Annotated in this window: 55 protein-coding genes, 2 tRNA genes and 2 pseudogenes (1 of these 59 running past the window's edge); 31 read left to right on the forward strand and 28 right to left on the reverse strand. The window is 59.1% G+C overall.

The features are described from left to right. Positions 1–6 (forward strand) — tRNA-Gly (locus AArcSt11_RS00820) (it extends 65 nt beyond the left edge of the window). A 195-nt stretch (positions 7–201) separates the two neighbouring features. Here AArcSt11_RS00820 and AArcSt11_RS00825 read toward each other — a convergent pair. Then, positions 202–969, reverse strand: a complete 768-nt coding sequence (locus AArcSt11_RS00825) for a hypothetical protein (RefSeq protein ID WP_250593725.1) — start codon at positions 967–969, stop codon at positions 202–204. Positions 970–1052: 83 nt separating this feature from the next. Here AArcSt11_RS00825 and AArcSt11_RS00830 point away from each other — a divergent pair, with 83 nt between their 5' ends. Beyond that, positions 1053–1550: a DUF367 family protein gene (locus AArcSt11_RS00830; RefSeq protein ID WP_250593726.1), complete on the forward strand. Its 498-nt coding sequence runs from the start codon at positions 1053–1055 to the stop codon at positions 1548–1550. A gap of 1 nt (position 1551) precedes the next feature. Here AArcSt11_RS00830 and AArcSt11_RS00835 read toward each other — a convergent pair whose 3' ends face one another. Then, positions 1552–2340: a TrmB family transcriptional regulator gene (locus AArcSt11_RS00835; RefSeq protein ID WP_250593727.1), complete on the reverse strand. Its 789-nt coding sequence runs from the start codon at positions 2338–2340 to the stop codon at positions 1552–1554. Positions 2341–2421: 81 nt separating this feature from the next. Between AArcSt11_RS00835 and AArcSt11_RS00840 the strand changes: the two genes are divergently transcribed. Next, complete coding sequence (locus tag AArcSt11_RS00840; RefSeq protein WP_250593728.1) at positions 2422–4164, forward strand: COG1361 S-layer family protein; 1743 nt, start codon at positions 2422–2424, stop codon at positions 4162–4164. A gap of 1 nt (position 4165) precedes the next feature. Continuing rightward, positions 4166–6601 carry an efflux RND transporter permease subunit gene (locus AArcSt11_RS00845; RefSeq protein WP_250593729.1) on the forward strand — a complete coding sequence of 812 codons (2436 nt, stop codon included), beginning with the start codon at positions 4166–4168 and terminating at the stop codon, positions 6599–6601. 15 nt (positions 6602–6616) lie between these two features. Here AArcSt11_RS00845 and AArcSt11_RS00850 read toward each other — a convergent pair whose 3' ends face one another. Both AArcSt11_RS00850 and AArcSt11_RS00855 read right to left on the reverse strand, forming a co-directional pair. Next, the gene (locus AArcSt11_RS00850; protein WP_250593730.1) at positions 6617–8572 is read right to left on the reverse strand and encodes a DEAD/DEAH box helicase; all 1956 of its coding nucleotides are present in this window, start codon (positions 8570–8572) and stop codon (positions 6617–6619) included. Positions 8573–8627: 55 nt separating this feature from the next. Next, positions 8628–9020, reverse strand: a complete 393-nt coding sequence (locus AArcSt11_RS00855) for an ArsR/SmtB family transcription factor (protein WP_250593731.1) — start codon at positions 9018–9020, stop codon at positions 8628–8630. A 186-nt stretch (positions 9021–9206) separates the two neighbouring features. On the opposite strand from AArcSt11_RS00855, the gene AArcSt11_RS00860 reads away from it, so the two are divergent. From AArcSt11_RS00860 to AArcSt11_RS00885, 6 genes and pseudogenes are all read left to right on the forward strand, one after another. Continuing rightward, a complete protein-coding gene (locus AArcSt11_RS00860) occupies positions 9207–9599 on the forward strand; it encodes a cupin domain-containing protein (RefSeq protein WP_250593732.1) in 393 nt (130 codons plus the stop codon). 127 nt (positions 9600–9726) lie between these two features. Then, positions 9727–10059, forward strand: coding sequence for an arsenite efflux transporter metallochaperone ArsD (gene arsD / locus AArcSt11_RS00865; RefSeq protein ID WP_250593733.1), 333 nt, complete (start codon positions 9727–9729; stop codon positions 10057–10059). Beyond that, positions 10060–11988, forward strand: coding sequence for an arsenical pump-driving ATPase (gene arsA / locus AArcSt11_RS00870; protein ID WP_250593734.1), 1929 nt, complete (start codon positions 10060–10062; stop codon positions 11986–11988). It abuts the gene before it with no gap. Continuing rightward, positions 11985–12353: a halo-CC-star protein HcsL gene (gene hcsL / locus AArcSt11_RS00875; protein WP_238478404.1), complete on the forward strand. Its 369-nt coding sequence runs from the start codon at positions 11985–11987 to the stop codon at positions 12351–12353. Before arsA ends, hcsL begins: the two co-directional genes overlap by 4 nt. Further along, positions 12344–12532 carry a halo-CC-star protein HcsS gene (gene hcsS, locus AArcSt11_RS00880; protein ID WP_250593735.1) on the forward strand — a complete coding sequence of 63 codons (189 nt, stop codon included), beginning with the start codon at positions 12344–12346 and terminating at the stop codon, positions 12530–12532. Before hcsL ends, hcsS begins: the two co-directional genes overlap by 10 nt. Before the next feature lie 69 nt (positions 12533–12601). Beyond that, positions 12602–13168, forward strand: a pseudogene (locus tag AArcSt11_RS00885) (M20 family metallopeptidase); the annotation flags it as partial. Positions 13169–13463: 295 nt separating this feature from the next. Here the strand turns inward: AArcSt11_RS00885 and AArcSt11_RS00890 are convergent. Both AArcSt11_RS00890 and AArcSt11_RS00895 read right to left on the reverse strand, forming a co-directional pair. Next, entirely contained in the window at positions 13464–14726 is a 1263-nt protein-coding gene (locus AArcSt11_RS00890) for an RNA-guided endonuclease InsQ/TnpB family protein (RefSeq protein ID WP_250593736.1), read from the reverse strand. Between the two features lie 312 nt (positions 14727–15038). Continuing rightward, positions 15039–16670, reverse strand: a complete 1632-nt coding sequence (locus AArcSt11_RS00895; protein WP_250593737.1) for a transposase — start codon at positions 16668–16670, stop codon at positions 15039–15041. A gap of 273 nt (positions 16671–16943) precedes the next feature. Between AArcSt11_RS00895 and AArcSt11_RS00900 the strand changes: the two genes are divergently transcribed. Then, entirely contained in the window at positions 16944–17522 is a 579-nt protein-coding gene (locus AArcSt11_RS00900) for a hypothetical protein (RefSeq protein WP_250593738.1), read from the forward strand. Between the two features lie 157 nt (positions 17523–17679). Here the strand turns inward: AArcSt11_RS00900 and AArcSt11_RS17230 are convergent, their stop codons facing one another. From AArcSt11_RS17230 to AArcSt11_RS00915, 4 genes are all read right to left on the reverse strand, one after another. Next, positions 17680–17874 carry a DUF8144 family membrane protein gene (locus AArcSt11_RS17230; protein ID WP_491896762.1) on the reverse strand — a complete coding sequence of 65 codons (195 nt, stop codon included), beginning with the start codon at positions 17872–17874 and terminating at the stop codon, positions 17680–17682. A 259-nt stretch (positions 17875–18133) separates the two neighbouring features. After that, on the reverse strand, positions 18134–18643 hold the full coding sequence (locus AArcSt11_RS00905; protein WP_250593739.1) for a hypothetical protein: 510 nt from the start codon (positions 18641–18643) through the stop codon (positions 18134–18136). Between the two features lie 198 nt (positions 18644–18841). Then, on the reverse strand, positions 18842–19726 hold the full coding sequence (locus AArcSt11_RS00910; protein ID WP_250593740.1) for an IS1595 family transposase: 885 nt from the start codon (positions 19724–19726) through the stop codon (positions 18842–18844). Positions 19727–20017: 291 nt separating this feature from the next. Further along, entirely contained in the window at positions 20018–20593 is a 576-nt protein-coding gene (locus tag AArcSt11_RS00915; protein WP_250593741.1) for a hypothetical protein, read from the reverse strand. A gap of 122 nt (positions 20594–20715) precedes the next feature. Between AArcSt11_RS00915 and AArcSt11_RS00920 the strand changes: the two are divergent. From AArcSt11_RS00920 to AArcSt11_RS00950, 7 genes and pseudogenes are all read left to right on the forward strand, one after another. After that, positions 20716–20862: pseudogene (locus tag AArcSt11_RS00920) on the forward strand (transposase); the annotation flags it as partial. Between the two features lie 439 nt (positions 20863–21301). Beyond that, positions 21302–21745: a peptidase dimerization domain-containing protein gene (locus AArcSt11_RS00925; RefSeq protein ID WP_254714690.1), complete on the forward strand. Its 444-nt coding sequence runs from the start codon at positions 21302–21304 to the stop codon at positions 21743–21745. 391 nt (positions 21746–22136) lie between these two features. Continuing rightward, the gene (gene nrfD, locus AArcSt11_RS00930; RefSeq protein ID WP_250593743.1) at positions 22137–23384 is read left to right on the forward strand and encodes an NrfD/PsrC family molybdoenzyme membrane anchor subunit; all 1248 of its coding nucleotides are present in this window, start codon (positions 22137–22139) and stop codon (positions 23382–23384) included. After that, positions 23377–24192, forward strand: a complete 816-nt coding sequence (locus AArcSt11_RS00935; protein WP_250593744.1) for a 4Fe-4S dicluster domain-containing protein — start codon at positions 23377–23379, stop codon at positions 24190–24192. The genes nrfD and AArcSt11_RS00935 overlap by 8 nt, the downstream gene beginning before the upstream one ends. A gap of 4 nt (positions 24193–24196) precedes the next feature. Next, a complete protein-coding gene (locus tag AArcSt11_RS00940) occupies positions 24197–26920 on the forward strand; it encodes a molybdopterin-dependent oxidoreductase (RefSeq protein WP_250593745.1) in 2724 nt (907 codons plus the stop codon). Between the two features lie 94 nt (positions 26921–27014). Next, positions 27015–27692 (forward strand): TorD/DmsD family molecular chaperone, encoded by a 678-nt coding sequence (locus AArcSt11_RS00945; RefSeq protein ID WP_250593746.1) that lies wholly within the window; start codon positions 27015–27017, stop codon positions 27690–27692. Next, positions 27682–28794 carry an Mrp/NBP35 family ATP-binding protein gene (locus AArcSt11_RS00950; protein ID WP_250593747.1) on the forward strand — a complete coding sequence of 371 codons (1113 nt, stop codon included), beginning with the start codon at positions 27682–27684 and terminating at the stop codon, positions 28792–28794. The genes AArcSt11_RS00945 and AArcSt11_RS00950 overlap by 11 nt, the downstream gene beginning before the upstream one ends. 121 nt (positions 28795–28915) lie before the next feature. Here AArcSt11_RS00950 and AArcSt11_RS00955 read toward each other — a convergent pair whose 3' ends face one another. From AArcSt11_RS00955 to AArcSt11_RS00980, 6 genes are all read right to left on the reverse strand, one after another. Continuing rightward, entirely contained in the window at positions 28916–29431 is a 516-nt protein-coding gene (locus AArcSt11_RS00955) for a hypothetical protein (protein WP_250593748.1), read from the reverse strand. A 167-nt stretch (positions 29432–29598) separates the two neighbouring features. Continuing rightward, complete coding sequence (locus AArcSt11_RS00960) at positions 29599–29928, reverse strand: hypothetical protein (protein ID WP_250593749.1); 330 nt, start codon at positions 29926–29928, stop codon at positions 29599–29601. Between the two features lie 151 nt (positions 29929–30079). After that, the gene (locus AArcSt11_RS00965) at positions 30080–30781 is read right to left on the reverse strand and encodes an FkbM family methyltransferase (RefSeq protein ID WP_250593750.1); all 702 of its coding nucleotides are present in this window, start codon (positions 30779–30781) and stop codon (positions 30080–30082) included. A 118-nt stretch (positions 30782–30899) separates the two neighbouring features. Next, entirely contained in the window at positions 30900–31730 is an 831-nt protein-coding gene (locus tag AArcSt11_RS17020) for a phosphatase PAP2 family protein (protein ID WP_250593751.1), read from the reverse strand. Positions 31731–31808: 78 nt separating this feature from the next. Beyond that, a complete protein-coding gene (locus tag AArcSt11_RS00975; RefSeq protein ID WP_250593752.1) occupies positions 31809–32138 on the reverse strand; it encodes a hypothetical protein in 330 nt (109 codons plus the stop codon). Positions 32139–32333: 195 nt separating this feature from the next. Further along, on the reverse strand, positions 32334–32696 hold the full coding sequence (locus AArcSt11_RS00980; RefSeq protein WP_250593753.1) for a hypothetical protein: 363 nt from the start codon (positions 32694–32696) through the stop codon (positions 32334–32336). Positions 32697–33262: 566 nt separating this feature from the next. On the opposite strand from AArcSt11_RS00980, the gene AArcSt11_RS00985 reads away from it, so the two are divergent. Continuing rightward, the gene (locus tag AArcSt11_RS00985) at positions 33263–33931 is read left to right on the forward strand and encodes a CPBP family intramembrane glutamic endopeptidase (RefSeq protein ID WP_250593754.1); all 669 of its coding nucleotides are present in this window, start codon (positions 33263–33265) and stop codon (positions 33929–33931) included. Positions 33932–33973: 42 nt separating this feature from the next. Here AArcSt11_RS00985 and AArcSt11_RS00990 read toward each other — a convergent pair whose 3' ends face one another. Next, positions 33974–35461: a serine hydrolase domain-containing protein gene (locus AArcSt11_RS00990; protein WP_250593755.1), complete on the reverse strand. Its 1488-nt coding sequence runs from the start codon at positions 35459–35461 to the stop codon at positions 33974–33976. Between the two features lie 417 nt (positions 35462–35878). On the opposite strand from AArcSt11_RS00990, the gene AArcSt11_RS00995 reads away from it, so the two are divergent. After that, positions 35879–36433, forward strand: a complete 555-nt coding sequence (locus tag AArcSt11_RS00995; protein ID WP_250593756.1) for a hypothetical protein — start codon at positions 35879–35881, stop codon at positions 36431–36433. A gap of 102 nt (positions 36434–36535) precedes the next feature. After that, the gene (locus tag AArcSt11_RS01000; protein WP_250593757.1) at positions 36536–37081 is read left to right on the forward strand and encodes a 2Fe-2S iron-sulfur cluster-binding protein; all 546 of its coding nucleotides are present in this window, start codon (positions 36536–36538) and stop codon (positions 37079–37081) included. 144 nt (positions 37082–37225) lie between these two features. Here the strand turns inward: AArcSt11_RS01000 and AArcSt11_RS01005 are convergent. After that, positions 37226–37298 (reverse strand) — tRNA-Gln (locus AArcSt11_RS01005). Positions 37299–37431: 133 nt separating this feature from the next. Between AArcSt11_RS01005 and AArcSt11_RS01010 the strand changes: the two genes are divergently transcribed. Together AArcSt11_RS01010 and AArcSt11_RS01015 are read left to right on the forward strand one after the other, a co-directional pair. Then, positions 37432–38004 carry an IMP cyclohydrolase gene (locus AArcSt11_RS01010; RefSeq protein WP_250593758.1) on the forward strand — a complete coding sequence of 191 codons (573 nt, stop codon included), beginning with the start codon at positions 37432–37434 and terminating at the stop codon, positions 38002–38004. 47 nt (positions 38005–38051) lie between these two features. After that, positions 38052–38711 (forward strand): metallophosphoesterase family protein, encoded by a 660-nt coding sequence (locus tag AArcSt11_RS01015; protein ID WP_250593759.1) that lies wholly within the window; start codon positions 38052–38054, stop codon positions 38709–38711. Between the two features lies 1 nt (position 38712). Here the strand turns inward: AArcSt11_RS01015 and AArcSt11_RS01020 are convergent, their stop codons facing one another. Further along, the gene (locus tag AArcSt11_RS01020; protein ID WP_250593760.1) at positions 38713–39891 is read right to left on the reverse strand and encodes an aspartate kinase; all 1179 of its coding nucleotides are present in this window, start codon (positions 39889–39891) and stop codon (positions 38713–38715) included. Positions 39892–40176: 285 nt separating this feature from the next. On the opposite strand from AArcSt11_RS01020, the gene AArcSt11_RS01025 reads away from it, so the two are divergent. Continuing rightward, complete coding sequence (locus AArcSt11_RS01025; protein ID WP_250593761.1) at positions 40177–40602, forward strand: hypothetical protein; 426 nt, start codon at positions 40177–40179, stop codon at positions 40600–40602. Positions 40603–40636: 34 nt separating this feature from the next. On the opposite strand, the gene AArcSt11_RS01030 is transcribed toward AArcSt11_RS01025, so the two are convergent. After that, positions 40637–40822, reverse strand: a complete 186-nt coding sequence (locus tag AArcSt11_RS01030; protein ID WP_250593762.1) for a hypothetical protein — start codon at positions 40820–40822, stop codon at positions 40637–40639. Between the two features lie 107 nt (positions 40823–40929). Next, complete coding sequence (locus AArcSt11_RS01035) at positions 40930–42531, reverse strand: DNA-directed DNA polymerase II small subunit (RefSeq protein WP_250593763.1); 1602 nt, start codon at positions 42529–42531, stop codon at positions 40930–40932. Positions 42532–42617: 86 nt separating this feature from the next. Here AArcSt11_RS01035 and AArcSt11_RS01040 point away from each other — a divergent pair, with 86 nt between their 5' ends. Further along, entirely contained in the window at positions 42618–43514 is an 897-nt protein-coding gene (locus AArcSt11_RS01040) for a S26 family signal peptidase (protein WP_250593764.1), read from the forward strand. A gap of 50 nt (positions 43515–43564) precedes the next feature. Here the strand turns inward: AArcSt11_RS01040 and AArcSt11_RS01045 are convergent, their stop codons facing one another. Further along, positions 43565–45136: a Cdc6/Cdc18 family protein gene (locus AArcSt11_RS01045; protein WP_250593765.1), complete on the reverse strand. Its 1572-nt coding sequence runs from the start codon at positions 45134–45136 to the stop codon at positions 43565–43567. Between the two features lie 1142 nt (positions 45137–46278). On the opposite strand from AArcSt11_RS01045, the gene AArcSt11_RS01050 reads away from it, so the two are divergent. The 4 genes from AArcSt11_RS01050 to AArcSt11_RS01065 all read left to right on the forward strand — a co-directional run bounded on the left by AArcSt11_RS01050 (position 46279) and on the right by AArcSt11_RS01065 (position 49390). After that, complete coding sequence (locus tag AArcSt11_RS01050; RefSeq protein WP_250593766.1) at positions 46279–46920, forward strand: Era-like GTP-binding protein; 642 nt, start codon at positions 46279–46281, stop codon at positions 46918–46920. Next, positions 46920–47309 (forward strand): DUF2073 domain-containing protein, encoded by a 390-nt coding sequence (locus tag AArcSt11_RS01055; RefSeq protein WP_250593767.1) that lies wholly within the window; start codon positions 46920–46922, stop codon positions 47307–47309. The genes AArcSt11_RS01050 and AArcSt11_RS01055 overlap by 1 nt, the downstream gene beginning before the upstream one ends. After that, positions 47309–48295 (forward strand): OapC/ArvC family zinc-ribbon domain-containing protein, encoded by a 987-nt coding sequence (locus tag AArcSt11_RS01060; protein ID WP_250593768.1) that lies wholly within the window; start codon positions 47309–47311, stop codon positions 48293–48295. Before AArcSt11_RS01055 ends, AArcSt11_RS01060 begins: the two co-directional genes overlap by 1 nt. 174 nt (positions 48296–48469) lie before the next feature. Then, positions 48470–49390, forward strand: a complete 921-nt coding sequence (locus AArcSt11_RS01065) for a DUF4382 domain-containing protein (RefSeq protein ID WP_250593769.1) — start codon at positions 48470–48472, stop codon at positions 49388–49390. 47 nt (positions 49391–49437) lie between these two features. On the opposite strand, the gene AArcSt11_RS01070 is transcribed toward AArcSt11_RS01065, so the two are convergent. From AArcSt11_RS01070 to AArcSt11_RS01085, 4 genes are all read right to left on the reverse strand, one after another. Next, positions 49438–51573 carry a (Fe-S)-binding protein gene (locus AArcSt11_RS01070; protein WP_250593770.1) on the reverse strand — a complete coding sequence of 712 codons (2136 nt, stop codon included), beginning with the start codon at positions 51571–51573 and terminating at the stop codon, positions 49438–49440. Positions 51574–51728: 155 nt separating this feature from the next. Beyond that, on the reverse strand, positions 51729–52433 hold the full coding sequence (locus tag AArcSt11_RS01075) for an energy-coupling factor transporter transmembrane component T family protein (RefSeq protein WP_250593771.1): 705 nt from the start codon (positions 52431–52433) through the stop codon (positions 51729–51731). Between the two features lie 10 nt (positions 52434–52443). Next, positions 52444–53160: an energy-coupling factor ABC transporter ATP-binding protein gene (locus AArcSt11_RS01080; protein WP_250593772.1), complete on the reverse strand. Its 717-nt coding sequence runs from the start codon at positions 53158–53160 to the stop codon at positions 52444–52446. 11 nt (positions 53161–53171) lie between these two features. After that, positions 53172–53774 (reverse strand): biotin transporter BioY, encoded by a 603-nt coding sequence (locus tag AArcSt11_RS01085; protein WP_250593773.1) that lies wholly within the window; start codon positions 53772–53774, stop codon positions 53172–53174. Positions 53775–53872: 98 nt separating this feature from the next. Here AArcSt11_RS01085 and AArcSt11_RS01090 point away from each other — a divergent pair, with 98 nt between their 5' ends. Further along, a complete protein-coding gene (locus tag AArcSt11_RS01090; RefSeq protein ID WP_250593774.1) occupies positions 53873–54475 on the forward strand; it encodes a conditioned medium-induced protein 4 in 603 nt (200 codons plus the stop codon). Positions 54476–54591: 116 nt separating this feature from the next. Continuing rightward, positions 54592–55257, forward strand: a complete 666-nt coding sequence (locus AArcSt11_RS01095) for a CRISPR-associated protein Cas4 (RefSeq protein WP_250593775.1) — start codon at positions 54592–54594, stop codon at positions 55255–55257. Between the two features lie 44 nt (positions 55258–55301). Here AArcSt11_RS01095 and AArcSt11_RS01100 read toward each other — a convergent pair whose 3' ends face one another. After that, positions 55302–55883, reverse strand: coding sequence for an L-threonylcarbamoyladenylate synthase (locus AArcSt11_RS01100; protein ID WP_250593776.1), 582 nt, complete (start codon positions 55881–55883; stop codon positions 55302–55304). Positions 55884–55930: 47 nt separating this feature from the next. Further along, complete coding sequence (locus tag AArcSt11_RS01105; protein WP_250593777.1) at positions 55931–56572, reverse strand: thioredoxin domain-containing protein; 642 nt, start codon at positions 56570–56572, stop codon at positions 55931–55933. Between the last annotated feature and the right edge of the window lie 22 nt (positions 56573–56594).

A 56594-nucleotide genomic window follows, 5' to 3' on the forward strand; every position in this document is an offset into this window, starting at 1 on the left:
GGCGCATGGCTGAGCATCGCGAAGCCATGTTCGGGAGACGAACGAAGTGAGTCTCTCGGCACATTTCTGCGACGTTCTCACGAACGAAGTGAGTGAGTACTCGGCAGTTCTGCCGGTGAACGAACGTGAGGAGTGATTGTACGGCACAGCGAAGTGGCGGAGTGCTCTGAGGGGGAACAACGCGAGTTTCCGGCGTGGGGGTCATTGCGGGCGGGCGACACTCGAACACCGCAGACAGAGTACGTCGTCACCGATCCAGTTGACGCTCGTCGACTCACAGTTCGGGCAGTAGTGGTGATCGGTGTCGTATTCGGTCGAGCCTCGTGGGGCGGCAAGATAGCCCGTCTCGATGACACGCTCCAGCAACGACGGGAAGCGGCGGCGTTTGTAGCGGGCACGCTCGGCGAGGAAGGCAGCAGGGTCAGCAGGGTCGGAGCCGTGTAACTGCTCCCACTCGATGGCAATCTCGCCGTCGGCAAGGCTTCTGGCAACCTGCGTGAGCGGCGTCGCGGCGGCCTCGAACAGGGGTGTCGTCGCCCAGCGCTGTGGATCGTCGATCCCCGCACCAGCGTCTCGATAGGCCGTGGTGGCCTCATCGTAGGCCTCGTCCACTCCGTTCAGGTCGCCAGCAACGTGGAGGTCGGCGATGAACTCCTCGAAGCAGGCGCGCTGGACGGCGTGGTCGGTGACTGCGGCGAGATCTCGGGCGACGGCAACACCTTCGACTGCACGGTGGGTCCCACGGTGTCGCTGTCCGGCAACGCGATAGCAAATCGACGCGGTACAGAGATAGCCGAGCCCGATCCCGACCCAGCCGTGTTCGTCCTCATCGAAGGGGCCACTGTCGGCTCGCGGGCCGGAGAGAACTCGCCGTCCCGCACGGGTGTAGGCATCCCCGGCCGCAGTGTAGTTTCGATCGGCGAGTGAGGCGATAGCGTCGTCGTAGTAACCGCCGTCGTCGGCGCGCATAGCCGGGCTTAGGACTGGGTGTGTACAAAGGTTCGTCCTGACAAACGCGGCGTTTTTTGTGAGTGGCCTCGTACCGCCGAACAGTGAAGCTCCACGTCAGGTACGAGGGCGACGACGATCCCGACAAATGTACCGCAAAGAAGCTCTCGCGGTTCGATCTGGCCACGTTGCACAACAGTGATCGAGCAACACCGTACGGAGTCGTCTTGAACCCACACGCCGAGCAGGCGCTGTCACCGGCTGACACGACGGTGAGTGACCGGCTGGTCGCCCTCGATTGCTCCTGGGAGAGCGCCCGCGAGGCGCAGTTCAGCGTCGACGGCGAACACCGCGCCCTGCCCTTTCTCGTCGCGGCGAACCCGGTCAATTACGGGAAGCCGTTTCAGTTAACGACGGTGGAGGCGCTGGCAGCCGGGCTCTGTATTCTCGGGGAGCGCCCCCAGGCCGAGCGGATCCTGTCGAAGTTCAGGTGGGGCGAGACGTTTCTGGAGATGAACGAGGAACCGCTACGGCGGTATGCCGACTGTGAGGATTCGACCGAGATTGTGGCGGTCCAGCAGGAGTATCTGGATCGGGAGTGAGCTACGGTTCAATCGGCGTTGCATCCGCCCAGAGCTCGTCGAAGGTGGTAGCAAGTTCGCTCGCGACTTTATCACTCCTGAAATCAACGACCGACATGAGCTCGTTCGTCTCGACCGGATGGACTACCTCCAGACAGACCTCGTCCCGGTCGATAAGGATGAACCGCTGATCGGGGACAACGGGACTACACCGAACAGTAAGGCCAGCATCGACGAGCCCGGTCTCGAACTCCAGATCGATATCGTCGTGAACGAGCAATTTGATCTCGACGCCGTCGGCTAGCAGGGCTTCCAGTCGATCGGCGAGCGTATCCCGGGTCTCCGGCCCTTCGTTGATCGACCCGGCCGCGATACACACACAGTCGCTTGCCGTGCCGAGCCGTTCGTCCAGCAACTCAATGGCGTCCTCGTGGCGAAACGCACTCGTGGCAAACGACTGTGTTGGACGGTCCGGTTCCTGTGATCGTATTGCCGTCTCGAGCTCCTCGGCCGTCGCCTCGAATCGACGGCGGCGTTCGTCGAGGTCTTCTAACCGCGCATCGAGTAGCTGTGAGACGGCATGTTCCGACGACGCAGGGACGTATGTGCGCGGACGTGAGTCATCGTGACGGACGATCGAACGTTTCGACAGCGAGTTAAGCACATCGTAAATCCGTCCTTTCGGTAGCTCGGCTGCCGCGGCTACCTCGTCGGCTGTCATCGGCCCCCTCTGTATCAGCGCCTGAAAGGCCTGCGCTTCGTAGTTTGACAGTCCGAGATCCGCAAGCTTCTCCGCGACGTGCTCGCTCATACTTTAGACAGCACGTTTAGAAACAACAGTGTTGTGGTTTCGATTCAAAAGGTACTTATCTACTCCTCCATCAGTACCGATATGAACAGGGTTAGGGCTGCATTACTCGTGGTGTTTCTCGCCGGAGTCGCTCTCGTCGGGCTGGCAGTGGCGGACGAGACGACCGGCAGCCCGGAGATCGAAGTGTACGCGCCGGATCCGTTCGTGGAACCGGGCGAAGAACAAACGGTGACGGTCGACCTGCAGAATCAGGGTAGCGTCGATGATGACGATGGGCCACCAGGCGCGGAAGGCGACGTCACGACAGCACGGAACATGAGCATCGAGATGGGTGACAGCGACCTGCCGATAGACGTCAAAACGGAGAAACAACCCCTCCAGAACATGCCACAGGATGCTATTCAGTCAGCGAGCTTTACTGTGGCAGTTGACGAGAACGTAAAGGCCGGAACGTACGAGGCCCCAGTCAATGTTACGTACACGTATACGCCAGCAGTCGACGACGAGGACGGTGCAGACGACGAGGTCACCGTCTCGAAAACCGAGACAGTCGAGCTGCAGGTCGACAAAGTCGCCCGGTTCGATGGTGATATCGAGGGCAGCGAGTTCAGGGTGGGCGATACCCGGACCGCAACCGTCAACGTGACCAACACGGGAGCAGAACCGGCCAACAGTGCAGTTATACGGTTCGAGGCACCCGATCCGGGCGTCGAGGCATTCCCAGATGCGGGCGACGAGGAATTGCCTGATTTCGGCGGCCTTCCAGGCGGGGCCGTCTCGGACGCCGATGACTCCGGGACTGTCGCCAACGAGGTGTACATCGGGGAACTCGCAGATGGGGACCAAGAGACAGTTGATGTCAAAGTCCGTGTAAGCGAGGAGGCGACGCCACAGTCAAATGCACTCCGTGCGACGGTCGAGTTTCGTGACGAGCGGGGCGTCGACCAGTCATCACGGCAACTGATCCTCGGCGCAACCGTTGCGGACGAGCAGCGTTTCACTCTCGACGATCTCAACAGCACGGTCAGCGTCGGCGACGACGGGATCGTGAACGGTACCGTTACGAACGCCGGAGACGAGAGAGTCGAAAACGCAGTTGTCCGGTTTACCGACGACCCAAGTGACGAGTTTGCAGCGTTGAGCGACGACGAGAACCTCGCCCCGCGGGAGAACAGCCGATACGTTGGATCGCTCGAGCCGAATGAGAGTGCAGCCTTCCAGTTCAGAGTCGATGCCAGTAGCGACGCCGAGCCGGGAGACCGAGTGCTACCGATGGAAGTTAGATATCGAAATGCGGACGACGAGATTCGGACTAGCAGGGCATTAGATGCACGCATTGAACTCGGTGAGGAGCGCGAGGAGTTCGAGATAGTGGCCAGAAACGCGAGTTTCGATATCGACGACAGCGGTCAGCTCGAGCTCGAAGTGACGAACACGTACGGCGAGGAGATGACCGACGTGCAGGCCAAACTGTTCACGAACGACCCGCTCGACAGCAGCGACGACGAGGCCTTCATCGAGTCACTGAAGCCGGGTGAGACTACCACAGTGACGTTCGAGCTGTCTGTCGGAGCGTCGGCAAGCGAGAAGACCTATCCGGTCCGTTTCGACTTCCAGTACGATGACGCTGGCGGTGACACCCGGCTGTCAGACACCTACCGCGTGCCGATCACCGCGACCGACCCGGGGACCAACTGGCTCCGGATCGGGCTCCTCGCTGGGCTGGTGTTCACTGGGCTCGTGGGTGTCGTGTGGCGCTACCGCGACGGGATCACTGAGCGGCTCCCGGACGTATCACCCGGTGACGACAGGACCGAACGATAGTATGGACAAGAGCGTCATCGACCAGAGCGTCGATCGGCTGGGTAACCTGATTACCAGCCGACCGCTGATGATCGTCCTCGTATTTTTGGCCATAACAGCAGTATTCGCGACCGGTCTCGGGACGATCGAGAGCGAGGAGGGAACGGACGAGTTCACTGAGGGCGTCCCTGCACAGGCTGCACAGGACGAGGTCGACGAGCGGTTCGGTGACACGTTCGAGACTGACGAGCCGTCGACACAGTTGATCCAGCGCGGACAGGGCGTGTTGACACCGACAGGACTTGAGCGGAGTCTGGCGGCGCAGGCACAACTCGATGGCGACCCGGAGCTGGAAGTGACGGGGACGAGTAGCGTCGCAGGCGCTGTCGCACAGACAATTGAACCGAACGCCGCGACACCCGAGCAGCAACGCGACGTGATCGCCTCGACCCCGGATCAGGAGGTTCGGGCAACGACGAGGGAGCTGCTCGCTGCCGAACCGGGATTACGGGAACTCGTTAGCGATGATTACAACGCGGCAAGCGGCGAGGCCTCCGCGACGATTACGGTCGTGACGTATGCCGAAGACGTGGACGAAGGCGCTGCGCAAGAACGGGCCGAGCGCGCCACGGCTGCGGCGGGTGGCGAGTTCGTCGTCTTCAGCGGTGGGCTGATCGACGAGGAGTTCGCGAACGTGATCGAAGACTCGCTTGCAATCGTCGTTCCGGCGGTCGTCTTCCTGATCCTTGTCTTCCTGATTGTCGCGTACAGGGACCCGATCGACCTGCTGCTCGGACTGGGGGCGCTGGCGATGACCGTGATCTGGACGTTCGGGTTTACCGGACTCGTTGGGATTCCCTTCTCGGAGATGATGATCGCGGTTCCACCGCTATTGCTGGCGATCGGGGTGGACTTCGGGATCCACGCAGTGAACCGCTACCGAGAAGAGCGAGTCACTGGGCAGGGCGTCACCGAGGGGATGGATGCGGCCACTGACCAGTTGCTCGTCGCGTTCTTCATCGTCGCCGGGACGACGGTAATCGGCTTCGGCGCGAACGTCGCGAGCGATCTCGGCCCGATTCGGGAGTTCGGGATCGTTGCCAGTATCGGCGTCGTGTTTACGTTTCTCGTGTTCGGGCTGTTCATGCCCGCGGCCAAGGTACTCCTTGACAGGCTTCGTGAAGGGACTCGAATCCCGGACTTCGGAACGTCCCCACTTGGCTCGGACGGATCGCTGCTCGGACGAGTGCTCCCACAGGGAGCGGTGATCGGCAACCGTGCACCAGTGGCCGTCCTGCTGGTGGCACTTGTTGTAACCGCTGGCGCTGGAGCGATGGCCACCAGTGTCGACACGACCTTCGACGACGACGACTTTCTACCTCCCGAGGAACTACCGGAATACGTTACTGCTGCGCCAGGGCCGCTGGCCCCCTCGGAATACACGTTCACGGAGACGGTGAACTATCTCGACGACAACTTCGAGTCCGGCGAAGAGGACGAGGTCACGGTGTACGTCGAAGGGCCGATGGAGAGCGACGCCGCACTCGAATCGATCTATCGTGCCGGGCAGAATCCGCCGCCGACGGTCGTCGATGACGGCGGAGAAGCAGAAGCCGAGAGTCTCATCACGGTGATCGAGGCGTACGCAGCGGACGACGACGAGTTCGCTCGGCTCGTCGAACGCAACGACCGGACCGGCAGCGGCGTTCCCGACAGGAACCTCGACGAAATATACGACGAACTCGAAGCGTCGCCGTTCGCCGATCGAGCGGATCAGTATCTGACAGATGACAGGCGTGGCACACAGGTCGTGTACTCCGTCGAGTCCGGCGCGCTGGAGTCCGACATCCGCTCCGATGTCGAATCGATCGCCGACGATTACCGGTTTCAGGCAACCCCAACCGGGCAGATCGTGATCTTTCAGGGAATCTCGGATCTTATCTTCGACTCCGCGATTACGAGCCTCATACTCGCGCTCTCGCTCACCGCGGTCTTCCTGATGATCATCTACCGAGTGCTCGAAGGCTACGCGACACTTGGCCTGGCGAACATGGTGCCGATCGCAGTGACCGTCGCCATGCTCGTCGGGACGATGCCGCTGCTGGGAATCCCCTTCAACGCCATGACGGCGACCGTCCTCTCGATAACGATCGGTGTAGGTGTCGCGTACTCGGTACACGTCACACACCGATTTATTGACGAGTTCAACACCGGTAAGGACGGGTTCGAGTCGCTGATGACCACGCTACAGGGAACCGGCGGCGCGCTCGCCGGAAGTATGCTAACGACGCTGGGGGGAGCGGTCTCGCTTACTCTGGCACTAATCCCAATCCTCGGCCAGTTCGGGATCCTGATGTCGATCAGTGTCTTCTACTCGTTCCTGCTGTCGGTGATCGTGCTGCCACCGACGCTGCTACTGTGGGAACGATACGTCGTCGAAGGGGGCGTGCTCGGCTGACTCCCGCCGTCCCGATCAGTCATCGGCCGCGTCCAGCAGCGCCTGTCGCGTCTCCCGAAGCCGTTCGAGCACCGGCTCGTATTCCGTCTCCGAATCCTGACCCGCGCCGATACCCGGCGTCGGTCCAGTCAAAAGGTGTTCGGCGATCACTTCGGTGGCTGACAGCAGCCACTCCGCGCGCTCGGCGAGCCGTCGGATGTCACCCGGCGCGACGCCGTAGCGCTCGTCCAGTTCGGGAAGACCGACGCCCGCAATCCAGTCGTCGAGGAGCCGGGCGGTCTTGACCGTCGCGAGCCACGACTGGAAGTTCCCCTCGAAGTCGTGGACCGGTTTGGTGAACTGATCGGCGTTGCGCATGGCGAACTCGCTGAGACGGCCAGCCTCCTCGGTCCGAACGTACTGGGTGCTCATATCTTCGGTATCACAGACGATTTCGAGTACCGTCAGGGTCGTCACCCGATCCATCGTCGCCGCGGTGCCCAGCGCTTCCACGACCGCCGCTCCGGTCAGGGGATCGACGTAGACCCGTGAGACGAGGCGACCGAGATCGGTGGCAACGAGCCCGTCGTCGCGCCGTATCATCCCGGTCGCGTCCAGATACGAGAGTACCTCGTCGACGAGGTCGGTCAGTTCGGCAGCATCGCGCTGGTGTGCGAAAAACGTCGAGGCGAGCAGTGCGTCGAGTTCGGCTCGGTCCCCGGCGAATCCGCCCGCGAGCGTCGCGAGCACGTGCGTGCGAAGCGCCTCGCGCGAGTCGAGTTTCGATTCGACCCGCTCCGGTTCAGTACCGATATATTGCTCGCAAAGCGCGTCGGCGTCGACGCCCGTCGCAACCAGCATCGCCTCACCATAGGGATCGAGGCCAGGGCGTCCCGCCCGCCCGAACATCTGATGCACTTCGAGGATGGGTAGCGGTTCGTAGCCGTCGCCGGTGAACCGCTCGTGGTCGCGGACGATCACGCGCCGCGCGGGGACGTTCACCCCCGCCGCGAGCGTCGGCGTTGCACAGAGGACCGCGAGATCACGCTCCCTGAACGCACGCTCGACGATCGAACGGTGTTCGGGGCGAAGCCCTGCATGATGAAACGCAACGCCACCGTCAGCCGCTTCCGCGAGCGCCTGTCCGGTGCTCGTCGTCGCACCTGTACCGATTTCGGCTGCCACATCTGGTGCCTGTCGGAACCCGTGTACGCCGAGTGACTGTGCGAGCGTTTCGGCCTCGCGTCGTGAGTTGACGAACACGAGGGCCTGGCCACCGTCATCGATCGTGTCCGCGACGAGTGCCGTCGTCGGTGGCTCGTCGCCAGGGACGATCGACAGCGTCGTGCCATCGTCGAACGTGACCTCGCCGTCGTCGTAGACGCCGGTTCTGAGATCGATCGGTCGCCAGGTCGACCGAACGAGTTCGGCGTCGAGCCAGTCTGCGATCTCCGCGGCGTTACCCACCGTTGCCGAGAGCGCAACGAGTTGCTGGTCGGGGACGAGTCGGCGAAGTTTCGCGAGCGTGATTTCAAGCGTCGGCCCGCGGCCGTGAGCGTTCAGGAGGTGTACCTCGTCGACGACGACACAGGCGATCGCTTCGACCCAGTTTGCCCCGTTCCGGATCGCGGAATCGACCTTCTCGCTCGTCGCAACGATGATATCGTGCTCGTCGAGGGATTCGTCGTCGGCGTCGTAATCACCCGTTGCGATGCCAACGCTGACATCCGGGAGTTCGGCGAACGTGTCGTACTTCTCCGTGGCAAGTGCCCGCAGCGGGACGACGTACAGCGCAGGGCCATCCGCCGACAACATCGCCAGCTGCGCAACGAGCGTCTTCCCGCTGGCGGTCGGCATCGCCGCGACGACCCGTTCGCCGCGAGTGATTCCCGCCTCGACAGCAGCTTCCTGGGGCGGGTACAGCGACTCGATTCCCTGAGTCTCGAAGTGCTCGATGTACTTCGGTGCGAGCGACAGATCCCGGACGTCCATCTACCCGGTACTGGGGCGAGATGCTATTTAAACTACGGGGCGAGAAGAGGAAGAACTAGAGGCGTCGCGAGCCGTCAAGTGCGACGAGCACGGCATTCGCCCTCGATGTCGCACGATACTTCCGCCATTTACCGTCCTTTCGTCGTGTGACGAGGCCAGCCTCAGTCAGCTGTGAGAGCGCGTGACTGATCGCGCTGTCGCTGACGTCGAGCAGGGGTCCAAACTCACAGACACAGAGCTCGTCGTCCGCTTCGTGGAGCATTCGAACGATTTTGTATCGAGTCTCGTTGGCGAGTGCAGAGAGCAGTTCGACGTCGGCGTCGAGCGTCGAACCACCCGTCGCTGCGTCGAGTTCCTCGAGTTCGGCCATCCGCTCTGCAACGTCCCCCGGCGTACAACTGCCCCGGTCGTCGGCGAGATATCGCTGGAGGCGGTCGTTAGATGACATACCGGTAGTTTGAACGGATGGTTGATTAAGCGTTTTGGCGTGGCGAGGTGGTGGTTCTCTGAGGGACACCAGAACAATTTAGTATTTGCTCATACGAATGGTTCGTATGGATAGCGGAACCGAACGGGGAGAGATCGTCGAACTGCCACGGGGTTCCTGTCGCCGAAACGCGAGGTGTCAGGGAGAATGAGCGCCTACAAACAGGTCAACTACAACGAGATCGAACCAGTCTCCGGCGCGATGCATGCACTGAGCGATTCGCTTGACAGCAAACAGGTCGGTGTGTCCGTGGTCCGCTGCGATCCGGGCTGGCGAAACATGCCTCACGATCACGCCGAGAACGACCACGAGGAGATCTACATCCTGATCGACGGCGAGGCGACGGTGGTGATCGACGACGACGAGATCACGATGGAAAGTGGCGACGCCGTATGGATCGAACCAAGCGCCACGCGCCAGATCAGAAACAGCGACACGGAAAGCGCGTTTGTGCTCGTGAGCGCGCCGGCCTCGCGCTGTGTCGCCGCGAGCTGCGAGGGCGACGACGACTTCTGGTCGACCGAGGGGTTCGTCGGTTGAGTGGCGCGATCAAAGCGTTTATGCCTACGAATGAATAATTGCTCAAACGAGTTCGGCGGACTCGCGATCGATAACCCCTCACGCTCCGATCGCAAACGCCTGAACGATTGAACGGATACGATACACCATGACCGAACTACAACTGTACGAAGAGGCGATGTGCTGTTCGACGGGCGTCTGTGGACCGGATCCCGATGACGAACTCGTCGAAGTCAGCGCGGCACTCGACCAGCTCGACGAGGAGTTCGAGCACGTCGATATCAGCCGGGCGAACATGCAACACAACATCGACGAGTTCCTCGAGACCCAGCGGATCTACGACCTCGTCCAGGAGCACGGACCCTCGATCCTGCCGATCACGGTCGTCGACGACGAGATCGTCGCCAGAGAAGAGTACCTCGATTATGACGAGCTCGCAGAAACGCTGGAACAGCGCGTACAACCACAGGAAGCACAATAGATGACCGAAACCACTACTGCAGCCCGAGAGATCGTCGAACCGAACAGCGAGGACACGGAGTTCGTCTTCTTCAGCGGGAAAGGCGGCGTCGGCAAGAGCACGGTCAGCTGTGCGACGGCAACGTGGCTCGCCGACAACGACTACGAGACCCTGCTGGTCACCACCGACCCCGCGCCGAACCTCTCGGACATCTTCGGCCAAGAGATCGGCCACGAGGTGACCACGATCGACGACATCGAGAACCTCTCTGCCATCGAGATCGATCCGGATCAGGCTGCCGAAGAGTACCGTCAGGAAACCATCGAGCCGATGCGCGAGCTGCTTGACGACGAGCAGGTCAAGGCGGTCGAAGAACAGCTCAACAGCCCGTGTGTCGAGGAGATTGCAGCTTTCGATAACTTCGTCGACTTCATGGAGTCACCCGAATACGACGTGGTCGTCTTCGACACCGCGCCGACGGGCCACACGATCCGGCTGATGGAGCTGCCATCCGACTGGAACGCCGAACTGGAAAAGGGTGGCTCGACCTGTATCGGCCCAGCCGCCTCGATGGAGGACAAAAAGAAAGACTACGAGCGGGCGATCGACACCCTGCAGGACGGCGAGAAAACCTCCTTTGCCTTCGTCGGCAAGCCCGAAGACTCCTCGATCGACGAGATCCAGCGGAGTGCCTCGGACCTCGGAGAGCTGGGGATCGAATCCCAGCTGTTGATCATCAACGGATACCTGCCCGAATCAGTCTGTGAGGACCCCTTCTTCGAGGGGAAGCGCGAGGACGAACAGGCGGTCATCGAACGGGCCAGCACGGAATTCGATGCCGACGCCACAGCGACCTATCCCCTCCAGCCCGGCGAGATCGCCGGTCTCGACCTGCTGGCTGATGTGGGTGGCGTCCTCTACGACGGCAACGAGGCCACCGTCGACGTGGGATCAGCAACCAGTATCGACACCGAGGAGTCGGTCGACTTCGACGCACTAACTGATCCTGACGCAGTCGCCGAAAACCTCGAACCTGTCGACGGGGAGACGCGCTATCTGTTCTTCACCGGCAAAGGCGGCGTGGGCAAGTCGACGATCGCAGCGACATCGGCGACCAAGCTCGCCGAGGCGGGCTACGAGACGCTCGTCGTGACGACCGATCCGGCAGCACACCTCGAGGACATCTTCGGCGAACCCGTCGGCCACGAACCGACCTCGGTGAGCCAGGCGAACCTGGATGCGGCCCGAATCGACCAGGAGAAGGCGCTCGAGGAGTACCGCGAGCAGGTCCTCGACCACGTCACGGAGATGTACGCCGACAAGGACGACACCCAGATCGACGTCGACGCGGCGATCGCCAACGTCGAAGAGGAGCTCGAATCGCCCTGCGCCGAAGAGATGGCCGCGCTCGAAAAGTTCGTCGGCTACTTCGAGGAGGACGGCTACGATATCGTCGTCTTCGATACCGCACCCACAGGTCACACGCTCAGACTGCTCGAACTCCCATCCGACTGGAAGGGCTTTATGGATCTCGGCTCGCTGACCAAAGGTGCCGCGCCAGCCAAGGGCGGCAAGTACGACATGGTCATCGAGACGATGCAGAACCCCGAGAAGAGCTCGTTTGCCTTCGTGATGTACCCCGAGTACACGCCGATGATGGAGGCCCACCGTGCGGCCGAGGACCTGAAAGACCAGGTTGGCATCGAGACGGCCTTTGTCGTCGCCAACTACCTGCTGCCCGAAGAGTACGGCGACAACGCCTTCTTCGCCAACCGCCGAGCCCAACAACAGCAGTATCTCGGTGAGATCAAGGACCGCTTCGAGACCCCGATGATGCTCGCCCCGCTCCGACAGGACGAGCCAATCGGCCTCGGCGAACTGTCGGCGTTCGGCGAGGAGATCACGGGACTGTCCGAGATCGCCAAACGAGAGGAGGTGACGATTCAATGAGCCAGCAAGTGTCCAACGAGGAGGCAGTCGAACAGAAGCTCCAGACGTTCATCGGGACGCTCAAAGACTCCGGGGTCTACCAGGAGTTCATGGCCGCCAACGAACGTCTCGAAAATGACTCGGAGGCGAAGGCGTTGCTGCAGGAGTACCAGCAGAAACAGCGGCAGCTCCAGACGGGCGGCTTCGACGAGTCGGTTATGAGCGAGCTGCGAGAGCTCCAGGAAGAAATGAACGACAACGACACGATCCAGGCCCATCGCGAGGCACAGGAAGCGCTCGTGGAACTGCTCCAGGAGACAAACGAGGTCATCAGCGAGAAGATCGGCCGCGAGTTCGCGCAGTCACTGGGAGGTGGGTGCTGTTGAGCGCCTCCGACGAGGACGTGCTGGCGGCGGCAGCGGCACTGGGCGAGGAACTCTCTGCGGCGAAAGCCGACACCTCACAGTTCCAGTTTAACACGATGCTGATGCAGTGCAACGAGGCGATCACCGAAGAGACTGGCGTCAAGTACGGCGACGCGTGCGGTGCTGGCGGTAGCTGCTGACACCCTCACTTCGGTTCGTAACGACCTGATTCCCCGTCGGCAGGAAGCAACTGGGAGGCACGTAGACTGATGACAAGGATTCAGACGGAGATCCCCGAGCGCCGGGAGAGGATAGCCGAGACGACGCTTGAGCTACTTGCATTCGATACTCAAAATCCACCCGGCGAGACCCGACAGGTCTTCGACTGGGTCGAACAGCGAATTACGGAACTCGGCGTTGAGTTCGAACGGGTTGAAACAGATCCCGGTAGGCCGAACCTCGTTGCGACGATTCCGGGGGCACGCGAGTGGACGCTGTTGTACGAGGGGCATCTCGACACTGTCCCCTTCGAACGGGACTCGTGGTCATACGACCCGCTTGGCGAACGCGTTGACAATCGTCTATACGGACGCGGGGCGACGGATATGAAAGGTGCGGTCGCCGCTATGCTCGACACGATGCGGGCGTTCGCTGACAAGACGCCTCCAGTAACGCTGCAGTTCGCGTTCGTCAGCGACGAGGAAACGGGCGGATGTGCGGGGATTGAAGCTGTGCTCGATACGGATTTGATCACTGCGAATGCCGCGGTAGTAGGTGAGACAACGACCGTCGATAACGAGCCAGCGATCGCCGTTGCTGATAAGGGCCGTCTATGGCTGACACTCGAAGCAACGGGACAGGCTGCGCACGGTTCCCGTCCAATGTGTGGTGAGAACGCCGTGGACAGGCTCTACTCCGTTGCTGCTGACTGCCGTGAGTCAGTAACCGAGGATAGGTTGTCCTATCCAGATCCTGTCGGCCGCATCATCGATGATTCACTTGACCACCACGCGCAGCGGTGTCCACAGCACGAGTGCGCGTCACGGGACCTCTTCGAGTATCCAACCGTGAACCTCGTTGACATCCTCCCCGCGCTGAAGCGCGAGGATTCCCACGTTGGGATATTAGGGTCTACGGTCGCACCTGTTCTTGTGGGGCTACTCTCCCCGTTGATTTGTCGAACAGGCGTACCAATGGCTGTGCCAAACAGCCGTTACTCCTATCCTCTTCAGGATTCGGAGTTACCGTCACTCGCATGTTCTCCGCCGCGTTCAGGTCGCTGTTAGCAACCAGTCCACAGTTCTCACAGACGTACAACCCACGTTCAACACGGTTTGAATCGGTTTTCGTTCCACACTCACAGCACGTTATCGACGTTGCCAACTTGTATTCATTAACCCGCTCCACGTTGATGCCACGTTCTTCGGCCTTGTACTCGATGTGACTGAGCAATGTTTCAAACGCCCAATCATGCAGGCGTTTGTTTTCGTGTCGACCCCAGTCAGTATCGTCGCGGATATTCTTCGGGTGGCCGACTGCTATTGTTCCTACGCCTCTGTCAGCACACTGCTTGACAATATCTTTCGATAGGGCGTGCAGGAAGTGTTCTTGTCGCCGGGATTTTTTCTGCCGTGCCCACTCTGCATGGTCGCTTGGGCCGTTGTCGCCTTCCGTCTCGTATTCCTGCTGTCTGAAGTAGTGGGCATCTTCTTTCAGGGCATTGCCCGGATACAGCAGTGTCTCGTCACCGACAGAGATAGCCGCCGTGTTACAGATACCGAGGTCAACACCTGCTGTTTTCTCACTGGGCGTTTCGGGCGTCTCAATCTGCATCTTACACACAAAGTGTAGCTCCCACTGGTCGCCGGTCCAGACAGCACGCACTGTCTGAACGTTTTCAACAGCTTCAAGCATCTGGTCGTTTGTCTGAAGTGTGTATTCACAGAGGATGTAGTCAGCGGCGTAGCGCGACTCTTTCATGTTCGTGCCTTTCGAGAGACGAACACGGTTGTACTGGGTGTCGAGTTTGAAGCCTTGATTTTTCCACGTCACGGTGGAGTGTGGGTGTTCGTCGCCGTGTTTGCGGTAGCCGGGCGGGTTCGCGTCTGAGTCATCTTTGTTGTACCACGAGATGAACGCCTCACCGAGTTCTTGAAGAACTCGTTGACTAGATTGGCTGTGTAGGTCTGCATAGCGTTCGTGATTTTTCAGGTACGAACAGAGTTCATCGGCATCTGGAATGTGACCGATAGAATCCCAGATACGCGAAATCGTCCATCGTCCGACGTTCCACAATTTGCTGGCGGCGAAGCCATGCGAATCAAGGTCGTCACTGACTTGCGAGTGGTTTTGGATACTCGCTTTGAGTGTCCGAGTGACAACCTGATTCGACATATGTAAGCATAGTAGTTTTGCTTACATAAATGTTGGTTCCCGGCGTGAAATATCCAGCCGGAGCTACGAGCGTATTTCGTTACCCCAGTTGTCGGATTCATCCCCGCGCTAAACAGTAGTTGCGGATTGTGCATTGAACGGACCGAAAACAGGAACATCAGAGCTTATCACGCTCTCTAATACACCGTAATTTACTCCCGATAGGTGTTTCTAACCCGACAAGAATTAGATACGGTCGAAAACAATCGAATAAAAAGAATTGGCGAGAGTGCTGCCGCTCGCCAGTTTGCGATCACGAGCCGCAGAAGCCTACTATGAGACCGCGTTGTCCCAGAGGCTGTGAACGTACGCGAGCAGCATCTTCGCCGTCACAGGCGGCGTCTCCGCTTCTGGAATCCCAAGCGCTTCACGCACCAACAGATTCACCAACACCCACATGTTGTAGAATAACGTCGCAAACGAAAAGTAGAACATCCGCAGCGCAAAGTCCATCGAAGCTGTTCGCGGCAGGAAATCCAGCACGACACGGAAGCTCGTCTCGATCCCCCATCTCCGCTCATACGACTTCGCAATCCGCTGCGCCGAGCGCTTCGTCAGCGTCCGGTTCGTGATGTACGTGAAGTACTCATCACCACTCCCTTCTTTCGGTGGCGTCACCACACGCGTTACGGTCGTTGACTCGTACGGTGCACGCGATCGACTCATCGTCACGTCGTGTTCGATGTTAATGCCGTCTTCGTCAGCATTCTCCCACATCTTCTTCGTTTTCGAGTTCCGGCGAGCTCGAATTACGAAGTTCGCGCCTGTCTCATGTAATGCCTGAATGTACAGGACTTGGCTGAACCCGCGGTCCATGAACACGTCTCGAACAATCAGACGCTCCTGGGCTTCGTTGACGAGCTGTTTGACGCCTTCCACCTTCTCTTGTTTCGACGCGATTTGGTGGAAGTCTACAACGAACCGTTCGCCCGTCTCACCAATCACCGAGAGGGTGAGGAACTGGTACGCTCGGTTGGTCCCGCTGTCGTGCTTGACCTGCATCGTCCGCGGTGTCTCCAGGTCGCTGTAGTGCCGCCAGTTGTGCTCGTCAATCGCTACATCAACGATACCGTTGAGGAAGCCTTTCTGTTCAGCGATCGTCCACAGCGTTTCTTTCGCGTTATCGAAGAGTTCGGTGACCTCGTTGTTCTCCAGCTCATCGAACGCGCGGATGTGGTCTCTGAGCGTATCACCAGACGGTGTCTTTCGCCTGTCATCGGAATCAAGACTCCACGTGTCGGCGGCGTTGTTAGCGAAGTCGCGTTCCCGACACATATGCACCATCAGGTCAAGCAGGTCTTCATTCTCGAAGACTGCATCCTCTGCCAAGCCAAGGTCAATCTCAGGGTAGAACCATTCGCGGGTCTTCCGAGCAACGTCTTCCGATGCTTCGCTCTTCACCCGTTGTTTCGTTCGCGTTGATGCGTCTTCTCTATCTTCCTGGTCAAGGGCGTCAACATCGACAGGAGTTGCATGCTCCCGAGCAGTTTTCCGTATCTCTGTTGCAGCGTGAGCGATCGTGTTCTTCAGCGGGTCGCTCATGTAGTCGTTCCATGCGCGTGTGAGCGCGGTTCGACTGGGTGCAGAGTTGTCGCTGGTGAATTTTTCAGGATCGTAGCCGATGGTGGTGGCGCGATCCTTCTTCGAAAGGAATCGGTGGAGTGCTGACCAGTTGTTGTCACCGCGAAGGTGGTAGAACACCATTGTGCGAATGTGCGGCGCGAGGTCGTACTTGTAGTGCCAGTCTGCCCGTGCATCTGTAACCGTATCGAGTGAATCGAACGAGAGGCTACAGGCGATGACGAACGGGTCGAAGTTTCCTTTTTCAAGTTGAGCGGTCGCCTGTTTGACTATCTGGCTGGAAAGGCACTCGTGGATTGGTTGTGGACTACGGTTGGATGTCATCGTTGGTGAGAGATTAGTTACTTCAGAGTGAACCTATACGCTGGTGTGGCGTTTCCGGAATTTCTGAATAATACTCTGTGTTTCCGGATGATAAGCTGAAGTCTAAAAGAAGAAATTCGTGCGAAGTAGTCTTCTTCGGAAGGTTTCTCTCTTATAGAAGCTCACATCAGACGAGCGTACATTTCCGAGGGAAACAAGTTTCTGAATGAGGTTTACTTCTCATAGAAGTCTTCTTCAGTATAGAAATGGGTGCTGGGCATTGTTACGGATGGTATGGATAAGTCGGGCTCTGACCGGAGTGTATGGTTTGGCGATGAGTATCCTAATGAACTCCGCGAGTTCGTATTGGAGCGCGGCGCTGTGGAGTATCTCTCGTTTCTGAGTCAGGAGCCGCGAAGATTCGTTGAAATGCAAGAGGAATTGGCAATCGGGGATGGAACGCTGACCGAATTACATGCACGTGCTGAAGGCTTGCATCTGAGACGGATTGACCAGCAGAAACGTGATGGGAAGTACTACCGAGTGTATCGATTGACACCGATGGGTGAAGTTATTGTCCAACGAATGCAAGAGATCGGCGTAACACAGCGCCACGACCGGTTACGAACGATTCGACGGGAGTACCAACGTGCAAAAGACGAATATACTGATTGGGTTGAGGACCCGGACGGGTTTGTAGCGAATATTGAAGAGTATCTGGACATGATCATCCAAGATGCCAGTACAGAATCGCTTGATTCCTCGTTACCCGACCCAGTGAGTGAGCACACCCAATCACTTGATGAGACGGACCTTGGGAGAACAGAAGTGTGGGGTGAACAGGAAGAGACGGACAATTCCGAGGAGAGTTGACCTGATAATCAGATACAGTCTATGGTCATTGTGTCATTTGACAGGTGGTGTGAGATTCTTCACTCGGTAATCTAATTTCGGAAACGATTCCGGAAACGAAAGCGGAAATTTACGAAAATCCTTGACAAGCTCAATTTACCACTATTCCCAAGCCTAGTTAGAGATAATATGTTAGGTAGGACACTAGTAGGAATCCAAGGATAGCTCCTAGTATACCTCCAACAACGTCGTACTGGAAATTCAAGTAATTGAATAGAATCATACCCCCTCCGAAAGATATGAAAGCTACAAATGCGATGAATAGGCCAAATTTCCACTCGGCAAATGCATCTCTGTTCTTTGATACTGACATAATTATAAATCATCGCCCACCGGTAAGTATTTTGTCCAAATTGGATGGTGTCATATGAGGATTCTCAAACGCTGTCTTCCGCTCTTTCTGTTTGCTCAATACAGGTGCTCGGCCTTGTTTAGACGCTTCCGAAGAGACGAGTCAAGAGGCTTTTCGTCCAACCAGAACCCGGTGGTGAGCGCCCCACTGTCCGGTTTCGCACACGGAGAACAAAGCGTGATAGCCGATTACTGCAGCGTCTAAACAAGGCTCAGGTGCTCTATGTATCGGTCGGTTCTCCATCAATGGTCACCGAAAGGTCATCGGGAGTTCCAGCCTGTTCGTCAGTCTCCCGGATTAGTAACGAGTGGACTGTTGCGTCGTCTCCGTACGGTTCGTCCGGGGAAGCCGTCTCAACTGCAATATCCAGTCCCCGCTCGGTTCGTTCGATCTGCTGGAGTTCCAACCACCGTGCGCTTTGCATCATATTTTGCACAACAACCAGATACGACCCGGTGAAGTCCGTCCCTTCGACGAATTCCATCACTTCGTCATCACCGTTGATGTGGTTCTGCGCTGTTGACTCGTCTGTGAGAAGTTCGTGATATCGGCTAACGGATTCCTCTCGCTCCTGTCGCTGGTGCGAAATGCCTTCTTCAAGTAGATCATCTACCCAGTGACGTGTTTGCACATCCAATTCATCGGGAACGGGTTGTTCTTCACCAAGGCATCCCGCCACAGTGGAGAGAATGATCCCCTCAGTTATAGCGAGTACTACTCTACGCTTCATAATTAAACGCTCTTGTGTAGACATTGTTGATGACTTACTGTCTTGCGATTGTGGTCTGGCTCGGGTAAGCTCTATTCGGTATATATAGCGTTCAGGTCGGTGGTTGTGGCTACTTGTTAGAATACTGTGACCGTATCAGCAGTCTCCTACCGAGGAACAATTAATTTTATCGCTCTTGTGAAGTACATTGTTGGTGAGTCAGATAACTTCTCGGATGATCTGTTTCAGTGCTTCTCGTCCCGGTTTGCGGAGGATTCGTCGCCGAAGTTGGAACGGTCTGAGATACGCTGTGAGTTTGTCCTTTGAGACGCCTCGATGCGGCGAGAGCCACCGTCGCGCCAGCGACGCGTGGCTCTCGCACGTGTTCACGTGTGCGTCTCCATCAACGTACTCGCCGTCACCGTGAATTACTGCTTCTCGGTGGAAGCTCTCGTCATCGTCGAGTGGGTCGTAAGCTCGAAATCCGTCAGTGTAGACGGTTAGCGACTCCTTCTCGTGGTTGTCGAGAAGGAGTCGCACCGTTGCTTCGTCGGCGGATTTCGCCGGGACGACGTATCGGTGATCGCTGCCGCGATCAACGAGCGTGAACACCGGCGGTTTGTCCTCTTCATACGTTCCTCGTCCACGTTTTGAGAGGGCACGCGAGCGCGACTCTTGGTCGCGCTCGCGGCCTTTCTTCCCGGCAGAGACGTAGAACTCGTCGATCTCGACTGGGCCAACGAGGTTGATGGATGGCGCGTCGAGCGTTCTGGCGAACTGCTCGACACGCCGGCGAAGCGAGCGATACGAAACGTCAATTTCAGCGTCTAACTGGCGGATACTCGTATTGAACCGGAGGAACGAATAGAACGCGAACAACAGCTTGTCGAGGCCGATCTTCGCGTGCGCGAAGATCGTGCCGGTCTTGTCGTTGAACGTGCGGTCGCAATCCTTACAGAGATACCGTTGGTACTCTCGATAGCTGCCGTGTTTGATCACCGACTCAGACCGGCAGCGCGGGCAACAGAGGCCCTCGCGCCAGCGAACCTGCTCCAGCAGGTTCGCGGCGCTCGCCTCTGAACTCAGCAATTCAAATGGGAACATTGCGTTCGGGTGACGCGTCCGCGTCACCCTTGCCCGCTACGCTTTCACAGCGACAGCTCTACCCGACCAACAATCTGCTTCGGAAGAGCGTTTAAATTATATTCAGGTGATAAAATTCCGCATGTTATAGAATTAGACAAAAATGCTCTGCGCTGCTATTGGTGTGAATGCAAAAATCGTACCCACCCGAGACCTTCGAGTGAGAAACGTGAGACACAGTAGCAACCTCAAAAAGTATCTGAACTCAATAACCGATTCGAGAATGGATTCACAACCAGAGCTACACCCTCGTTAATCAATACCGCGTTCTTCTTGCATGGCCCACGCTTCGTGTGAACACTCGTACCCGTTTTTTTCGCCGTTAGTGTTGAGTATGACGTTCACTCTACGGGGCAACGCTTCAATCGCAGATTGAATCTCGAATTCCTCAGGTGGACACTGGGAATACGATCCACTCTGAGTACTGTATCTGGCGACAATTCTTATTTCAACTCTGTATCCGTCGTCGGTTCGTACTGCTACTGAAGTGATCCAGTATGACTCCGGATCGGTGAGGTCTACGTCAAGACTGTCGTCCAGATGACCGATGGCGGCGTCAGCAGCGACTTCAGCGCATCTTTCTTCGAGATCATCCACATCGTCAACTGTCGCCGTCGTTTCGAGCGGGTCCGACTGACCCTGTCCGGTTCGAGTTACGATATTACATTCGTCAGCGTCATCATTGTTGGTATTACCCGTATCAGAGTCGTCGCGCTCGTCTCTGTTTCCACCAGTCCGATCATCATCGTCATCATCACTAAGACAGCCAGCGGTCAGGGCGATACCAACAGTTCCGAGGAGTGTTCGACGGGTTGGTGGAGAGGGCATATTTAAAAAGTGTTCCATTCGATAATAAAATTCGCTTTTCTGTAAGAGATTGTTGTTACTGCTCAGCTGTCACTGTAGAATCGAAGAGAGCAAAGACACCGCGTCAGCGGTGTCCGTTAGGCATGATTTCGCTGGATGTGATTGACTCGGAATCGGTCGCAGCGGACCTGTTGCAGCAGGTTCGCTGGCGTAACAGTGTTACTTGTCCTCGCTGTCGTTCTGATCGGACGGTCAGAAACGGCAGCTATGGAGAGTTTCAGCGATATATGCGATGGAAGAGTATGAAGGCAGTATAGACATTGTCGCTGAAGATTACGATGATATGGATGAAGCACTTGAACAAGCATACCAACTAGACAACCTCAAAGAAGTAGAAGCTCTGAACGGCTGAGGCCGTTGCTGAACCCAGAAGTTGATAGATCCCTAGCTTCCACGGAGCACCGAAAACCGTCGCGCTATGTGTACAGGGCGATGTAACGAAACTCACCTTCGATTGACAGACCATTCGTCGTTTTATAAGCAGGGCTACCCAACAGCTGATTCAGTTGCTTCTACGTGAATAGAACTTCCTTCGGCTGCTGAGTAGAACCTATATATCTCGCACGACGAATGAAACCTATCACTGATTGACGATTTCAACAGAGCCGGAGATATACCAATGCACAAATTTTGTCGTTCGCAACTACTGTAAAGCACGGGGCTTTCTCCTTGATTCTCCGTAAACTGATCGGAGGGTCGGCAGTCAACAGTGTCCCCCAGTCGGCGACTGCCGAGCTCGACGTGCGCTTCACACCGGGTGTTTCAGCCGAGGAAATGCTCGACCGCCTTCGTCGCTGTATCGATGCAGAGCCCGCTGTCGAGATCGTCGAGGTATCCGCCAAGAGTGGAACATACGTCGATCCAGAGCACCCGTTTGTGAATGCAGTAGCGACAGCCGCCCCGTCCGACGATGAAGCGACGACGTTCTGTGCGACAGGTGGCGGCGATGTTAAATCGCTGCGATCAGCGGGTATCCCAGCCGTCGAAAGCGCGGTCGGGACCAGCACGTCCCACAAAGCGGATGAATACATCACGAGTGACGCGCTCGATCGAACAGCGACGTGGTATCGCCGCTTGCCAGTCCAGTTGGCAGCATCGGATGTGTTCGGTTAGGATGTCAATCGACTATTCGTTTTGTCGGTCACGGTCCTTGGGGGCAGATGCTCTACGTGTACTCCCAGAGTCCTACTCAAATCGGGCCGAGTACCGCAGTGTATTCGGAAATCGAATATGCCTGAATCACAAGAATTGGATATTATTCAACAGTTTGACACCGAGGGGACGCACAGTTTGGCTTCGGAGGAGATAGCTTATAAAACACTGTATATTGTGGAAATGATCGCATGCATGTCCTTGTTCTACCATCAGGTAGAGACAGGGCCATGAGCAAGTCACAAATACCTGGGTGGGGACGATCATGCCGTAGCCGCCCCTTTCACCCCGCTCAATCGTCCGAAGCAACGGGCAGAATACCAATCCACGACCGCCAGTCGAGGAGGTCAGTATGAGCGGCTCGACCGGCACGCTCTCGGGAGCTCTTGAAGATGCAGGACCACGGTACTACGCCTGGCTGGCTGCCGTTGGACTCGGCCTGCTGATCGGGCTGTACGGCGTACTGACCACCTTCATTCAGGGGACGGTCACGCTCGGTATCACCGATCAGGTGCCGTGGGGCGTCCTGATCTCCACGTACGTGTTCTTCGCGCTCCTGAGCACGGGAATCTGTATCGGTGTGACGTCGCTGGCGAGCGTCTTCGGGATGGAGGAATACGAGCCACTCGTCAAGCGCGGGGTGGTGTTGTCGCTGATCACGCTGGCGTCCGGTGGCCTGGTGATCATGGCGGGACTGGGACAGCCACTCCGGGCGATCCCGCAGATGCTGCTGTCACCGAACCCGAGCGCCCCGATGTGGTGGATGATCGTTCTGTATGGGATCTACGGGGCAGCGCTGGTTGCGGAGTTCTCGATCCTCGAATGGCGACCCGGAGTTAGCAAGCAAGTGAAACTCGGCGTTGGACTCGTCGCGCTGATCGCGCCGATCCTCGCCGGAGGCATGCTGGGTGCGATCTTCGGGACTGCAGAGGTACGCCCGTACTACGGCGGTATGTTCGCGTCGGTGTACCTGCTGGTCACGGCGATCCTGTCCGGCGTCGCACTCATCGCGGCGATCACGATTATCGAACGGAAGTTCTCCTCGTCGACTGAGGAGGCAGTGAGCACCGAGTTGCTCACCGGGACGCTTGCGAAGTATCTCGGTGTGATGGCAGGCGCGGTGCTGCTGCTGACGGCGCTTCGATACCTCTACGGACTCACCGCCACGAACGAGGCGCTCGCGCTGGCCCATCAGGAAATGCTGCTGAGTGGCCACGGTCTCTGGACGATCGGCCTCGGCGTCGTCGTGGGACTCGTCATCCCGCTTGCGCTGATGGCGTCTCCGAAGGCTCGAACGATGAACGGCGTCCTTGGCGCGTCCGTGCTGGTACTGGTCGGGATGTTCGCCAGCCGGCTGGAGTTCGTCATGGGCGGACAGGTCGTCGCGCTAACGAACGATCCGGGACACCAGTTCCCAATCGCGGCGTACGCTCCGTCTGCGGTCGAACTGGCGATCGTCGTGATGGGTGTGGCGCTGTTCGCCCTCCTGTACACGGTCGCGCGTGGGCTGTTCGATCTGGACGCGGTTCCGGGCCACGAGACGGAGATGACGACTGAACCAGATGCGGTAGCGAAACCGGAGGGATCCGACGATGACTAGTGAAACACTCGACAGTCAGATGATCGCCGAACTGGAGGAAACGGACCTGCAGGACGAGGGCGTCGACCTCAGCATGGTCATCGACCTGCAGCGCTGTACCGGCTGTGGGGCCTGTAACATCGGCTGTGCACAGGAGAACAACTTGCAGGAGGGTCAGGCCTACTCGAGTCGAATCATCGAGACCGAGGGTGAGTTCCCCAACGTCAACTACGAGTACACGCCCACGCTGTGCAATCAGTGTGACGACGCGCCGTGTGCAACCGGGTGTCCGACATCCGCCCTGTACAAAGGTGATGGTAACATCACGATGCACGACCACGAGAAGTGCATCGGCTGCAAGGCCTGCATGATGAACTGTCCCTACGACGAGATCACCCTGAACAAGGAAGACCCCCATCCACACTGGGAGAGCAACGAAGCAGTCATCGAAAACGGGACTGCAACGCCGAAGCAGGTCAAAGAGCAGGCGGACGTCGACGAGGACGCCCCAGCATACTACAACCCGAACCGGGAGGTCGGCGAGCACGAACATCCGACCCGGTACAAGGGCGTCGTCGAGAAGTGTAACTTCTGTGTCCACCGGCTCAACGAGGGCGAACTCCCACGATGTGTCGAGGAGTGTCCCTGTGAGGCACGGATCTTCGGCGACCTGAACGATCCTGACAGCAAGGTCAACGAGGTTCTCGGGAAGTACAATCCGGATGTCCTCAAAGAAGGCGAGGGAACGAAGCCGAAAGTAAAGTACGTCAGAGATTACAACGGCGGCAGCTACGAGCGAGGCACCGGCGAACCAGGACTGAGTGACTAGACCAATGAGCACGAACGACACTACGGACGACACGGACGACGGCATCGACAGCTCCGGCCTTCCGCTGGGGCGCAGAAACTTCATGAAGGCGAGCGCCGTTGGCGCGGTCGCCGCCGGGCTAGGCACCGGCCTCAGCAGTCTCACCTCGGTCGTCGAGGCGGACAACTACCGTGACGCTCTGGTTGAACACACTGGTGACTGGAAGCCAAGTTGCTGTGCGGGCTGTACGTCCTGGTGTTCGGCGGAGATCCTCGTCGATGACCGGACCAACCGCGTCATCAGGACTCGGGGACACGCGGATTCCGAGATTCACGGAACCCACGACTGCCCGCGACAGGATCTGGGCATTCAGCAACTGTACGACCCCGACCGGGTCACACAACCGATGAAGCGGACGAACCCGGAGAAAGGAAGGGATGTCGATCCGGAGTTCGAGCCCATCAGCTGGGAGGAGGCGATCGACATGCTGGCAGAGGAGATCATGGAGCTTCGGGAGAACGAGGAACCTGAGAAGTTCATGGTCACCCGCGGGCGGTATACCTACCTGCGGCCGATCCTCTACAGCTACTTGCCGAAGATCATCGGGTCGCCGAACAACATCTCCCACAGCGCGATCTGTGCGGAGGCCGAGAAGTTCGGGCCGATGTACACCGAAGGCGAGTGGTCCTACCGACAGTACGACGTTCAGAACGCCCAGTACGTGATCGCATGGGGCGCAGACCCTATTTCGACGAACCGGCAGGTTTCCCACTACTCCAACGAGTTCGGCGACCTGCTCGATCGGGCGACTGTCGCGGTCGTCGAACCGCGGCTCTCGTCGACAGCCACGAAATCCGACGAGTGGCTGCCTGTCGAACCGGGCCACGACGGCGCGCTCGCCTCGGCGATGGCCCACGTCATTCTCCGCGAGGGGCTGTGGCACCGCGAGTTCGTCGGCGACTTCGACGACGGTGAGAACCGCTTTATCCCCGGTGAACAGGTTGATCCCGACACGTTCGAGGAATCCGAGAACAGCCAGGGCGTCGTCGAGTGGTGGAACGAAGAGCTGTACGACAAGGATCCAGAATGGGCCGCCGAGGAAGCCGGCGTCCCCGCAGAGCAGATCGAACGGGTCGCCATCGGATTCGCGGAGGCCGGCCCGAACGCGATTTCGTGGCTGGGTGGCGGTCCGTGTATGCAGATTCGTGGGAGCTACACTGCAATGGCCGTCCACGCACTCAACGGACTCGTCGGGTCCGTCGGTAACCGCGGCGGGACGCTGTACGCACCGGGCACCGGCGTTGAGGACATGCCTGCCCCGGACGAGTATATCGACGACGTTGCTGAAGCGGGGATCGACAACGAGAAAATCGACCAGCGCGGTCGCCTGGAATTCCCCGCGCTCAAGGGCGGTGAGTCCGGCGGTGGTGTCGTCACGAACAACGCTGCCGACGGGATCATCGACGAGGATCCAAACGAAATCAAGGTGCTGATCTCGTACTGGAACAACTACGCGTTCTCGAACCCAGAAAGCCAGCGCTGGGAGGAGGCCTTAGAGAAGATACCGTTCCACGCCACGATCGAAACCCATGCCAGCGAGACGGCCTGGTTCGCAGACCTGATCCTGCCGGCGACCCACCACCAGTTCGAGCGATGGGGCCAGCTCCGGAGCACCGGGGCCGGCTACCGGACGATCAACCTGCATACGCCAGTGCTGGCCGACGATCCGGACGATCCCGCGGACGTCCTCGAAAACGGCCGGCTGTGGGACGTCAAGACCGACGAGACGGAGATCCCCTACCTGCTGGCCGAGGCACTGGCCGACAGAGGGTTCGAGAACATGCTGGAGTACTTCGAAAACGAGTACCCGGATCCGGAGACGGGCGAGTCACTGCGTGAGGAAATATCGGGCGACGACTTCGAGTCCCGGGAGCTTCGCGCACAGGCGTTCTCGCGTAACGCCACCAAAGTCCGCACACAGCCAATTTGGGATCCCGACTACCGCGAGAACGAGTTCGACTGGCCCGGCGGCGAGGAGTTCGACGACTGGGTCGAGTTCCGCGAACGCGGCATCTGGCACACCGAGAAGTGGGAGTACCGCCACCGCTGGCCCTCGGAGGGCGGCGAGTTCGCCACCGATACCGGCGTCTTCGAGTTCGACGGGGAGACGCTACAGAACGCTCTCGAAGGCCACGCTGACCGGCACGATACGGACGTCGACGACGTGCTGGAGACGTGCAACTACCAGGGTCGCGTCGACGATCCGGACGCGCCCGACGCGTTCGTCCCCCACTACGAGGAGCCGTACGGGATGGGTGACGAGTCCGAGTATCCGTTCAAATTCGTGGACTACAAGGATCGGCTCAACCGAGAAGGACGCTCCGCGAACACGACGTGGCTCCACGAGTTCAAAGACGTCAACCCGGGTGACGAACCACACAAGGACCTCGCGAAAATCAACCCACGGGACGCCGAGGAGCTCGGTCTCGAAGACGGTGACCGCATCAGCATCGCGTCACCCGCTGGCGAGATTGAAGTAGAAGTCAAGCTGTGGGAGGGTATCCGCCCCGGAACCGTCGCCAAAACCTGGGGGCAGGGCCACTGGGCCTACGGCGAGGTCGCGTCCGAGGAGTTTGGCGAGGAAGCACGCGGTGGATCGAACAACGAGATCATCGTCGCGGACTACGACCGGCTGAGCGGGAGTTCGGTGTTCTACGGCGACGTCTGGGTCGACATCGAGAAGGCGTAATCCGGCCCGGTTTGAACCGTTTTCGGGTCGGACTATTGCGAGCGGTCGGAGGGCACGGACAGATTGATCTACACACATGACACACACCAAAACGATGAACGAACGGTCGGAAAGCGCGGTCGCCGCGGAGCGGCGTCGGGCGACCACGTACAGTCTACTCGCCGCGCTGTTCCAGCCGCCGGACGACGTGGGACTGGATGCGCTGGCGGAGACTGACGAATCGGACGTCTCGATCGCTGTCAGCCCCCTCGCCGACGCAGCGGCGGACGCGAACGAGCTGACACTCGACCACGCCGGGCTGTTCGTCGGCCCGTTCGAGCTGGAGGCACCGCCGTACGAGTCGGTCTACGTCGACAGTGAGACTCAGGTGATGACTGAGTCGACTGCACAGGTACAGGCCGAGTACAACGAAGCAGGCGTCGACATCGACCTCGACGAACCTGCCGATCACGTCGCGGCGGAGCTGGAGTTCACCTTCCTGCTCGTCGCTACGGAGATCGAAGCGCTCGAAGCCGGAGAGTTCGATGCCGCGGAACACTACCTCGAACGCCAGTACGAATTCCTCTCGGAGCATCTCGGCCGGTGGATCTCGGAGCTCGCAGAGAACATGCGCGAGCACGCCGACACCGAGTTCTACTCGATGCTCGCTGACGAAGCCCAGTCGTTCGTCGAGGGGGACGGCAAGCGACTCGCGGACAGGCTCAACCGGCTCGATGCGACCGACGACGACTTGGCTACGGTGCTCGAAGACGGTGATACAAATGACAGTTGACGAAGACCAGATCCGCGAACGGCTCCGTGCGGTCGAGGATCCGGCGCTCGGGCAGGACATTGGGTCGCTGGGACTGATCGACGATGTCCGCATCGAGGACGGCGTCGCCCACGTCTCCGTGGCGTTTAACGCACCATACTCCACCGACGAGAAGGCGATGGGCGATCGAATCCGCGAGGAGATCCGCGAGCTCGATCTCGAACCGGAGCTGTCGGTGAGCCTCTCGTGGGAGGATCCGGACAGTCCGCTCCCGGACGTCCGGAATGTCATCCCGATAGCGTCGGGTAAAGGCGGCGTCGGAAAGACGACAGTTGCGACGAATCTCGCAACAGCGCTCGCACAGACCGGCGCTCGCGTCGGGCTGCTGGACGCCGATATTTACGGCCCGAACGTGCCCGGGATGCTCGGGATCGAAGCGCAGCCAGGGTTGACTGAAGAGAACCTGATCCTCCCGCCGGAGGTCGACGGTATCAAGCTGATGAGCATGGCGTTTCTCACCGACGACGACACCGATCCCGCCATGCTGCGCGGCCCGATGGTCGACAAACTCCTCTCGGAGCTGATCGAGGAAACCCAGTGGGGCGAACTCGACTATCTGCTGGTCGATCTCCCTCCCGGCACCGGTGACGAGCAGCTGACCCTGCTCCAGAGCGTCCCCGTGACTGGCGCGGTTGTCGTGACGACGCCCGAGGACATCGCGCTCTCGGATGTCCGTAAAGGGATCCGCATGTTCCACGATCGGGGGACACCAGTGCTCGGGATCGTCGAAAACATGAGCTCGTTTTTGTGTCCGTCCTGTGGCGACGAACACGAGCTTTACGGCAGCGGCGGCGGCGCGGACCTCGCCGCGGAGTTCGACGTCCCGCTGCTCGCCGAGATCCCGATGGATCCGGAGATCCGTTCGGGAAGCGACGCCGACAAACCCGTGACCGTCCTGCAGGAGACGGCGGCGGCCGAACACTTCCTCGATCTCCGTGCTGTAGTTACGAACCGCATCGGCGCGGTCAACCGTGCGATCGTCGGTGAACTAGATCCCGACGACGAAGACACCCCGCTAGTCCCGATGCCACAGCAAGAACCCAAGGTAGAAAGCGACCAGTGAACTGCCCCTGCCACCTCAGTCGCCGATGGCGACTTTCTTGAGCTAGGCGCTTCCTCGTTTCGCGACATCCTCGCCGCGCCCGAAGACGCGGACAGCCGCCTGTTCTCTGTCACGACCTCGGTCACCAGTCGATGACGTCGATCTCCTCCCCGTCGACGCCCTCGGGAAGGTCACCGATCCGCTCACGCGCTTCGTCGACGAGAGTTTTGGCTACTGCAAACCGGCCCGCATCCGGTGCTCTGATGACACCGTTTTGATCAAACCTATCCGGGACGACGTTTCGGACCCGGTTCCACCGTCCATCGCCGAGTTCGGCAACAAAGTAGTATGCACGAGCATCGGGGAGCGTGTCGGCGACCCCATCGAAACCGGTTATGCGGTCCGGCTCCTCGTCGGCTATCAGGTCAACCGTCGAGAAGTCGTCTCGATGGTCCATGACGAAGGGAACGAGATCCGCGTTGACGCTCGCGTACGCCGTGGCACGCGCCAACTCAGCGGCGTCGTCATCCTCGAAGGCTGTCCAGTCCAGACACTCGACCATCCGGAGCTCGTCGTCCAACAGGACAGTCCCGTACGCGAGTCGGGCCTCTTCGAGACGGTCGAGAACATCCGCGAGAGGGTCGCTATCGTCGGCCATACCCCTCGTTTGTGGTCACGATACAACCACTTTTTCATCACGAATCAAGGCGGATACCCCGGGGTCGTCCGAAAATCACTGGTTGGCGGGATCACGAAAATCGGAGATTCCCGAACGACTTGACCCCGAGGCAGTTGACGAGGAGCGGCGGGCAACCGTCAACAGCGTCAGCTTTCGACAGGGTCGGCGATTTCGTGGAGTTCGTCGGCAGTGATCTCGACTCGCCCCCCGTCCGCTCCCGATCCGGAGACCGGCTCGAAGGATAGTTCGAGCTCGTGCCAGTCACCGATTCGGGCTGTCTCGTCGAGGATCTCGGCCTCGCTGAATCCCGCTTTGTGCTCGGTGACGACGACGGTGTTCGAGCGGCGACCCGTGGCTCTCGACTCGAGTTTGAGCTCGTACGTATGCCAGTCGCCAAAGCGCGCGGTCACGTCGAGAATCTCCCCTTCTTCGAAGCCACCGATCGTCTCGGTGATCTCGTAGCTGTTCCGTGCCATGCAGATATTCGTACGGTATGAGGCCTGAAAAGCATATTCACGGGGAATTACCCATATATACGATCGGCGTATGTATCCGCAGACCCCTCCCGATACCCCGTTGTCTGTGGCGGTGGGCAGTGAGTTCCGCGTTGACACGTCAGCCAGTGAGTCACGCAGGTAGTGCTTTCAGGATCGGACGGGCGTCGCGCAACGGCTTGAACTCGTACCCCAACTCGTCGAGTAACCGCTCGATCTCTTCGCCGTCGGTATGGACTTCACAGTAGATCACCCGCGGTCGATCCCGCTCGATCGTCGTCCGCAATCCGCGCAGAACGGCCGCATCGGCACCTTCCGCGTCGATCTTGAGTACATCTGGAGATGGGACTGTTCCGGACGCGACGAGGCTATCCCCGTCGACCGTCTCGATGGTGATTGTATCCGATAGGCGCTCGCCATGTGCACCGGAAACGTGGGCGGCCGAGCTGGGTGCCGCGGTAAACTCGACCGTACTCGCTTTCTCGTGGAGTGCCACCTCGTGGACATCGATGTCGTGGCCGGTCGTCTCCACGACCGTTCGGAGTCGGTTAGCAGTGGTCGGGTGCGGCTCGAACGCGACCACGTCGATCTCGTCGTGAACACTCGAAGCCACGACAGCGTGCCATCCCAGATGGGCACCGACGTCGTAGAACACGTCTCCTGGCTCCAGCTCACCGACCAGGTCCTCGAACAGCCGGATCTCGGGATGCATCCAGCGAAAGCGCTGGTACTGCCAGTACGTCTCCAAGGGGAGTTCGACGTCGATTCCGCCGACCTCGTGGACGATCGAGTCCCGTCGGGAAAGGCGGATAGCATTCGGGGGACGTCCAGCCACCAGTACAGCGATTTCAGGTGCGTATGAACGCCGAGCCGACGCGTGGCACGTTTCAGATAGCCAGTGTACAGGCGACCGTCCGAAAGCATGCTGAATAGATTATTCGTTGGGATACTCGTTATTGACTGTTCGGCCGGTCGACGATCCGTTGTGCACCACCGACCGCGATGAGGGAGAGGACGATCCCCGCGAGGACGTCGATCAGCCAGTGGATTCCCAGCGCCATCGTCGCGACGACAATCGAGGCTGCAAGCACCGACGCCAGCCCGAACCAGCGTCGGAACTCCTCGCGAGTCATCGCGGCGAGCAAGAAGACGGTCGCCGATAGCGACGTATGCAGCGAGGGGAAGACGTTCGTGTTCGTGTTCCACAGCGCGGTGAGATGCGTGATATCCGGAACGAGTTCGAGCAACGGTGCATCCGCGCTCGACCCATCGCTCGACCGGTCGGCGTTTCTGGGGCCATAGGCGACGACCGAGGCGTAGAACACGACCGCGACAGCGTAGTTGATCGCGTAGGCCGTCACGAGGAGTTTGAGCGGCCGGGCTCGCTCGGCAAAGAGATAGATGAGGACCGGGCCAATCAACAGGAGCGCGTAGCCGACGACGTAGACCGCCGAAAAGTACGGCATCACGATGTCGGGAAGCAGTGACTGAAACGTCACGACGAAATTGCCCTCGATGGCGTGGATCGTCGCAGTTGCCTCGAAGCCGTACGCGTGAGAGAAACGTTCGATATAGCTCTGAGAACCCTTGTTGACGATGAGAACGAGCGCCAGGAGGAGGACGAAGGGGCCGACTGATCGGAGGCGGTCCCGAACCCAATCGGGTCGGTGCCGGATCTCGTGGAACCGTTGGGGGCCGAGACACCACCAGCAGACGAGCGAGAGGCCAACAGCGGTAACCACGATGACAGTCAGAAAGAGTACGAGGACCTCGGTCGGAAGCACGGATTCGTACTGAGATTGGCCGAGAACTATATTAATACACTGGTTACAGAAATCCGAAAGAAGCCTCCACGCGAGGCGTCACGACTCGACGGGCTTTGCGACGCTGGACAGCTGGTCTGCCGTGAGCTCGATACGTCCTTCACTCCGAGTCGACTCTGCTCCGGGCTCGAACGCGAGACCGCACTCGTGCCAGTCGCCGATCCGTGCAGTCACATCGAGGATCTCAGCCTCACCGAAGCCGGCGTCGTGCTCGGTGACAACGACCGTTTTCGTGCGATGCTCCGCTCGTTCCGGTTCGAGCTTCAAATCGTATGCATGCCAGTCACCGAACCGGGCGGTGACGCAAAGAACCTCTCCCTGCTTGAAACCGCCAAACGGTTGGGTGACTTCGTACCGAATCCGACTCATACGGAAGATAGTACCTGTGATAGCTCAAAAAGGGCAGTTCCTAGTAGCAATGTCTTTTATATAACCCAGAATAGAGGGCGAATGGCTCAGCCCGTGTGCTTCGAGTAAGACGACCACGGTTGGTCGGAAGATCATACTCTCCAGCGGGGGCAAGTCCCACGTCGAGAGAGCCCACCAGATGGTTACCAGGGTCGTTCAACCAGTGTCGAATATCTGTGGTTCGTCCGCTGGGTCGACATCAGCGAGGGCGCGAATCACTTTCGTCGCGAAATAGTACCCGATGCTGAAGTAGCCGACGAGCAGTACCACAGTGACCACCGACAGCGCGATGTTGACCGTCACAAACAGGGCGAACGTGGCGGCAAATGAGGAGCGCTGTAGTTCTTCGACGTGGTTTAGATCGCGATATGCCTCGACGGTTTCCGGGATCGGATCCGGATATTTTTCTTCACCTCCGTGAAATGCAAGATATCGGATATGGAGACGGCCTACAAAGTAGCCGACGATGGCTACTGGCATCGTAAAGAGGATGAGCGACGGAAACCAGACTGGCAGCATGGAACTACTACGCGGTGTATTACGTCCTCAACGCTGAAATACCTGCTTGGTAGCAACGCATCGACGACCGTTCTGATATTGCCGGTGCCGCCGTCGACGTGTCATAGAATCATTGATAGGTTTCGAATTCGCTGTAGCTGGAACGAGCCAGCTGCCACGTGGGTGTGTAATTGGGTACTGAAGAAAATGATATCTGGGAGTAATAAACCGGTTGATCTGCAAGACGTAGAGCCTGTAGTCACCGCTTGAGTGAGCTAACCGGGGCCGACTTTCCATCAACGAGCGGGCATTTTTCCCGAGAGGTTGAGAACCGACGATACACCTATTTTGATGGTCGGGGGATTACAGGTATGGGGCGTTATCGTTCACACCAGTCGGTAAAGCGTGCGTCCGAACTCGTACGTGCCACTGCTCCATGGGTATTCCCACTTCTGTATCTTGGCTGGGCGTACCTGTTTTGGCTGCCGGTAATTACGTCGGAAGCCTCGGTCTGGTCGTACCCGAACGTGGTTCTGTTACTGATTGGCGGGGTAAGTCCGCTGCTGGCCGGACTCGTACTGTTGTGGATGAACCACGGACGAGCCGGGTTCGCCGATCTCCGTCGGCGATTGCTCGAAGTCGGTCGAATCAGTGGCCGATGGTGGCTGGTCATCGTGCTGTTCTACCCGCTGTTCAATCTCGGTACGGCTGCTGTTGCGCTCGTTACCGGGTTCACTGCCGAACCATTGGCGTTCATCGGCTCTGACCGACTGTTTGACCCCGGAGCGCTGTTTTTCTTGCTTGCGGTCGCCGTCCTCTTCCCCGCAATCGAAGAGATCGGTCTCCGTGGCTACTGGTTCGATCAGCTCCAGGCACGCTGGAGCGCACTCGTGAGCAGTTTGATTTTGGGGGCTGTGTGGGCGCTGTGGCACGTTCCACTTTTTTACATGTCCGGCTACTACGAGGGGACGACGTTCCAGCCCGAACTGTGGTGGTTTCTACCGAGCATCGTTCTGACTGCGATCATCGGGACGTGGGTCTACAACAATACTGGTCGGAGCGTCCTCGCAGTCATCGTGTTTCACTTCTTCGGAAACTTCACCGGCGAGACGATGGGATTTGCTGCCGAACTGTATCCGTACGTCCACATGGGGACTGTGATTGTCGCGTTCGCGCTCGTGATCCGGTTCGGGCCGAGTTCGCTACGAGGCCGGGATACTCCGCGACCGTTACCAGATTGGAGAACTGACAGCTAAGCTCCGTGACCGATACGCACGCTCTATTTGACAGGAGCGACTTCACTCGTCGATCATTCTCGGGAATACTGCCATCAGGAACAGGAGTATTGCAACGAAAGAAAGCGAACCACCGAGCAAGTGAGCAAGTCCCGGCAAGAACAGGTCAGCCACTGGATATGCCAGTCCCCACCAGAAGACGAGTAAGACAACCGCTACGCTTGCAACGACACCTCGTTTCAAACGAGAATGCTCTGCAACGGGGGCGAATGTTCTTGGCCCATTCCGAACCTCGCGGCCGAGAAGCCATGCTAGCCCTGCCCCAGCGATTCCGAGAACGCCTACCCCTATTCGACCGGCAGTTTCTACCCGGGAATATGTGCGAGCGAGCGAGATTGTCGCAAGTCCGCGACTATCGGTCCATTCTTTGAGTATGGCAGCGATCAATCGGAGGCTTCGCTCGCTGTTGGTGAGAATCACGATCCCGTCGCCGGTCCCCGGGACGCTGTGATACCAAGTCCACGTCCCGGTTCCCTGCCCTCCATGTGAGACTGCTCGATACCCATCTGGAAGGGTCTCGACGAGGTGACCAAGCCCGTACGCATCTGACGCGTACCGGTAAAACCCGGTCGTCTCCACTTCCTTCGAGTGCAGTTGCGTAACACGCTCGGGACGCAGCACGTCCCTGCCGGGTTCTCGTCCGTCGGCTGCTGGCATCCCTGCTGCAACGAAGGTAGCAATGTCTTCCACGGTCGCATATAGCATTCCGTGGGCCAGCGGTGCTTCACGATACGGCTCGACTGCCTCACCGGATCGCTCGTGGCTGGTCGCAAGCCCAGACTGCAGGGCTTCATCCAGATCGAACGTCGCTGTGTCCATTCCGAGCGGCTCGAACACGGTGGTTTCCATGTACTGTGCGTAATCTTGTCCGGTAACCTCCTCGATGAGCAGTTCGAGCAGTGCGTATCCGGGATTCGAATACCGGAACGTCGTGCCAGGAGAGTCCGCCGGTCGTGCTGGCGGCGTCCCTGCGTTCCCGCAGATGGCTTCCTCAAGCGAGGGGACCGGCGACACGGCCGAATAGTTCGTGTATACGCCTTCTGGAAGACCTGCAGTGTGACTGAGGAGCCGTCGGACGGTCACCTCGTCCCACGCCTCCGAGTCGGGGAGTTGTGCTGCCGGAATATACTCGCTGACCGCCGTATCGAGACCGATTTCTCCCCGCTCGACGAGGGCCATTACACCCCACGCAGTGATCGATTTCGTGATCGACTGTGGTCGGCAGAGGGTGTCCTGGGTCATCGGGCGGTTCGTCTCCCGATCAGTGTCGCCGTATGCGTTGGCCCACGATACTTCACCATCGGTGATGACTGCAACGGCGACACCGGGAACGTCGTATCGGTTGAGCAATGTCGGGACGCGGTCGTCCAGAACGGATGCAAGGTCTTCGTCGTCACCAGTAGTTCGCTCCGAGAGAAGGGAAATACCAGTAATTCCCGTAACCGCGGCGGTAGAAGACCGACGGAGATAGTCGCGGCGTGAGTACCCCATGTGGTTCGGTTGGTATGAGAGAGAATAATTATGTCTTTGATTCTCAAGCTGTCGAAATGCTGCATACGCGCCCTAAGTCTTGTACGATGCTTTTGACAAGTATTTGGTGACAGACACATCCTGGCAATCGCCACTACTTGTTTTGTGCCAACAATCGACGGATCCACGAAAAGTATTCCGCGGGCCTTGCTTGCCAAACTCGCTACTGTCAGAAGTCGATAACATATCCCACCCGATCGCGCCGCTGCGCGCGACGAGTGAGACCTCACAGTCAGGCTCTATCGCGTTATGTCCGGGATAATAACCGGTTCATTGCGCGTGTCAGAGACCGGATAGTCCAGCCCGCTACGAAGTGTAGAATAGCATATGTATTTTCTTCTGCGGAAAAATAAGCACGTCCCATCCCTAGCAGACGCTGTGACGAACAACACGTACAGCGATGTCAGATCGGAGATGCGGCTCGCGTTCCACATGTCGATCAGGTCGAAGATGATACTCACCGTCGGCACGCTCTTACTTTCGACGCTGGCCGCACCGGCAGTCCACTTCCGGCGTGACTACATCAGACAGATCGAGGGGACGGGGATCTTCGCCGAGTCTATGAGCATGACTGCAGGCATCGCACTCCTGTTAGGAAACGTGAGTTCCTTCGTCGTTGGTCTCTATACGCTAAAGTGGGTCCGAGACCGTGAGAAGGCGTCTTCGTTGACGAAAGCGGAGATACGGAAGAAGCTCCGTATCGAGGATGTGTTCATGTATTTTCAGTTTTTTGGGACGCTGTTGGTCCTGGTACCGCTTGTCCCGCTTGTACTCGGAGGACTCTTCCCCGATATCATCGAGCCGATGTACAATGCCGGTATTACGGTGTACAACCCCTTCGATCTGGTCTTGCTCGACATCCGGTACATCGCCCTCGTCACCGGCGGCGGGTTCGGGCTGCTGCTGGGCGTGATGTGGTGGATCGTAAAATAAGAAACCACCGAGAAGGTAGATAACCGGCCGTATCGTGTCGACCAATACGGCCAAGCTATCCACTGTAAGGTATTTCTGATAGAGTGTGGCACAATGTATTGTATGTCACAGAACTCTGAGCGCCACGATGACCACCCCGACGGGAAAAGCTGCTCGAGTCGTCGCGTGAAAGCTGACCCGGAGCGTCGCCGCCTGTTGGTCGCAATGGGAGGAGTCGGTACGGTGGCGATCTCGGGTTGTCTCGATATGTTCGACGACGAGGACGACCCTGAAGAGGAGCCTGAGGCAGAAGACGACCCTGACGAGGAAGACGATCCGGAGGAGGAAACAGAGGACGACCCTGAGGAGGAAGCGCAGGTGTACGAAGTCGAGTTCCTGGAGTTCGACGAGACGATCGAGGTCGACGAAGACGAGGCACTGCTGTACGCCGGGCTGGACCAGGGATGGGATCTACAATACGCCTGTGAAGTCGGGACCTGCGGTCAGTGCACAGCCCGGTACGACGGCGATGCAAACGAGGTTATCAGCCACGATGGCAACGAGTTCCTCGAAGAAGAACAGATCGAGGACGGCTGGTTGCTCACGTGTGTCGCTTTCCCAGAAGACGACTTTGCAATCGAAACGAACGTTCAGCCCGAGGAAGAGTGAGGGTCTCTACGAGGATTGTGTGGAGTTGAAGAAAATGTGACATTCTGGATTCGAACTGACTGCAGACTCGCTACCACTCGTCTGCCGGAGTTCAAATCCACTCGATGACGATTCTGTGGCTCACAGGTACGTTCGCAACAAGAATAGTCCATCCTGGATTCGAACCAGGGTCGAAGCCCCCAGAAGGCTTCAGGATTGGCCGCTACCCCAATGGACTGCGTCCAACCGTCAGTACTTGGCAGCGGAACATAAGGGTTGCGTGATGTGCTTCGTGTGGTTATGCGTCACACAGAGCGTCAGGACGGCTCGACACCGACACCGCTTTTTTGTTCCACGTCGGAGCACGAGACATGTACGTCGGACGCTTCGTCGTCGTCGGCCCATCGGTGGGCGCGTATCGAGTATCGTCGCGGTCGTTCCCGAACCGAAAGATCGTCGAGCGCGATGGAGCGTTGACCGTCGTGCCGACCGAAGACGCGGCGGAGACCGACAACCCCTACGTATCCTACAACTGCGTTCGAACGGCGGGCGAGTCCGTCGTGCTCGGCAACGGTTCGCACGTCGACCCGATCACGGAAAAGCTCGAACTGGGCTATCCCACACGGGACGCGCTCGCGGAAAGCCTGCTCGCGCTGGATTACGAGAAGGACGACTACGACACCCCACGGATCGCGGGCGTGATCGGTGAGGACGCCTACATCGGCACCGTTCGGAAGGATGCCCTGCTGGTCGAGCAGGTCGAGGAGCCAACCCTTGTAGCGACCTACGAGAAGGATTCGCCGGAAGCGTTCGAATTCGACGCCGAAACGGCAGCGGACGCGGCGACCGAGGCGTACGATCTGGAGCTCGAACACGCCGTCTGTGCGGCTGGCATCGAGCGCGGGGAGGACGGCATCTCGCTGGCGATCGAAAACGGCGAGTAAGCGATCGCGGCCGAATTCTGAAGGCCCCACGACTCGTAGCGGTGGGTATGAACGTCGGCGTCATCTCTGACGTACACGGAAACAAGGTCGCGCTCGACGCCGTGATCGAGGATATGCCGCCGGTCGATGCGCTGGTCTGTGCGGGCGACGTCGTCGGCTACAACCCCTGGCCCGCCGAGTGCGTCGACGAGCTACGGGACCGAGACGTGCCGACGGTGATGGGAAACCACGACCGAGCAGTTGCAAGCGGGTCGACGTTCCGGTTCAACAACATGGCTGCGGCGGGTGTCGAGTACGCACAGGCGGAGCTCAGCGATGACCAATTCGAGTGGCTCGAATCGCTCCCGGACGACCGCGTCGAACTGGACGGGACCGTGAAACTCGTCCACGGGCATCCCGACGATCCGGATCGGTACACGTATCCCGACGAGTTCAGTGCACGGATGCTGGAGGGCGAGGACGTACTGGTGATGGGCCACACTCACGTTCAGCACTGCGAGCGGTACGGCGAAGGCATCGTCCTGAATCCCGGAAGCGTCGGCCAGCCCCGTGACGGCGATCCGCGAGCAGCCTACGCAGTGGTCGATCTCGACGGGATGGACGTTGACCTCCATCGGGTCGAGTACGAGATCGACGCCGTGATTGAGGCCGTTGAAGCAGCGGGGCTCCCCGAACGGATCGGACAGCGATTAAAAAAGGGTCAGTAGCTCAGAACCGTTTTTGCATGATTTCGAGTGCAGTCTCCCGATCCGACCAGTCGACGAAGACGGCGATGCTCGTCGCGCTCGTGATCACGTCGAGGATGTTGATCCCTTCCGCGGCGAGCGGTTCGATAATCTCCGAAAGGACGCCGGGCTGGTTGGGGAGCTGACCACCGGTGACCCGGATCACCGCGATGCCGTCGTCGACCGTAATGCTCGACAGTGGCTCCTGGTCGACCACTTCACGGTGGAGGACGGTTTCGGCGTCCTCGGCCTGTGATTCGTCGACGTAGAAGGTGATCGAGTCCATCCCTGAGGCGACGGCGTCGACGTTGATATCGCTCGCGCCGAGTGCGGTCGTGAGGTCCTGAAGCACGCCCGGGCTGTTCCGGATCGCGCGACCCGCGACGGTCATGCAGGCGAGCGGTTCGTCACGCATATCGACGAGGCTGCGGAACTGGCCTTCGACCTGCGTCCCCCCGGTAAGCAGATCACCGTGCTGGTAGTGGACGACGCGGACGCCCATGTTGCCTTCTTTGTACGCCAGGGCGCTCGGTGCAACGACTTCCGCCCCACGGAAGGAGAGGTTCCGGAGTTCGTCGACCGTGATCTCGCCGACGTTCCGGGCACCCTCGACGACGCGGGGATCGCCGGTCATGACGCCTTCGACGTCAGTGACAATCACGACCTCGTCGGCGTCCATGTACTTGCCGAGCATAACGGCGGTCGTGTCACTCCCACCGCGGCCAAGTGTGGTCAGCGAGCCATCGGGTGCCTGCGCGAGAAAGCCGGTGATGACCGGGACGACGTTGCTGAGACTTCCAGCGACTTCCTGTGCGCGTTCGTGGGTTTTTTCGACATCGACCTCGCCGTCCTCGTCGGTCAGGACGGGCCACTCGTCACTGCCGGGCTCGAGGAAGACGGCGTCGACGCCCCGAGCGTTGAGTGCCGCCTTGAGCATTCGGACACTCGTGCGTTCGCCCATACTGACGATTTCGGCCCGGTCGACCGGTTCGGTCTCGAAAGAGATCTCCGAGAGCAGGTCATCAGTCGTGCTCCCCATCGCGCTGGCGACGACCGCGATCTCGTGGCCCTGCTCGACGGCTTTTGCGATCGAGTCGGCGGCCCGGTCGATCCGTTCGCCACTCCCGAGACTCGTCCCCCCGAACTTCGCGACTACTCGCATGCTACCACCTGAATACTCGTGTGACTGTGGGTCATGGGGGTGAGTAACCAAGGGGACCGGATAACTGTGTTCATTGCGATCCGACCCCGACAGTCGTTCGTGAACGGTTGGGCGGTTATTCGTGCCTCAGTCTTCTGGGCCGGCCCCGTCTGGATCGTCAGTTGAAGCGGAGCCGTTAGTTTTGGTGGATGATGTCTCTCCGTTCATCTCTTCCACTGGCGAGAACGTAACTGTCGACACGAGTCGTCCCAAACTGTATATCCACGTGGGTCAATAGCATGCACCATGGAGATACGGGACGCAGTCGAAGCGGACGCCGATGAGATCGCGTCGATCGCGGACGCGCCGACCGACGTGATGCGGAATCTCGTCCACGACCGAACTGTCCGTGTCGCCGAACCTGACGGGACCGCAACCGACCCGAACGCCGATACGGATCGGTCAGACGGTGAACTACTCGGCTTCGTCAGTTTCGACGCCAGACGACAGACGGTACACGTCACCCAGCTAGACGGCACTGCCGAGGCGTGTCAGAAGCTGCTCGGAGAGCCGATTAGATTCGCTAAACGGGAGGGAATGGACGTCGAGCTGCTCGCTCCCGACTCCGAGCCAGCAGTAGCGACGGCCGCAGAAGAACTCGGGTTTGTCACGGCAGGTCGGGGGCCGACGTTCAACGGTACTGGAACGATACGATACCGGCTCGAAGCGTGAACACCAGTGGGCACGCAAGAATACACGATAACCGTCAATCAGCGGTCTGATCACTTCGCACGCCTGCACCGGCTGGCGATTCGTATTTTAGGTCCGCTGCGAGGTTCGGATGACAGTCAGTACAGACAAGCCGTACTTGCCGATGGGTCATCACGTCCGCCCGGACGCGATGTTCGAAGCGGTGTGGGACATCGTCACCGCAGTTCTCACAGGAGTCCATGACAACTATACACACACTCCGAGAATATATAAAGTTTCTCTTTTCGGCCACGATTGCGATACAGACATCCACCACATGCCGAAATAGTGTGAAAACCTACACAAAGATCAGTAGAACTTCCGGATAGTGGTGTCGAGCGTGTCGAGATCGACGATCGGCGCGTACCCCGAATCGGGGTCGATGTTGACGCTCTTCTGGAAATCGGTCTGAGCCTGCCAACACCCGGAATTAATCGCGAGGACGTTTCGGTATTTGCCGTAGCCGAGTTTGTGGACGTGACCCGTATGGAAGATGTCGGGCACCTCGTCGATGACGAGATAATCCTTCTCTTCGGGCGCAAGTCGCATATGACCGCCGTACTGGGGCGCGACGTGACGTTTCTTCAGTAGATGGTACATCGGCTTTTCGGGCTCATCGTACGTAGCTTTCTCGTCTGGGAACTCGGCAATAATTTCGTCGAGCGAGACGCCATGGTACATGAGCACGGAGACCCCTTCGATGGTGACCATGGACGGATTGCTGGTGATCCGGGCATCGTGAGCGCTCATAATGTCGCGGAGTTCTTCATCGAAGCCGGGTTGCGGTTCGGCCAGACGAACGGCATCGTGGTTCCCGGGAATCATGATTATCTCGATATCGCCGGGGATCGATTTGAGGTGCTCCGCGAACGCCTCGTACTGATCGTAAATATCGACGATATCGAGTTCGTCGTCCTGATCGGGGTAGATACCGACTCCTTCGACCATGTCGCCCGCGATTAGCAGGTACTCGACGGATTCGGCCGCCTCGGTGTGGAGCCAGTTCGCGAATCGGTTCCACGCGTCTTCCATGAACTCCTGACTTCCGACGTGAACGTCGCTGATGAGCGCCGCCTGGACGTGTCGGTCGGCAGTGGACGGCTCGAAGGTCCGCGGGACGTCGGGGAAATAAAGCGAGTCGACAAAGAGGATCCCCCCATCGTCCGCGAGGGTTCCCTCGACAGCGATTACCTCGTCTAGCAGTAGTTCGTCAACCAGGTCGGCGAACTCGCGATCTTTCATCACGAGACAGGGAAAGGTTCCCGAGGTGTCTTCGAGTTCGATCAGCCAGTGTCCGCTTGCCGTCGAGCGAATATCGTTGACCATACCGACAATAGCTGCGTCGCTGTTGCCGCCCATCGCTTCGAGTGTGTCGGTCGGACGATGGTTGACGCGACCACGGAGCTGGTCGCTCAGTCGCTCAAACCGATCACGGAACACGTCGACGAAGTCGTCGTACTCCCCGGTACCGGTACTCCGACCGGTCATATCGTTGGCGATCTCGACGGATCGGTGAGCGGAATCGCCGCGGTTTGCGCCGGCACCGCCGCCAAAGGCGGTCGACGCGTCAGTCGCGGTAACCGTCTCGTCCCCGCTTGTAACCCCCTTTGTTTCAGGTGGAGTACCCCCATTGTCGGCTGGTCGTTCGGACCCAGTGGTTCCAGTTGAAACAGAGGGGTCGGTGTCGGGGTCGGTCGGGTCGCTGTCGGGTGATTGGCAGTCCTCGGCGATGACGTTCCGGACCTGCTCTGTGGTGACCGTCAACGCGTCATCTGGCGTAGCCTCGACGACTGCTTGCAGCGTCCGTGCCGGATTATCCGCGGAGGCGATCAGCGTCACCGCTTCTCGATCGGCATTATAACCGTGACGAGCGAGTTCGCGAACGATTCTGGCGGGAGCTTCCAGCGGCACTACACGTAGCATACCCGTAGTCGGTCAAAAGCGTGCCGGACCGACGAACAGAAGGTTGATTTTCGGGGGCCGTATAGGGAGGGGCAATGAACGACAGGCGGGACGGCGATAAGCACGATCCCCCATCCCCGTCGGACGACGATGGCGACGGGGACTCCAGCCCCGAAGGCCCCATGCCCTCCAGTAGCGATGGAGTCGGTTCGGACGTACCTCCCGGAGATGGTATCGATCCAGACGAATCCGCAGAACAGGCACAGGGGAACGCCGAAACAGTCACCCCTGAACAGCGTAGGGACAGCAGTGGGACGACCTCGACCGGTGGGACAGACCCTGGCGACGACGTCCCATCCCCCAGTGAAAACCCGATTCGCTGGTTCCTGAATACGAGAAACGGCTCCGTACTACTATTCAAGGACATCGCCAGCAGCATCGCGATCGTCGCAGTGATCGGTCTCGTGTTGTTCACGATCAGCGGCGTCTGGCCCCCACTGGTCGCAATCGAGAGCGGTAGCATGGAGCCACATATGCAAAAAGGCGATCTCGTCTTCCTGATGGAGAACGAACGGCTGGCGTCAAGTGAGGCCGTCGCAGCGGGTGTCGTGACTCACGAGGTGGGACAGCAAACAGGGTATACCAAGTTCGGCGATTACGGTGACGTGATCATCTTTCGACCGGACGGGCAAGAGCGGACTCCGATAATACATCGGGCGCATATATACGTCGAAGAGGGAGAAAACTGGTACGACAGAGCAGACGGAGAGCATCTACAGGCCGACAGCTGTGACGACCTCAGCAGTTGTCCGGCACCACACGATGGGTTCGTGACCAAAGGCGACAACCCGTCAACGAACCAGCACTACGATCAGGATAATCGATACCAGGTTGTCAAACCCGAATGGGTTGAGGGGACTGCGGAAGTGCGGGTGCCGTATCTGGGCTGCATCCGACTGGAGTTCTCCGGGACCGCATCCTGTCGGGTGTGAACCGCCAGAGCCTTTCTCCTGTTAGGTTCGAATCGGATGACGATATTCGGTCAGTTATCGAACCGTGCCTGTACGAACGGCTGTACGTCCTCGATGTCTCCGATTCGTGAGTCCGACATGAGCACTGCCTCGGTTTCTTCGATCGGTACCGAGAGACTGATTTCCTTGGTTCGGCCATACCGTCCCTTGGAGACGACGACAGCGTTGACGATCCCGAGCATGTCGAGTTCCGAGATCAGATCGGTGACTCGGCGCTGCGTGAGGACGTCCGCGTCGATTTCCTCACAGAGACTCTTGTAAATATTGTACACCTCGCCAGTGTTGATGTTGTGGACGCCGTTCTTTTCGAGGAGGATCGTCGAGAAGAGCACGAGTTTCGATTGCGTCGGAAGCGTCCTGACGACCTCGACGACTCTGTCGAGTTCGATCTTGTCCTGGGCCTGTCGGACGTGTTCTTCGAGGATACGGTCTTGCTGGTCGCGTTCGGCGAGCTCACCCGCGGTACGGAGAAGGTCGAGCGCACGTCGGGCGTCACCGTGTTCCTGGGCTGCAAACGCGGCACAGAGCGGAATCACGTCGTCGGTCAGCGCGTCGGGTTTGAACGCGACGTCCGCCCGATGCTGGAGGATGTCCCGCAGCTGGTTGGCGTCGTACGGCGGGAAGACGATCTCTTCCTCACCGAGACTTGATTTGACACGGGGATCGAGGAAGTCGGTGAACTTCAGATCGTTGCTGATCCCCATGATGGAGACCCGCGAATTACTAAGTTCGGAGTTCATCCGCGAAAGATTGTAGAGAGTATCGTCGCCGCTTTTCTCGACGAGTTTGTCGATCTCGTCGAGCATAATCACGACCACACGCTCGCGGTAGTCGACCGCCTCGAAGAAGACGCTGTAGACGCGGTCCGTCGGCCACCCCGTCATCGGGACCTGCTCCATCTCCTCGCGATCCTGTCGTAGCTCCTCGATCCGGTCGTCGAGTTCGTCGACCGAATCGAACTCGGTATCGTCGAGTGGGGATGTGGTTCCAGTCGTATTTGCAGGTGCCTCGCTTGCTTTCCCGTTATCCGGGACGTCCCCCACGTTGTCCGAGATGTCCCCCGAATCGTCCTCGATATCCTCACGGAGCGCCTCGTACTCCGTCAACCGTTCGTCGATCAGTTCCTCGTTCTTGTCGATGAACTTGTTGGCCAGCTGGGCGAGAACACGGTACTGCGTATCCGTCACCTCGCAGTTGATATACTCGACATCGCACGGCACGCTGTACTTCTGTGAAGTACTTTCTAGCTCCTGGCTGACGAACTTCGCGCTTGCTGTCTTGCCGGTCCCCGTTTTCCCGTAGATGAGTATATTGGACGGTGTCTCTCCCCGAAGTGCAGCAACGAGGATTGTCGCCATCTTGTTGATCTGCTCCTTTCGGTGGGGGAGTTCGTGAGGGGTATACGACGGCCTGAGAACTTCTTTGTTCTCGAAGATCGGCTCGCTGTCGAGCAAGTCGTCGAACAACCCCTGATTATCGCCGTCGGGTTCGTCGTCGAGGACGACTTCGTCGAGGTCGAGGTCGAATGACTGTGCGCTGTTCGTCCGCTCCTCGTCATCGTTTTCTGATTGGTTGTCGACCATCTGTCATTCGCTCCGGCGTTCTTGTGTTAGACGACCCCTCCGTTTCACGTGGACATCCCCGAGGATAGTGATAGACTCGTACGTTACTACCCTATACGGCCGGGATTCGAGATGGGGTTGGCGAGGGTCGGTCCAGTTGATGCAAACGAACCCAAGGTAGAGTAGGCTCTTAAATTCTTCCCATTTTCCGTCATTGGGGGACAGGTTGAAGCGTAGTTCCAGCCGAAATGGAGGGGTTTGTGAAGTGGACTCGAAGACAGCAAAACAATGGACTGCAGTTTATTGGGTGGGTAGCACCGAGAACCAGAGATCGGTTGCCAGCTACCGATCTCCAGCGAGAAGGCTTGCACACGATTCCTCGTGTAGGCGAGAGTGGACGTGGGGGAGGGTGGATCGGGAGATCATCAGGAGCTGCTCCTGGTCACATACTCAGGTTAATTCGACTGCAGGGAATCGAACCAATTCCACAATTCAGCAAACACGGGAAAATACTCCACTCGAAAGGAAGGGGTTCAGTGGCACGGTGTCCGGACCCCCCCACCCCTTCGTTTCAGGTGGAACTCGTTTATTGGGTGGGTAGGGGTGAGAGAGCAGGCGAAGCCTAGCGGGACGCAAAGTTTTATTATACACTGTGTTAAACAATATCCGCACTGCAGTAGAAGGCGTATAGAATTGGTGTTCTGTCTAGAGTATTTCTAGTACAGTCTAGAAGACAACGTCACACAGAGACATCTATCGCCCACTTACTCGACCCCCTCCCACGGGGGTGGGGTGTCTGGTGGTCGTTCCACTCGAAACGAAGGGGTGGGGGTGGTGAACAACACCAACAACACCAACAGCATCAACGACGTGCTGACCCCTGCGACGCGGGCTCACCGAGAACTCTCTGCGTGGGTGTATCTTGCACACAATGAAGCCCGGCACCGCTCTTTGGTGACTCCCCACCAATATGGATCCTATAAAATTGGGCTGTCCAACGAGTTTCTAACGCGCAATTTTTGATACATTAAAATTTTGTAACTACAACTATGCTAATACTCGTCTGACCAAGGCTTAAGTATATACAGTGACGTTGTAGCGCCATACACCATAACCCACGCGTAGGCCCGCGGTGAAAAACGCATGGGTGCGGGGTGAAAAACATGGGACTATTTACAGAACTCAGGGATAGCGTATCCCGCGTAACAGGCCGCCTCTTCTCCGAGGACGAGCAGAAACGGATAGGTATTTATGGACCGCCAAACGCTGGCAAAACCACGCTAGCCAACCGCATCGCGCGGGACTGGACTGGTGACGCGATCGGACCGGAGAGCCACGTACCACACGAAACACGTCGAGCAAGACGCAAGGAGAACGTCGAGATCAAGCGAAACGGCAACTCCGTCTCGATCGATATTGTCGACACGCCCGGCGTGACGACGAAGGTCGACTACGAGGAGTTCCTCGACTACGACATCGACGAGGACGACGCCGTCCGGCGCTCCCGTGAGGCAACCGAGGGTGTCGCCGAGGCGATGCACTGGCTGCGCGAGGACGTCGACGGCGTTATCTACGTTCTCGACTCGACGGAGGATCCGTTCACGCAGGTCAATACGATGCTCGTCGGGATTATCGAGAGCCAGAACCTCCCCGTACTGATCTTCGCGAACAAGATCGACCTCGAGGGATCGAACGTCCAGCAGATTGCGAACGCCTTCCCCCAACACGAGACGGTCGAGCTCTCCGCGCTGGAAGGTGACAACATGGACGAAGTGTACGACAAAATCGCGGAGTACTTCGGATAATGCCGGAAGTAAAAGACCCCTCCGACGGCGTCCAGATCGACCTGATCAGCGGCGACCGGATGGAGGGAATGACTGGCATGGAGAAGATCCGGATGATCCTCGATGGCGTCCGTGATGGGAATATCGTCATCCTCGAACAGGGACTGACCCCCGACGAGGAGTCCAAACTGATCGAGGTGACGATGACCGAGATCACGCCTGCGGATCCGGAGGACTTCAACGGCATCGAGATCGAGACGTATCCCCGCGGCGAGACGAACGGTGGACTGTTCTCACGCTTAATGGGGAAAGAAGAGGCATCGAAACTGACGGTGATCGGGCCAGCCAACCAGATCGAGACGCTCCACAAGGACGAGACGCTCATCAGCGCTCTGGTCTCCCGGAAATAATGCCACATCAGTGTACGAACTGTGGTCGGACGTTTCCGGACGGCTCCAAGGAGATGCTGTCCGGCTGTCCGGACTGTGGCGGCAACAAGTTCCAGTTCGAGCCGGCCGGACGTTCTGCTGAGTCCGCTCCGGATAGCCCTAACAATCCCGAGCCACCCGACTCCCCATCGAGCGTTGCGAACACGGTATCACAGGCTACCCGAACGGTTCGTGACTGGGTGAGCAGTGATGATTCACCGTCTGCCGATACTGGAGCCGATGGGACAGGTGCTCGATCTCCCGCATCGGATACGGCCCAGTCGCCCAGCGCGTCCGATCGCAGACCGGAACAATCGGCCGATACTCGGCACTCCGACACGCAGTCCCCTTCGTCGGCCGGCAGTGAAGCCGGTTCAAACAAGTCGACACCCAACGAGACCCGACCGGACCTCGGCGAAGATGGATCGACTGAATGGCCGGATCACGGCTTTGAGGATCCGTACCGGGATCGATCCGCCCCTCCGGAATCGGAATCGAAAGAATGGCCCGACGTCGGCCAGCGTCCCGATCAGCCGACGGAGTCCGATCGTGACGACACTTCGGGTGAGCGGCGTCGGTCCCCTGTCGATACCTCGGAAGACACAGCACAGGCGAGCGCACGCTCCGATGTCGTCTCTCCCGACGAACTCCCTGATGACCCGCCGACAGAGTCGGCCGACAACGGGAAGCCTTCCAACAATCACTCGGGCTCTGCCAAACAACGGCCGCCGGACGCGTCGGAGGGGCGCGTAGCGAGTACACCGAACGATGACGACAACCCCGACCTCGAAGCGCTTCGTGCCGAACTCAACGAGCAGTTCGAGAGTATCAAGATCGTCCGCCCGGGCGAGTACGAACTCAACCTGATGGAGCTGTACGACCGCGAGGAGTACATCGTCTCGCTGATGGAGGACGGCCGGTACGCCATCGAGGTGCCGGACGCCTGGCGCGGTGACGAGGACCGTTGAGGTGCTCTCCGTTTGCCTGGAAGTCGGCATATAGTCTATTAATTCTACATTTCCAATACTTGAAGTATTTCGACTCTTGTCCGCTAAAACTCAAGATTACGGGACTTGTTACTCTGTATGTATCAAATATATGTGGCCAGCAGACACTTACCTGATAAGCCACTTATAGCACGTATGGATCGAAGAACGTATTTACGGACTGTCGGTGCAGTAACCGCGGGCGGCGTTCTCGCTGGCTGTGTAGGTGGCGATGACACGAACGGCGACGAGAACGGTGGCGACGACGGATCGGCGTACGGAACGCTCTCAACGAGCGTGACGGATCAGCCGAACGATATCGGCGACTTCGAATCGCTCGTCGTGACGATCGACGGCATCTGGATCAAGCCCTCGGACGACGAGAACGGGGAAGACGACCCCGAAGAAGGGACGGACGATTCCGAGGAGCCGACTGCTGACGACTCGAACGACCCCGAATCGGATGACGACGAGGATGATTCGGACTCCGATGAGGGTGTCGAAGACGATACGGAAGAAGACGACGGTGACGACGAGGACGAAACTGACGGTGACGAGGACGAAGAAAACGGCGACGAGGACAACGGCAACGGTCGCCGCTACATCGAGTTCGAGGAGCCACAGCAAGCGGATCTCGTCGAGCTGCAGGGCGACAACACCCAGCTTATCGACGAAACCGACGTCGAGGTCGGCGAGTACCAGTTCCTTCAGTTGAACGTCAGCAACACGGAGGGTATTCTTGTGGAAGACGGCAGCGAGGCAGATGTCGATACGCCGGGCAACGCTCCGCTGAAGTTCAACGCGTCGTTCGAGATCCGCTCGGCGGAGCGAACGCGATTTATCGCCGACTTCGCACCGAACCGAACCGGCCAGGGGAAATACATCATCCGGCCGGTCGCAAGCGGGGTCACAGTCCTCTATGGTGACGAAGAGTACGAGGGTGGAGAAGAATCGGACGACGATTCTGATGGCGGATCGGACGACGACGGGGACGGAGACGACGCAGGCGAAGAGCAGGCGGACGACGGCGTAGACGACGCAGCAGACGAGGGCGAAAACGGGGACGACGAACAGTAGCTCCCCTTACGGACCCAAACGCTGTCCCTTAGTTTCGGGCCAAAAAGCTATTCCTTCGTTTCGACGGCTTCGATCAGTAGCTCAGCAACATCGACGATTTCGATATCCTCCTCGAAGTCTCCTGTCTTCCGCCCGTCTTCGAACATCGTCGTACACATCGGGCAGGCGACGACGAACTTTTCGACCGCGTCACCGACCTCTGTATCCTCCAGCGCCTCCCGCAACCGTTCCTCGCTCGGCTTGACCTCTTCCTCGAACTCCATCCAGAGGCCGCCACCGCCGCCGCCACAGCAGAACGAATCCTTCCGGCTGCGGGGCATCTCGTAGAGGTCCGCACCGGTGGCACGGATCAACTTTCGCGGTGCTTCGTACTCGTCGTTGTACCGCCCGAGGTGACAGGGATCGTGATAGGTGACGGTGTAGTCCAGTTCGTCGCCAGCGAGGTCGAGCCGACCCGCATCGACCAACTCCTCGACGACCTGCGTCCAGTGTTTCACGTCGATCTCTCCACTCTCGTTCCACTGCTCGTCGTACTCGAAGGGCATCATCGGATCGTCCGCGAACTCCTCGAAGTCCACCTCGGGATACTCGTTTTTGAACGTATTGTAGCTATGCGGGTCGGTGCAGACGATCTGCTCAAACTCACAGTCCTCGAACGTTTCGACGTGATGCCCTGCCAGTTCGAGGTAGAGGAACTCCTCGCCGATCCGTCGGATGTCGTTGCCGTCGTACTTTTCGTCGTCGAAGAGTATTCCCCACTCGACGTCGGCTTCCTCGAAGAGACGTGCGAGCGAGCGGGCGACCTTCTTGTTGCGTTCGTCGAAGCTCGGGTAGTCGCCGACGTACCAGAGGTACTCGACCTCCTGTTCGCGCGCGTCGGTCGGCTCGAACGCCAGTTCGTCGGCCCAGTCCGCTCGGTCGCGCTGGGCTTCGCCGAACGTGTTGCCCTTCTGCATGACGTCCTGGAAGACGTCTTGCATGTTCGAGTCGACAGCCCCCTCGTCGACGAGCTGGCGGTTCATTCGAGTAAAGGAGTTCAGGTGTTCGATCTCGACGGGACAGGCGTCCATGCAGGCCATGCAGGACATACACGACTCCATTGTCGAGCTGTCGATCACCGAGGTCCCACCGTCCGCAATAATCGGCTTCGTCCCCCCGTCTCCATCGCCATCGAGCGACTCCCGGTAGGCTTTCAGGTCGAGAATCACGTCGCGTGGATCGAGCGGTCGCCCCGACGCTTTCGCTGGACAAACCGACGAACAGCGACCACACTTCGTACAGGCGTCCTGATCGAGAATCTCCTTCCAGGTGAAATCATCGATCGACTCGGCGTTGGTAGCATCGAGATCGGCGGGGACGCCGGGAAGTCGCGCGCCCGACTTCTCATCGCGGGTCACGACGTTTGCGAACGAGGAGAGCATGTGGAACGGCTTGGCGTAGGGAATGGCGGCGACAAAGGCAAGCGCGTGGATCGCGTGGAGCCACCAGACCACTGGATAGGCAGCCTGTGCACCCTCGGGCGTCATCCCGCCCGCACCCAGCACGACGGCAATGAAGTAGCCGACGAAGCTCACGGTCTCGTGACCGGGGAACCCACGCCCCAGAATACCGAGGGCTTCGAGCAGAAATCCGCCGACTCCGAGGATAAAGAGCGTCCAGATGAACAGATCGTCTTCGAGACTCGTGTGTTTCCCCCAGAGTCGGGGCTTTCGGACTTCATACCGGCTATACATCGCCATCCCGACGCCGACGACGAACAGCAGCCCCATCGCGTCCATCACGAACTGGTAGGAGAGATAGAAGTCGCCGACCCAGAACGACTCGCCGGTCAGCGGTCGGTAGATGTCCATGTCGATGGCGAGGATCGTCGTTCCCATCAGGAGCGTCAGGAACCCCCAGAGGATGAACGTGTGCATCACGCCGGCATACAGATCTCGATCGAACAGCGGCCGATTCGATCCGACCAGTTTCACCGCTGTGATCATCCGCCCGACGATCCCATCCAGTCGGTCGAACCAGTCCTCATCGCCGCGCGTGTATCGCTGTACACGATCGTACGCGCCGTACAGAAAAATAATGATCGCGACGGCGGCGAGATAGTAGAAGATCACCTCGCCGACGAGATCGATCTGGTAGAACGTTGGGCGGGTCGGTTCCCCACCGCTTTGCGCGATAAATGTCATGTATTATCACGCGCACACCGAACAGATAAATCTTCCCACGAACACAGCCGATCCCGCTCCCGTCATCAGGTAATCTACAACCAATTCCTAGTTTATTCCCGTCGGCGTATCGGCAGAGAACCACCCAGCGCAGCGGTGACAACAAAAGCACAGCCTCAGAGCAGCGGTGACAGCAAAAGCATACTACTCAGCGCGACAACGGGGACGTCCAGTCGAGTCGCCGAAAGCGGTGGCAGGGTCGGGTTCCACGAGAAACATCGGGCCTGCATTGCGAGTGCCAGCCGATTTGCTCGCCGAAACGTTCGCGAAACGCCGAGAATGCCGATCAGTTCGGCACGCCGCCGCAGACTCGCGTTCTCACCACCGCGTGCGGCGATGGCGTCGCGGATGCGCCGGAGATCGGACTGGAGCACCGGCAGGAACCGGAAGATCAGTGAGACACCGATCCCGAGAACGACGCCCGGGCGTCCGGGCACCGCCCACTGAATCGCCGCCCGCGACTCTCTCGGTGCGGTCGTCACCACGTATGCGGTACTGACCAGTAGTATCAGGACGACTCGATAGCTCGCGAGGGCAGTCACGAGGCCATCCCCGATGTCGAGCCACGGCGGGCCGAGGGTGGCGGCAGCTAGCAGCGGCGCAAACGCCAGCAGTACGAGTGGCACCCGGATCGACCACAGTGCCCGAAGCGGTGACACGCGAGCGGTAGCGAGAACGGCAAGCGCCAGAACGGACAGTACGGCCATCCCCGACATGGTAGTGTGGGCGAACGCGGCAACAGCGAAAGCGATCTGAAAGCCGAGTTTCGCGCGGGCGTCCAGCCGGTGGCCGACCGTCGTCCCCGGTTCGTAGGTCAACATCGTCGGCGACTCACCGCCTGTTCGATGCCGCTGGTATCCGAATACCGATGCCGTCGAGCGCTGCTTCCACCGATTCCGGGGTGGTATCGACCGCGACCGTTCCGTCGACCAGCGCGACCACACGGTCGGCGAGGTCGAGCACGTCCCGCAGGTCGTGGGTGACCACGACGACGCCGGTTCCGCTTTCACCCAGTGCCGCTAGCTTCTCCAGTACGGACTGGCGCGCTGGTTCGTCGAGGCCGGTAAACGGTTCGTCGAGGACCAGATGGTCGGGTTCCATCGCGAGCGCACCGGCGATGGCGACTCGCTCCTGTTCGCCACCGGAGAGCTGGTCGATCCGCTCCTCGCCTCGGCCACCCATCCCGACCGCATCGAGCGCCTCGCTCACCCGACGATCGATCTCGTCACGATCTAGCCCGAGGTTCTCCGGCCCGAATGCGACGTCTGTCCCGACCGTTGTGGCCACAAACTGGTCGCGCGGGGACTGAAACACCATCCCGACGCGCTGGCGCGCACGGAGCAAATCGTCCTCGACTGGCGTTCCGTCCACCGTCACCTTGCCCGCATCAGGCGTCAAGAGCCCGTTGAACTGACGAACCAGCGTCGTCTTGCCCGATCCGTTCGCCCCCGCCAGTACGACGAACTCGCCGTCGCCGATCCGGAGCGAAATCCCGTCGAGTACTCGAACGTCCCCGTACTCGAAGACGAGGTCGGTGGTTTCTATCATTCTGGGTGATCCTACTGCCCGATTCCCTGCGGCGGCCAGTCCACGACGTGCCCGCTCTGGGCGATAGCGACCGCGGCGGCGATTTTGGCTGCCTCGCCGGGGAAGAAGACGACGGCACCGCCGATCAGGGCTTCCACGAGGCTCAGTTCCAGGACGACCATCAGGCCGACGATCCCGAGTGCATAGATGATCGCAGCTCCGGCGACGAGGCTGCCGATCAGTCGGGAGTGGCTCAGCGACGAGGGATCGCCCATTCCGGTATGCCCGTACGCCAGGAGTCCGATCACGACGACTGCGATCGGAAACGAGAACAGGTAACCCGCGGAGGAGCCAAAGAGATGGCCGATCCCCGCCTGCCCGTGTGCGAAGACTGGTGCACCGACGCCCCCGGCGACGAGATATAGTACCATCGAGAGGCCGCCCCACTTTGCGCCGAGGAACACTCCGACGAGAAAGATGCCGAGGATCTGTAGCGTAATCGGTTCAGGCGACCAGGGGTACGGCAGCGCCAGATACGCCAGTACGCCAGTTAACGCCGCCATCAGTGCTGCGCCGGCGATCCCAACGACTATTTCGCCGTCGACGAGATCAACCTGTTGTCCAGTGTCGTTCATGTCCGATCGGTCCCCGTCAACCCTCTTGAATATATTGGTTTACAAACTTCCAGCCGGACAAGCTTTTATACCGCCTCCTGTTGATACACTGCGTACTGATGGACGAGAAGACCGAAGAGCTCCGTGATATCTTCATCGACGTGACCGACGAAGAGACCGTGACGGAGGCACAGGAAGACACCCGCGGATCGATCACCGATGTTGATAACGAGGCTGTCCGTGAACGTATCGAGGGCGTCATCGAGAGTATGCAGGAGCGCTACGAGTTCGAGACGGACCTCTCCGACGAGCAGTACTGCGAGATCGTCGACGGCTTCTACGCCGACGAATCGGACGCCGAGATTGCCCGCGACATCGACGAATCGCGTACGACAGTGGTTCGCGCTCGACTCGACCTCCACCTGATCCACGAGAGAGATCTGGATGCACCGTTCGACCTCGACGAATTCCGCCGCCACCTCACCGAGGATCCGGCGACGGCAGACCTCTCCGAGGAGTTCGATGTCAGCGAGTCGACCGTCCGGCGCTATCGTCGAATTATCGCCGCACAGAACGAATCCCGGCAGGCCAACGACAGGTATCGGGACGAACTTGACAGTATCATCGGCGAGGCCGATCTCTCGACACACATGACCGGTGACGTCCAGGAGGACGGCCTCGACGACGCCACGGAGGGAATGGAGACAGACGTCTCTTTCTAACGCACCGCCGGTCTTCTCGTATTGGCCCTGAACTCCCTGCCTCCAGTTTCCGCCGCTGCCGATCGGCACACCACGATAGTCCGGCAGTTTATATTTCATCACGAGCCACCGCCGCTATGGCTCTGCACGCCTTCAGCGACCTCCGGCGAGTCGCGTTCTGCCCGCGTCAACTATACTACGCACGGCGGGACGAGGACCGTTCGCCGCCACCCGACGTGGAGCGTCGCCGCGCTCTCGCGTACCGCTACGACGAGCTGATCGACGCCGACAATGGGACGCTATCCGATCTCCACATCGACATCTCGCCTCTCACCTTTCGCCGAAACCTCCGGCGAACTCGCGAGCGAATCGACCGCTTCGATGCCCTCGTCGATCCTTCTCACCGGGACGTCCTGCTGACCGGGCGGGAGTGTCGCGGGGTCGTCCACAAGTGCCTCGACGACCCGCCAGTCCCCTCGCTCGTCGCCACGGGAACGCCACCGAAACAGGGCGTCTGGGAGCCACAGTCGGTCCACGCCGTCGCGGCTGCCAAAGCCCTCGCGTGGGAACGGAAACGACCAGTCGAGCGCGCGTATGTCGAGTATCCGACTCACGGCATCGTCCGATCGGTGTCGATCGACGGCCGCCGGAAGGCACAGTACCGTGACGCGATCCGAACTGTCGAGTCACTCGGCACTCCACCGCCCCGCCTACAGAACGATACGAAGTGTTCCGCCTGTGAGTACAGCGAGCAGTGCGGCGTCGAGACGCGCACGCTTCGATCGCTGCTGGGATTCGGGTAGAAGTATCCGGCTATGGACAATCGCGCGTCGAATGGCGGGTCGACTCAGTGCTCGCCCAGCCACGCTTCGATCTCGTTGCCCAGCGCGCCACGGCGATGGATCTCCCCGCTTTCGACGTCGACGACAGTGCTTTCGACGCCGCCCGTCTTCCCCCCGTCGAGGACGACGCTCGCGGCGTCCCTGATCTCGGTGTCGACCTCCGCGACGCGGCGGGCGCTCGGGCGACCGCTCACGTTCGCGCTCGTCGCGGTGATCGGCCCGGTTCGCTCCAGCAGGGCCAGTGCCAGATCGTGATCCGGCACTCGAACGCCGACACGATCACTCCCCGCTGTCAGTACATCCGGCACCATCTCACGACGCTCACACAGGACCGTGACCGGCCCGGGAAGAAACTCGCGCATGAACGCCCGCTCGCGCTCGGTCGCATCCACGTATTCCGCTGCCGTGTCGACTTCTGGGACGCCCAGTGAAACCGGCTTTGACCACTCGCGGCCTTTCGTTTCGAACACTCGCTCGACGGCGTCTGGATCCAGCGCGTCCGCGGCCAGCCCGTACACCGTCTCTGTAGGGTAGACGACGAGCTCCCCGTCCCGGATCGCAGCTGCTGCGCGGTCGAGATCGGTCATCAGCATCCCTTGGATGCTCCGTCGAAAAAACGTACCGTCTCGCTGAGCTACTCGGCCGATTCGATGGTGCTTGCGATTTCCTGGTAGAAGTCCTCGCCTTGCTGCGGTGTCAGCAGCTCGTCGTTGACTATAACTGTCGGCGTCGAGTTAACACCACGATCCTGCCCTGCGTCACTACTTGCTTCGATCACCGGCAGGTAGGTCAGATCCTCCGCAGCGTTACGGACGATGTCACCGTCGGCACCAACTTCCTCGGCGACCGATTCAACGGTGTCGAACGAGTACTCGTCCTGATATGGATAGATCGCTTCTGCGAACGCGAAGAACGCCTCGTCGTCTTCGGTATCCTGCACCGCTCTGGCAGCGCTCGGGATCTGATACGACCAGGTTTCGTTAACCACCGGTAGATCATGGTGTTCGTACCTGATCCGGTCGGACTCGATGAATTCCGTTTTGATCTCCGGATAGACGGACAGTTTATATCCTTGGCAGCCAGGACAACTGAAGTCCTCGTAGACTGCTACGGTTACGTCCGCGTCCGGATCGCCCTGTACCGGCGTTGGTAACTCCTCGACCGTTTCCCCATCCGCAGCGAGGCCGTCCTCGTCGCCCAGACAGCCCGCAACTGCACCGGCGACTCCTGTCGCTGTGAGTGCCATGAACCGTCGCCTCGACTGTTTCGTGTTCATATACTGGTCGTTAGTAACCTGC

The organism is Natranaeroarchaeum aerophilus, assembly GCF_023638055.1.
Lineage (GTDB): Archaea > Halobacteriota > Halobacteria > Halobacteriales > Natronoarchaeaceae > Natranaeroarchaeum > Natranaeroarchaeum aerophilum.

Coding starts and splice junctions, on each gene's coding strand:
- AArcSt11_RS00825 (WP_250593725.1), bottom strand. CDS start 969: ATGCGCGCCGACGACGGCGGTTACTACGACGACGCTATCGCCTCACTC.
- AArcSt11_RS00835 (WP_250593727.1), bottom strand. CDS start 2,340: ATGAGCGAGCACGTCGCGGAGAAGCTTGCGGATCTCGGACTGTCAAAC.
- AArcSt11_RS00840 (WP_250593728.1), top strand. CDS start 2,422: ATGAACAGGGTTAGGGCTGCATTACTCGTGGTGTTTCTCGCCGGAGTC.
- AArcSt11_RS00845 (WP_250593729.1), top strand. CDS start 4,166: ATGGACAAGAGCGTCATCGACCAGAGCGTCGATCGGCTGGGTAACCTG.
- AArcSt11_RS00850 (WP_250593730.1), bottom strand. CDS start 8,572: ATGGACGTCCGGGATCTGTCGCTCGCACCGAAGTACATCGAGCACTTC.
- AArcSt11_RS00855 (WP_250593731.1), bottom strand. CDS start 9,020: ATGTCATCTAACGACCGCCTCCAGCGATATCTCGCCGACGACCGGGGC.
- AArcSt11_RS00860 (WP_250593732.1), top strand. CDS start 9,207: ATGAGCGCCTACAAACAGGTCAACTACAACGAGATCGAACCAGTCTCC.
- arsD (WP_250593733.1), top strand. CDS start 9,727: ATGACCGAACTACAACTGTACGAAGAGGCGATGTGCTGTTCGACGGGC.
- arsA (WP_250593734.1), top strand. CDS start 10,060: ATGACCGAAACCACTACTGCAGCCCGAGAGATCGTCGAACCGAACAGC.
- hcsL (WP_238478404.1), top strand. CDS start 11,985: ATGAGCCAGCAAGTGTCCAACGAGGAGGCAGTCGAACAGAAGCTCCAG.
- AArcSt11_RS00890 (WP_250593736.1), bottom strand. CDS start 14,726: ATGTCGAATCAGGTTGTCACTCGGACACTCAAAGCGAGTATCCAAAAC.
- AArcSt11_RS00895 (WP_250593737.1), bottom strand. CDS start 16,670: ATGACATCCAACCGTAGTCCACAACCAATCCACGAGTGCCTTTCCAGC.
- AArcSt11_RS00900 (WP_250593738.1), top strand. CDS start 16,944: ATGGATAAGTCGGGCTCTGACCGGAGTGTATGGTTTGGCGATGAGTAT.
- AArcSt11_RS17230 (WP_491896762.1), bottom strand. CDS start 17,874: ATGTCAGTATCAAAGAACAGAGATGCATTTGCCGAGTGGAAATTTGGC.
- AArcSt11_RS00905 (WP_250593739.1), bottom strand. CDS start 18,643: ATGAAGCGTAGAGTAGTACTCGCTATAACTGAGGGGATCATTCTCTCC.
- AArcSt11_RS00910 (WP_250593740.1), bottom strand. CDS start 19,726: ATGTTCCCATTTGAATTGCTGAGTTCAGAGGCGAGCGCCGCGAACCTG.
- AArcSt11_RS00915 (WP_250593741.1), bottom strand. CDS start 20,593: ATGCCCTCTCCACCAACCCGTCGAACACTCCTCGGAACTGTTGGTATC.
- nrfD (WP_250593743.1), top strand. CDS start 22,137: ATGAGCGGCTCGACCGGCACGCTCTCGGGAGCTCTTGAAGATGCAGGA.
- AArcSt11_RS00935 (WP_250593744.1), top strand. CDS start 23,377: ATGACTAGTGAAACACTCGACAGTCAGATGATCGCCGAACTGGAGGAA.
- AArcSt11_RS00940 (WP_250593745.1), top strand. CDS start 24,197: ATGAGCACGAACGACACTACGGACGACACGGACGACGGCATCGACAGC.
- AArcSt11_RS00945 (WP_250593746.1), top strand. CDS start 27,015: ATGAACGAACGGTCGGAAAGCGCGGTCGCCGCGGAGCGGCGTCGGGCG.
- AArcSt11_RS00950 (WP_250593747.1), top strand. CDS start 27,682: ATGACAGTTGACGAAGACCAGATCCGCGAACGGCTCCGTGCGGTCGAG.
- AArcSt11_RS00955 (WP_250593748.1), bottom strand. CDS start 29,431: ATGGCCGACGATAGCGACCCTCTCGCGGATGTTCTCGACCGTCTCGAA.
- AArcSt11_RS00960 (WP_250593749.1), bottom strand. CDS start 29,928: ATGGCACGGAACAGCTACGAGATCACCGAGACGATCGGTGGCTTCGAA.
- AArcSt11_RS00975 (WP_250593752.1), bottom strand. CDS start 32,138: ATGAGTCGGATTCGGTACGAAGTCACCCAACCGTTTGGCGGTTTCAAG.
- AArcSt11_RS00980 (WP_250593753.1), bottom strand. CDS start 32,696: ATGCTGCCAGTCTGGTTTCCGTCGCTCATCCTCTTTACGATGCCAGTA.
- AArcSt11_RS00985 (WP_250593754.1), top strand. CDS start 33,263: ATGAACCACGGACGAGCCGGGTTCGCCGATCTCCGTCGGCGATTGCTC.
- AArcSt11_RS00990 (WP_250593755.1), bottom strand. CDS start 35,461: ATGGGGTACTCACGCCGCGACTATCTCCGTCGGTCTTCTACCGCCGCG.
- AArcSt11_RS01000 (WP_250593757.1), top strand. CDS start 36,536: ATGTCACAGAACTCTGAGCGCCACGATGACCACCCCGACGGGAAAAGC.
- AArcSt11_RS01010 (WP_250593758.1), top strand. CDS start 37,432: ATGTACGTCGGACGCTTCGTCGTCGTCGGCCCATCGGTGGGCGCGTAT.
- AArcSt11_RS01015 (WP_250593759.1), top strand. CDS start 38,052: ATGAACGTCGGCGTCATCTCTGACGTACACGGAAACAAGGTCGCGCTC.
- AArcSt11_RS01020 (WP_250593760.1), bottom strand. CDS start 39,891: ATGCGAGTAGTCGCGAAGTTCGGGGGGACGAGTCTCGGGAGTGGCGAA.
- AArcSt11_RS01025 (WP_250593761.1), top strand. CDS start 40,177: ATGGAGATACGGGACGCAGTCGAAGCGGACGCCGATGAGATCGCGTCG.
- AArcSt11_RS01030 (WP_250593762.1), bottom strand. CDS start 40,822: ATGGACTCCTGTGAGAACTGCGGTGACGATGTCCCACACCGCTTCGAA.
- AArcSt11_RS01040 (WP_250593764.1), top strand. CDS start 42,618: ATGAACGACAGGCGGGACGGCGATAAGCACGATCCCCCATCCCCGTCG.
- AArcSt11_RS01045 (WP_250593765.1), bottom strand. CDS start 45,136: ATGGTCGACAACCAATCAGAAAACGATGACGAGGAGCGGACGAACAGC.
- AArcSt11_RS01050 (WP_250593766.1), top strand. CDS start 46,279: ATGGGACTATTTACAGAACTCAGGGATAGCGTATCCCGCGTAACAGGC.
- AArcSt11_RS01055 (WP_250593767.1), top strand. CDS start 46,920: ATGCCGGAAGTAAAAGACCCCTCCGACGGCGTCCAGATCGACCTGATC.
- AArcSt11_RS01060 (WP_250593768.1), top strand. CDS start 47,309: ATGCCACATCAGTGTACGAACTGTGGTCGGACGTTTCCGGACGGCTCC.
- AArcSt11_RS01065 (WP_250593769.1), top strand. CDS start 48,470: ATGGATCGAAGAACGTATTTACGGACTGTCGGTGCAGTAACCGCGGGC.
- AArcSt11_RS01070 (WP_250593770.1), bottom strand. CDS start 51,573: ATGACATTTATCGCGCAAAGCGGTGGGGAACCGACCCGCCCAACGTTC.
- AArcSt11_RS01075 (WP_250593771.1), bottom strand. CDS start 52,433: ATGTTGACCTACGAACCGGGGACGACGGTCGGCCACCGGCTGGACGCC.
- AArcSt11_RS01080 (WP_250593772.1), bottom strand. CDS start 53,160: ATGATAGAAACCACCGACCTCGTCTTCGAGTACGGGGACGTTCGAGTA.
- AArcSt11_RS01085 (WP_250593773.1), bottom strand. CDS start 53,774: ATGAACGACACTGGACAACAGGTTGATCTCGTCGACGGCGAAATAGTC.
- AArcSt11_RS01090 (WP_250593774.1), top strand. CDS start 53,873: ATGGACGAGAAGACCGAAGAGCTCCGTGATATCTTCATCGACGTGACC.
- AArcSt11_RS01095 (WP_250593775.1), top strand. CDS start 54,592: ATGGCTCTGCACGCCTTCAGCGACCTCCGGCGAGTCGCGTTCTGCCCG.
- AArcSt11_RS01100 (WP_250593776.1), bottom strand. CDS start 55,883: ATGACCGATCTCGACCGCGCAGCAGCTGCGATCCGGGACGGGGAGCTC.
- AArcSt11_RS01105 (WP_250593777.1), bottom strand. CDS start 56,572: ATGAACACGAAACAGTCGAGGCGACGGTTCATGGCACTCACAGCGACA.